Annotated in this window: 52 protein-coding genes, 1 tRNA gene and 2 pseudogenes (1 of these 55 running past the window's edge); 29 read left to right on the top strand and 26 right to left on the bottom strand. The window is 62.5% G+C overall.

The features are described 5' to 3' along the window. Nucleotides 1-601 carry the 3' portion of a PLP-dependent aminotransferase family protein gene (locus NE852_RS14290; RefSeq protein ID WP_008533587.1) on the top strand. It extends 620 nt beyond the left edge of the window, so 601 of the gene's 1221 nt are visible here — the last part of the coding sequence; its start codon lies off the left edge, out of view; its stop codon occupies nt 599-601. Between the two features lie 249 nt (nt 602-850). Here the strand turns inward: NE852_RS14290 and NE852_RS14285 are convergent, their stop codons facing one another. The 3 genes from NE852_RS14285 to NE852_RS14275 all read right to left on the bottom strand — a co-directional run bounded on the left by NE852_RS14285 (nt 851) and on the right by NE852_RS14275 (nt 3744). Next, on the bottom strand, nt 851-1894 hold the full coding sequence (locus tag NE852_RS14285; protein WP_008533588.1) for a DUF2278 family protein: 1044 nt from the start codon (nt 1892-1894) through the stop codon (nt 851-853). Between the two features lie 94 nt (nt 1895-1988). Further along, complete coding sequence (locus NE852_RS14280) at nt 1989-3047, bottom strand: aldo/keto reductase (RefSeq protein ID WP_008533589.1); 1059 nt, start codon at nt 3045-3047, stop codon at nt 1989-1991. Nucleotides 3048-3273: 226 nt separating this feature from the next. Beyond that, the gene (locus tag NE852_RS14275; RefSeq protein WP_008533590.1) at nt 3274-3744 is read right to left on the bottom strand and encodes a MarR family winged helix-turn-helix transcriptional regulator; all 471 of its coding nucleotides are present in this window, start codon (nt 3742-3744) and stop codon (nt 3274-3276) included. Nucleotides 3745-3955: 211 nt separating this feature from the next. Between NE852_RS14275 and NE852_RS14270 the strand changes: the two genes are divergently transcribed. Beyond that, nucleotides 3956-4723, top strand: a complete 768-nt coding sequence (locus NE852_RS14270) for an alpha/beta fold hydrolase (RefSeq protein ID WP_008533592.1) — start codon at nt 3956-3958, stop codon at nt 4721-4723. A gap of 39 nt (nt 4724-4762) precedes the next feature. On the opposite strand, the gene NE852_RS14265 is transcribed toward NE852_RS14270, so the two are convergent. Beyond that, nucleotides 4763-6661 (bottom strand): hypothetical protein, encoded by a 1899-nt coding sequence (locus NE852_RS14265; RefSeq protein WP_258155738.1) that lies wholly within the window; start codon nt 6659-6661, stop codon nt 4763-4765. 202 nt (nt 6662-6863) lie between these two features. Between NE852_RS14265 and NE852_RS14260 the strand changes: the two genes are divergently transcribed. Genes NE852_RS14260 through NE852_RS14250 form a run of 3 tightly spaced genes read left to right on the top strand, consistent with a single transcriptional unit; the run spans nt 6864 to nt 10550 of the window. Beyond that, nucleotides 6864-7841, top strand: a complete 978-nt coding sequence (locus NE852_RS14260; RefSeq protein WP_008533596.1) for an ABC transporter substrate-binding protein — start codon at nt 6864-6866, stop codon at nt 7839-7841. Between the two features lie 7 nt (nt 7842-7848). Continuing rightward, nucleotides 7849-9543, top strand: a complete 1695-nt coding sequence (locus NE852_RS14255) for an iron ABC transporter permease (RefSeq protein ID WP_258155736.1) — start codon at nt 7849-7851, stop codon at nt 9541-9543. Next, nucleotides 9531-10550, top strand: coding sequence for an ABC transporter ATP-binding protein (locus tag NE852_RS14250; RefSeq protein WP_258155734.1), 1020 nt, complete (start codon nt 9531-9533; stop codon nt 10548-10550). The genes NE852_RS14255 and NE852_RS14250 overlap by 13 nt, the downstream gene beginning before the upstream one ends. A 51-nt stretch (nt 10551-10601) precedes the next feature. On the opposite strand, the gene NE852_RS14245 is transcribed toward NE852_RS14250, so the two are convergent. Continuing rightward, a complete protein-coding gene (locus NE852_RS14245; protein WP_258155733.1) occupies nt 10602-10970 on the bottom strand; it encodes a DUF4189 domain-containing protein in 369 nt (122 codons plus the stop codon). A 197-nt stretch (nt 10971-11167) separates the two neighbouring features. Here NE852_RS14245 and NE852_RS14240 point away from each other — a divergent pair, with 197 nt between their 5' ends. The 6 genes and pseudogenes from NE852_RS14240 to ligD all read left to right on the top strand — a co-directional run. Next, nucleotides 11168-12277: an endonuclease/exonuclease/phosphatase family protein gene (locus NE852_RS14240; RefSeq protein ID WP_008533602.1), complete on the top strand. Its 1110-nt coding sequence runs from the start codon at nt 11168-11170 to the stop codon at nt 12275-12277. A gap of 8 nt (nt 12278-12285) precedes the next feature. Further along, nucleotides 12286-13056 (top strand): DNA mismatch repair protein MutT, encoded by a 771-nt coding sequence (locus tag NE852_RS14235; RefSeq protein WP_008533603.1) that lies wholly within the window; start codon nt 12286-12288, stop codon nt 13054-13056. Nucleotides 13057-13561: 505 nt separating this feature from the next. Further along, nucleotides 13562-14473 carry a PhzF family phenazine biosynthesis protein gene (locus tag NE852_RS14230; protein ID WP_258155732.1) on the top strand — a complete coding sequence of 304 codons (912 nt, stop codon included), beginning with the start codon at nt 13562-13564 and terminating at the stop codon, nt 14471-14473. Between the two features lie 306 nt (nt 14474-14779). Continuing rightward, nucleotides 14780-14855 (top strand) — tRNA-Lys (locus tag NE852_RS14225). A gap of 411 nt (nt 14856-15266) precedes the next feature. Next, a complete protein-coding gene (locus NE852_RS14220; RefSeq protein WP_258155731.1) occupies nt 15267-15848 on the top strand; it encodes a hypothetical protein in 582 nt (193 codons plus the stop codon). 123 nt (nt 15849-15971) lie between these two features. After that, nucleotides 15972-16776 (top strand): annotated as a pseudogene (gene ligD, locus NE852_RS14215) (non-homologous end-joining DNA ligase); the annotation flags it as partial. A gap of 335 nt (nt 16777-17111) precedes the next feature. Here ligD and NE852_RS14205 read toward each other — a convergent pair. Continuing rightward, nucleotides 17112-17363, bottom strand: a complete 252-nt coding sequence (locus NE852_RS14205) for a hypothetical protein (RefSeq protein ID WP_008533611.1) — start codon at nt 17361-17363, stop codon at nt 17112-17114. A gap of 748 nt (nt 17364-18111) precedes the next feature. Between NE852_RS14205 and NE852_RS14195 the strand changes: the two genes are divergently transcribed. From NE852_RS14195 to NE852_RS14180, 4 genes are all read left to right on the top strand, one after another. Continuing rightward, nucleotides 18112-18408, top strand: a complete 297-nt coding sequence (locus NE852_RS14195) for a hypothetical protein (protein ID WP_008533613.1) — start codon at nt 18112-18114, stop codon at nt 18406-18408. 130 nt (nt 18409-18538) lie between these two features. Next, nucleotides 18539-18703 (top strand): hypothetical protein, encoded by a 165-nt coding sequence (locus NE852_RS14190; protein ID WP_164841451.1) that lies wholly within the window; start codon nt 18539-18541, stop codon nt 18701-18703. 351 nt (nt 18704-19054) lie between these two features. Further along, a complete protein-coding gene (locus NE852_RS14185) occupies nt 19055-19357 on the top strand; it encodes a hypothetical protein (protein WP_008533614.1) in 303 nt (100 codons plus the stop codon). Between the two features lie 168 nt (nt 19358-19525). Then, nucleotides 19526-19810, top strand: coding sequence for a hypothetical protein (locus NE852_RS14180; RefSeq protein ID WP_008533616.1), 285 nt, complete (start codon nt 19526-19528; stop codon nt 19808-19810). 341 nt (nt 19811-20151) lie between these two features. On the opposite strand, the gene NE852_RS14175 is transcribed toward NE852_RS14180, so the two are convergent. Next, nucleotides 20152-20475, bottom strand: a complete 324-nt coding sequence (locus NE852_RS14175) for a hypothetical protein (protein WP_258155729.1) — start codon at nt 20473-20475, stop codon at nt 20152-20154. Between the two features lie 577 nt (nt 20476-21052). Here NE852_RS14175 and NE852_RS14170 point away from each other — a divergent pair. Both NE852_RS14170 and chrA (NE852_RS14165) read left to right on the top strand, forming a co-directional pair. After that, nucleotides 21053-21868, top strand: a complete 816-nt coding sequence (locus NE852_RS14170; protein ID WP_258155728.1) for a sulfurtransferase/chromate resistance protein — start codon at nt 21053-21055, stop codon at nt 21866-21868. Between the two features lies 1 nt (nt 21869). Next, nucleotides 21870-23291 (top strand): chromate efflux transporter, encoded by a 1422-nt coding sequence (chrA, locus tag NE852_RS14165; RefSeq protein WP_258155727.1) that lies wholly within the window; start codon nt 21870-21872, stop codon nt 23289-23291. Here the strand turns inward: chrA (NE852_RS14165) and NE852_RS14160 are convergent. The 3 genes from NE852_RS14160 to chrA (NE852_RS14150) form a co-directional block, all read right to left on the bottom strand. After that, the gene (locus NE852_RS14160; RefSeq protein ID WP_258155726.1) at nt 23288-24619 is read right to left on the bottom strand and encodes a hemolysin family protein; all 1332 of its coding nucleotides are present in this window, start codon (nt 24617-24619) and stop codon (nt 23288-23290) included. The two genes, chrA (NE852_RS14165) and NE852_RS14160, sit on opposite strands and share 4 nt — an antisense overlap. Nucleotides 24620-24767: 148 nt before the next feature. Next, the gene (locus tag NE852_RS14155; RefSeq protein WP_008533630.1) at nt 24768-25151 is read right to left on the bottom strand and encodes a VOC family protein; all 384 of its coding nucleotides are present in this window, start codon (nt 25149-25151) and stop codon (nt 24768-24770) included. 72 nt (nt 25152-25223) lie between these two features. Then, nucleotides 25224-26456: a chromate efflux transporter gene (chrA, locus tag NE852_RS14150; RefSeq protein ID WP_008533631.1), complete on the bottom strand. Its 1233-nt coding sequence runs from the start codon at nt 26454-26456 to the stop codon at nt 25224-25226. Nucleotides 26457-26749: 293 nt separating this feature from the next. On the opposite strand from chrA (NE852_RS14150), the gene NE852_RS14145 reads away from it, so the two are divergent. Then, a complete protein-coding gene (locus NE852_RS14145) occupies nt 26750-27076 on the top strand; it encodes an RcnB family protein (RefSeq protein WP_008538148.1) in 327 nt (108 codons plus the stop codon). Nucleotides 27077-27716: 640 nt separating this feature from the next. Here NE852_RS14145 and zigA read toward each other — a convergent pair. Together zigA and NE852_RS14135 are read right to left on the bottom strand one after the other, a co-directional pair. After that, the gene (zigA, locus tag NE852_RS14140) at nt 27717-28922 is read right to left on the bottom strand and encodes a zinc metallochaperone GTPase ZigA (RefSeq protein WP_008533635.1); all 1206 of its coding nucleotides are present in this window, start codon (nt 28920-28922) and stop codon (nt 27717-27719) included. Between the two features lie 113 nt (nt 28923-29035). Beyond that, nucleotides 29036-30031, bottom strand: a complete 996-nt coding sequence (locus NE852_RS14135; protein ID WP_037174644.1) for a zinc ABC transporter substrate-binding protein — start codon at nt 30029-30031, stop codon at nt 29036-29038. A gap of 101 nt (nt 30032-30132) precedes the next feature. Between NE852_RS14135 and NE852_RS14130 the strand changes: the two genes are divergently transcribed. The 3 genes from NE852_RS14130 to NE852_RS14120 are packed head-to-tail and all read left to right on the top strand — an operon-like array spanning nt 30133 to nt 32328. Further along, nucleotides 30133-31128 carry a metal ABC transporter ATP-binding protein gene (locus NE852_RS14130; protein WP_008533640.1) on the top strand — a complete coding sequence of 332 codons (996 nt, stop codon included), beginning with the start codon at nt 30133-30135 and terminating at the stop codon, nt 31126-31128. Continuing rightward, nucleotides 31121-31924: a zinc ABC transporter permease subunit ZnuB gene (gene znuB / locus NE852_RS14125; RefSeq protein WP_008533641.1), complete on the top strand. Its 804-nt coding sequence runs from the start codon at nt 31121-31123 to the stop codon at nt 31922-31924. Before NE852_RS14130 ends, znuB begins: the two co-directional genes overlap by 8 nt. Nucleotides 31925-31929: 5 nt before the next feature. Next, nucleotides 31930-32328 carry a Fur family transcriptional regulator gene (locus NE852_RS14120; RefSeq protein ID WP_004679676.1) on the top strand — a complete coding sequence of 133 codons (399 nt, stop codon included), beginning with the start codon at nt 31930-31932 and terminating at the stop codon, nt 32326-32328. Between the two features lie 144 nt (nt 32329-32472). Here NE852_RS14120 and NE852_RS14115 read toward each other — a convergent pair whose 3' ends face one another. Continuing rightward, nucleotides 32473-33960: a hypothetical protein gene (locus NE852_RS14115; protein WP_258155720.1), complete on the bottom strand. Its 1488-nt coding sequence runs from the start codon at nt 33958-33960 to the stop codon at nt 32473-32475. 191 nt (nt 33961-34151) lie between these two features. On the opposite strand from NE852_RS14115, the gene NE852_RS14110 reads away from it, so the two are divergent. The 3 genes from NE852_RS14110 to NE852_RS14100 all read left to right on the top strand — a co-directional run bounded on the left by NE852_RS14110 (nt 34152) and on the right by NE852_RS14100 (nt 35933). Beyond that, entirely contained in the window at nt 34152-34724 is a 573-nt protein-coding gene (locus NE852_RS14110; protein ID WP_258155719.1) for a transglutaminase-like cysteine peptidase, read from the top strand. Nucleotides 34725-34812: 88 nt separating this feature from the next. Next, nucleotides 34813-35211, top strand: a complete 399-nt coding sequence (locus NE852_RS14105; protein WP_008533648.1) for an ester cyclase — start codon at nt 34813-34815, stop codon at nt 35209-35211. Between the two features lie 20 nt (nt 35212-35231). Then, complete coding sequence (locus tag NE852_RS14100) at nt 35232-35933, top strand: isoprenylcysteine carboxylmethyltransferase family protein (protein WP_008533649.1); 702 nt, start codon at nt 35232-35234, stop codon at nt 35931-35933. Between the two features lie 308 nt (nt 35934-36241). On the opposite strand, the gene NE852_RS14095 is transcribed toward NE852_RS14100, so the two are convergent. The 3 genes from NE852_RS14095 to hutH all read right to left on the bottom strand — a co-directional run bounded on the left by NE852_RS14095 (nt 36242) and on the right by hutH (nt 39173). Further along, entirely contained in the window at nt 36242-36772 is a 531-nt protein-coding gene (locus NE852_RS14095; RefSeq protein WP_008533650.1) for a gamma carbonic anhydrase family protein, read from the bottom strand. Nucleotides 36773-36781: 9 nt separating this feature from the next. Continuing rightward, nucleotides 36782-37477, bottom strand: a complete 696-nt coding sequence (locus NE852_RS14090) for a fumarylacetoacetate hydrolase family protein (RefSeq protein ID WP_008533652.1) — start codon at nt 37475-37477, stop codon at nt 36782-36784. Between the two features lie 121 nt (nt 37478-37598). Beyond that, nucleotides 37599-39173, bottom strand: coding sequence for a histidine ammonia-lyase (hutH, locus tag NE852_RS14085; protein ID WP_008533654.1), 1575 nt, complete (start codon nt 39171-39173; stop codon nt 37599-37601). A 131-nt stretch (nt 39174-39304) separates the two neighbouring features. Between hutH and NE852_RS14080 the strand changes: the two genes are divergently transcribed. Further along, nucleotides 39305-40288: a LysR substrate-binding domain-containing protein gene (locus NE852_RS14080; RefSeq protein WP_008533655.1), complete on the top strand. Its 984-nt coding sequence runs from the start codon at nt 39305-39307 to the stop codon at nt 40286-40288. 62 nt (nt 40289-40350) lie between these two features. Here NE852_RS14080 and NE852_RS14075 read toward each other — a convergent pair whose 3' ends face one another. Then, the gene (locus tag NE852_RS14075; protein ID WP_128623636.1) at nt 40351-40734 is read right to left on the bottom strand and encodes a hypothetical protein; all 384 of its coding nucleotides are present in this window, start codon (nt 40732-40734) and stop codon (nt 40351-40353) included. 14 nt (nt 40735-40748) lie between these two features. Here NE852_RS14075 and NE852_RS14070 point away from each other — a divergent pair, with 14 nt between their 5' ends. Then, complete coding sequence (locus tag NE852_RS14070) at nt 40749-41501, top strand: nucleotidyltransferase domain-containing protein (RefSeq protein WP_258155718.1); 753 nt, start codon at nt 40749-40751, stop codon at nt 41499-41501. 212 nt (nt 41502-41713) lie between these two features. Here the strand turns inward: NE852_RS14070 and NE852_RS14065 are convergent, their stop codons facing one another. The 5 genes from NE852_RS14065 to NE852_RS14045 all read right to left on the bottom strand — a co-directional run bounded on the left by NE852_RS14065 (nt 41714) and on the right by NE852_RS14045 (nt 46780). Next, nucleotides 41714-42676 carry a DMT family transporter gene (locus NE852_RS14065; protein WP_258155717.1) on the bottom strand — a complete coding sequence of 321 codons (963 nt, stop codon included), beginning with the start codon at nt 42674-42676 and terminating at the stop codon, nt 41714-41716. Between the two features lie 171 nt (nt 42677-42847). Further along, the gene (locus NE852_RS14060) at nt 42848-43528 is read right to left on the bottom strand and encodes a redoxin domain-containing protein (RefSeq protein ID WP_008533658.1); all 681 of its coding nucleotides are present in this window, start codon (nt 43526-43528) and stop codon (nt 42848-42850) included. A 219-nt stretch (nt 43529-43747) separates the two neighbouring features. Further along, on the bottom strand, nt 43748-44857 hold the full coding sequence (locus tag NE852_RS14055; RefSeq protein WP_008533659.1) for a sulfite oxidase: 1110 nt from the start codon (nt 44855-44857) through the stop codon (nt 43748-43750). 232 nt (nt 44858-45089) lie between these two features. Beyond that, nucleotides 45090-46070, bottom strand: a complete 981-nt coding sequence (locus NE852_RS14050; RefSeq protein WP_008533661.1) for an SDR family oxidoreductase — start codon at nt 46068-46070, stop codon at nt 45090-45092. Nucleotides 46071-46222: 152 nt separating this feature from the next. Continuing rightward, entirely contained in the window at nt 46223-46780 is a 558-nt protein-coding gene (locus tag NE852_RS14045; protein ID WP_008533662.1) for a DUF308 domain-containing protein, read from the bottom strand. Between the two features lie 140 nt (nt 46781-46920). Between NE852_RS14045 and NE852_RS14040 the strand changes: the two genes are divergently transcribed. Both NE852_RS14040 and NE852_RS14035 read left to right on the top strand, forming a co-directional pair. Further along, on the top strand, nt 46921-47502 hold the full coding sequence (locus NE852_RS14040) for a TetR/AcrR family transcriptional regulator (protein WP_008533664.1): 582 nt from the start codon (nt 46921-46923) through the stop codon (nt 47500-47502). Between the two features lie 247 nt (nt 47503-47749). Then, nucleotides 47750-48267, top strand: a pseudogene (locus tag NE852_RS14035) (GNAT family N-acetyltransferase). 32 nt (nt 48268-48299) lie between these two features. Here NE852_RS14035 and NE852_RS14030 read toward each other — a convergent pair. Both NE852_RS14030 and NE852_RS14025 read right to left on the bottom strand, forming a co-directional pair. Next, on the bottom strand, nt 48300-50282 hold the full coding sequence (locus tag NE852_RS14030) for a CHASE2 domain-containing protein (RefSeq protein WP_258155714.1): 1983 nt from the start codon (nt 50280-50282) through the stop codon (nt 48300-48302). Then, nucleotides 50282-54052, bottom strand: a complete 3771-nt coding sequence (locus NE852_RS14025; protein ID WP_008533667.1) for a FecR domain-containing protein — start codon at nt 54050-54052, stop codon at nt 50282-50284. Before NE852_RS14025 ends, NE852_RS14030 begins: the two co-directional genes overlap by 1 nt. A 128-nt stretch (nt 54053-54180) precedes the next feature. Here NE852_RS14025 and NE852_RS14020 point away from each other — a divergent pair, with 128 nt between their 5' ends. Then, nucleotides 54181-54720: a Pycsar system effector family protein gene (locus NE852_RS14020; RefSeq protein ID WP_258155712.1), complete on the top strand. Its 540-nt coding sequence runs from the start codon at nt 54181-54183 to the stop codon at nt 54718-54720. Between the two features lie 77 nt (nt 54721-54797). On the opposite strand, the gene NE852_RS14015 is transcribed toward NE852_RS14020, so the two are convergent. Further along, nucleotides 54798-55286: a RidA family protein gene (locus NE852_RS14015; protein ID WP_008533674.1), complete on the bottom strand. Its 489-nt coding sequence runs from the start codon at nt 55284-55286 to the stop codon at nt 54798-54800. After that, complete coding sequence (locus tag NE852_RS14010) at nt 55280-56005, bottom strand: SDR family NAD(P)-dependent oxidoreductase (RefSeq protein ID WP_008533675.1); 726 nt, start codon at nt 56003-56005, stop codon at nt 55280-55282. Before NE852_RS14010 ends, NE852_RS14015 begins: the two co-directional genes overlap by 7 nt. Nucleotides 56006-56059: the final 54 nt, after the last annotated feature.

Genomic DNA, 56059 nt, shown 5'->3' with positions numbered 1-56059 from the left:
TGCGGCCTACCAGTCGCTACGTTACGACGGCGATCCGATCCCGCCGATCCTGGCGCTTGAAATCGCCGACAAGGGCCATATCAACAATACGCGCACGATCTATTGCGGCAGCTTTTCCAAGACGCTGGCACCCGGCCTTCGCGTCGGCTTCATCGTCGCCAATGCGCCCGTCATCCGCAAGCTGGTGCTGATGAAGCAGGCGGCCGACCTGCATTCCTCGACGATCAACCAGATGGCGATATCGGATGTCGCCGTGCGCGGCTTCGACAAGCAGGTCGCCAAGATCAAGGCCGTGTATAGCCACCGCCGCGACTGCATGCTGGCGGCGCTGGAAAAGTACATGCCTGAGGGCACGAGCTGGACGAAGCCTGAAGGCGGCATGTTCATCTGGATCACGCTGCCGGAAGGCATGGACGGCGCCAAGCTGCTGGCGAAATCGCTCGAAACCGCCAAGGTCGCCTTCGTGCCTGGCAAGGCCTTCTTCGCCGACGGCTCCGGCGCCAACACCTTCCGTGTCAGCTTCTCCTGCGCCAATGAGCAGATGATCGAGGATGGGATCGGCCGGCTAGGCAAGTTGATTGCTGACGAGATCGGCGGGTGAGTGTCGGGAGTGGGGGCAACGATAACCGTTGTGCCGTGCAGCCCCCTCATCCGACCCTTCGGGCCACCTTCTCCCCGCTGGGGAGAAGAGGGGCAAGACGCTCTTCTTCAAGAAGTGCGAAACGCTGCCACGATTCCGCTTCTCCCCAGCGGGGAGAAGATGCCGGCAGGCAGATGAGGGGGCTGCACGGCACGCCCTCTCATCCCTCCTGTGCTCGTCACAGGAATGAGGGAGGAGAGGGAACACCAATCAAAAGATCGTCGTCCAACCCTCGTTCGCCGTCTCGCTCTTGCCGTAGCCGACGCGGTCGGCCACGGCGCCGTCGGTGTTGCGCAGGATGATGTCGCCGCCCTTGTTGGCGAGTTGCGGGCCGCCGGCTGCGGCGTTGAGCGCGATCGTGCGCAGCTCGCCTGCGGCGAGCGATCCCGACAGCGTCTGCGTGCGGCCGTTGTCATCCTCCAGCTTCCAGCCGTCGAGGGCTACCGCCATGTCGGAGCGGTTGATCAGCGTCACCGTTTCGGCTTCCACGCCGCCTGCGCCGTTTACCGGGTTGATCAGCGCGGCGATGATACGCAGCGAGGAGGCGACGACAGGCTGCGGCCGGCGTGTGCCTTCGCCGCGGCCCTGGCCGCCGCGGTCCTCGGCGACGGGATGGCCGGTCGCCGCATCGGTGTTCCAGTTCTGCGATTGGAAGCAGAGGAAGATCGCCGCCCATTCGCCGGTGTCGGTGAAATGGACGAGCAGCGCGCCATCCTGGTTCGGGCCGTTGGTGGCCTTGAAGCCGCCATTGTCGCCCTGGTTCATATGGATGTCGTGGATGCCGTTGCCCGGCTCGAAGTGGAAATATTCGTCCGGCTTGTTGTTCTCGGGCCCCCAGGCCTCGCCGAAGGCGTAGAAATGCACGTCGGAGTCGGCGATGCCTTCCTGGACGATCGGCTCGATGAAGTCGCGAAGGTCGTTCTTCGGGCCGGAGAGCTGGAAGGGCGCGACGTTCATGTCTTCGCGCTCGATCAGCCCGCCGCGGACATAATCGATCGCGAGCTCCGGACGGTCTTTGCGGATATCGGTCAGGCCCATCGGCAGGGCTTCAAGCGCCTCCGTCAGCGTCCCGTGCTTGAAATCGACGATGTTGGCGTAGAGCAGGTCGTGCGGCGATTCCTTGGAGCGGACGTTGAGCGCGATGCGGTAGCTGACGCCGTTCGCCTCGATGCGGATCTCGATATGGGGATCGTTGTCGTCATCGAGGGCGAGCGCGCTCGCCGTGCCCTTCAGGACCTTGTAATTCTTCAGCATGGCGAACCTCGCGGGTTGAGCGGGGTCGCAGGATAACACGGCGAGAGTGCATATTTTGTGACGCTTGTCTTTCGCCGTGCGATGTCGCGCCGACTTATTGCTGGATGTGCGGGCCGAAAAGCTCGAGATCGGCTTCGCTGAGCCGGTCGCTCGCCGTGTTCAGTTGGTGCCAGTAGGGATAGAGGACCGGCGGCAGGCTGACGGCGTCGAGGCGTTTGCGCTCCTCATCAGTAAGCTTCAGTTCGGCGGCGGCGATATTGTCGCGGAACTGGGCTTCGGTGCGGCCGCCGATAATGACCGAGGTGACCGCCTTGCGGCCGATCAGCCAGGCGAGCGCAACTTGAGCGGCCGAGACGCCGCGCTCCTCGCCGATCGCGACCAGCGTCTCGACGATGTTCCACAGGCGGTTCTCGTCGCGGATCGGCGGCTCGGTCCAGCCGGCGAACTGGCGCGTGCCTTCGGGGGCTGCCTGGTTGCGGCGGTGTTTGCCGGAAAGCAGGCCGCCGGCGAGCGGGCTCCAGACCAGCACGCCGAGGCCCTGATCGATTGCGATCGGCAGCAGCTCATATTCGGCGTCGCGGGCTTCCAGCGTATAGTGGATCTGCTGGCTGACGAAGCGCTGGTAGCGGTGTTCGTTGGCGATCCCGAGAGCCTTCATGATGTGCCAGCCGGAATAGTTCGAGCAGCCGACATAACGCACCTTGCCCTGCCGGATCAGGGTGTCGAGCGCTTCCATCGTCTCTTCGAGCGGCGTCTGGCCGTCCCATTCATGCACCTGGTAGAGGTCAATGACATCGGTTTTCAGGCGCTTCAGGCTCGCCTCGCATTCGCGGATCAGGTGGTAGCGCGACAGACCGCTGTCGTTCGGACCTTCACCCATGCCGAAGCGGGCTTTGGTGGCGAGCAGCACGCCCTGCGGCCGCTTGCCGGCGAGCGCCTCGCCGATGATATTTTCGCATTCGCCTGACGAATAGACGTTGGCGGTGTCGATGAGGTTGATGCCAGCATCGATGCAGATATCGATCATTTTCTTCGCCTCGGAGACGCCGAGATCGCCGACCATCTTCGCCCAGCCGACGCCGCCGAAGGTCATCGTGCCCATGGTCAAGGTCGAAATCTTGAGGCCGGAACGGCCGAGCAGACGATATTCCATTGAAACTCCTCCCTCATGGAAAACACGATTGACGTACCTCAGTACGGCGAAATGGCAATGGCAGCGCATTCACGCCTGCGTGAGATCAGGCAATATTGCGGGCGCGGGAATCCTGGCCGTTTGGCTGCCACCGGCGATCGCGCGGGCCGGCGGCAGGGCGCCGGCAGACGGATCCTACAATATGCCATCGGCTTGTCGACGGAAATCGATCTACCGGGGCGCGGCGTCAGGTCTCTTCCCTGTTCTTCTTGTGAATGTTGTCGCGGATGGACGCAATCGTTTCCCGGATCTTGCTGACGGTCTCAGCGTCGAGACCGACGGCTTTCCCGATGCAGTCGAACACGGGAGCCACACGGCTCTTCAAGGCGTGCCCCTCCTTCGTCAGGCGAAGCAGGACCTGGCGCTCATCGGCGGGATTTCGATTGCGGGTGACGAGGCCTGATTTCTCCAGCCGCTTCAACAGCGGGGTGAGGGTACTGGAGTCAAGAAACAGGGTCTCGCCCAGATCCTTCACCGTGCGGTCGTCGCGCGCCCATAATGTGGTCATCACCAGGAATTGCGGGTAGGTGAGTTCCAACTCGTCGAGCAGCGGCCGGTAAAGCTGGTTGAAGGCATGGCCTGCCGAGTAGATTGAAAAGCAAAGCATTTCATCGACCTTCGGCACGTCGGCGAGAGCATCTGATGTGGCGTCTTTCATCACCTTCTCCTTGGTCCCCAATATAATTTGTGCGCGATCTATTTGCAAGCTATTGACGCTCGGGCGGAAGTCGCCTATTTAGATCGTGTACAAACAAATCGCCTACAAATTATATCGGATTGGGAATGCGGACGGCGGGCGGAATTGATCCTCCCCCCTGCTTCCCGGAATGACCCTTTAGCGAAACTCAACTGACGAAAGGAAATGACCAATGTTCAAGTTTGCTGCCGTCGTCGCCCTGGCGGGTGCGCTTCTTTCCGGTACTGCCGTTGCCGAGCCGGCCAAGCCGACCGTCGTTCTCGTCCATGGCGCCTTTGCCGATTCATCCAGCTGGAACGGCGTCGTCGAGATCCTCCGCAAGGACGGTTTCCCGGTCGTGGCTGCCGCCAATCCGCTGCGCAGCGTATCCAATGACGCTGCCTATGTTTCCGATGTGGTCGCCAGTATCGCCGGCCCGGTCGTTCTCGTCGGCCATTCCTATGGGGGGCAGGTGATCTCGACCGCCGCAAACGGCCACAACAACGTCAAGTCCCTGGTCTATGTCGCAGCATTCGCGCCGGATGCAGGGGAATCGGTTGCCGATCTTGCCGGCAAGTTTCCCGGCGGCACGCTGGGCGCAGCGCTTGCAGCTCCGGTGAAACTCAGCGCGGGCGGTGTCGATCTCTATATCGACCAGGCGAAATTCCACGATCAGTTCGCCAGCGATGTGCCGGCTGAACAGGCTGCCCTGATGGCGGCGGCGCAACGCCCGGTCACCGATGTCGCTCTCAACGAAAAATCGGGCGAGCCCGCCTGGAAGAAGCTGCCGTCGTGGTTTGTCTACGGCACCGGCGACAAGAACATTCCGGCCGCAGCTCTTGGCTTCATGGCCGAGCGGGCAAAGTCGAAGCACACCGTCGTGGTCGAGGGCGCTTCCCACGTGGTGATGGTTTCGCAGCCGCAGAAGGTGGCGGAGCTTATCGAAGAGGCCGCAAAATAACGTTCGAGGGGGTCACGGCGCGCAGGTGCCGTGACCCGTTTACTGCCGCGCGAGGATGATCAGGCGGTCGGCTTCGCAAAAGGCCAGAAGATCCGATTTCTGAGGGTTGACGACGACGCCGGCGAGGTTGCGGGCGTCTGCATCGCCCGGCCGTTGGCGGCGATAGCCGATGGCGACCTCGCCGCGACGCAGCGCCGCCAGGCAGATCGTGTAGAAGCTCACCGGCCTGTCGATCGACACATAGTCCGTGACGGGGCGCATATAGATCTCGGAACCATCCTCATCGAGCAGCTCGTCGAAGATCGCCGCCATCTGGGCGTTCTCGGAAGCCTGGGCCAGCATCAGGCTGACGAGCTTGTTGCTGACGACGAAGTCGTCGGCGCGGGTGACGGCGGCAAGCTCGCGGTTGCGCACGTCGATCATCTCGCTGACGATGCCGATGTGGCGGCCGTTCGTCTCGGCGATCCGGCGCAGCTGCAGCAAAGTGACGAGCGTGCGCGTATCGGCCGGCTGCGGCGCCATGTGATCGGAATAGCCGAGTACCAGCACATGGTCATAGGCGGGAATGTCGAGCCCGTCGAGTTCGGCCCGACTGCTGGTATCGGTGAGGCGACAGGTGATCTTCATATTGCCGCCGGCAAGCTTCAGGCCGCGGACCTCCGCCTCGATATCGGGCGTGTCGGCGGCGATGGTGAGTTCGGAGCCGGGGGCGACGTAGCGCGACAGTTCGTGGGCGATGAGCGGGCCGCGGCGGTTCCAGCCGAGCATCAGCGTGCGTTCGGCCTTCGCCTGCCGTGTCACCGGTGCGACGATCGCTTCCTTGTCGATGCGCATCTCGACCGCGCCGCTTTTGACCGCCGCATCGTCCTCGGCGATGATGATGGCGCGCTCGCCGGGCAGGAAGATGCGGTTTGCCGGCGGGTTGAGATAGACTTCGCCTTGCGTGTCGCAGAAGCCGATCAGCGTCGAGGTCTCGTACATCATCACGGCGGCGCCGAAACTCTTGCCCGCGAGTTCCGGCTGGTCGAGCGTATAGATTTCGCAGCCGTCGAAATCGAGCAGTTCGGAATAGACGCCCGACAGGCCCGACTGGCGGCTCGAATGGGCGACGATGCGCGAGATCAGGTCGTCGGCGAGCACCAGCTGCAGCTCCTTGCCGCCGACGATGCGCGCCACCTCGGCGTTTTTCGCATCGCGGATTTCGGCGGCGATCTGGTAGGGCGCCTCGCGCCGGCCGGGATCATTGACGAGGGCGAGCACCGTCTTGATGACCTCGGAATCGGCATGCGCGCCTTCCGGCGACAACACGATGATCGAGCGGGAGGTGTGCGGATTGACGATGTTGATGTCGTAGAGATCCGTCGGATCGCCGCTACGGCAGATGATGCGGGTGTTTTTGAAGTCGCCGATCTTGTCGGCAAGCTCGTCCTCCATCTCCACCTTGTCCTTGGCGGCCATGATGACGATGCGCGGGCGGCGGCGGCTGGCATTGGCGGTGACGAGTTCCGAGACGACGTCGAAGATCGAGGGCGACCAGTTGAAGATGATCGTGTGGTCGTTTTCGAGCACCTGCGAGCGGCCCTTGCGCAGGTCGTCGAGCTTTTCCTCAAGGCCGGAGCTCAGCACGCCGATGAGGGCGGAAAAGACGAAGATGCCTGAAATGGTGACGACGAGAGAGACGCCGCGGAAGGGCCAGCCGAGATCGCCGCCCATCGTGCCGGCATCCATGGTGCGCATCAGCGATTCCCAGGCGCCCTCGACGAAGCTCATATGCTCGCCGCCGTCGGGCGCAATGCCGGTCAGGGCCAGCAGCAGTCCGGCGGCGATGATGACGATCAGCGATATCACCGCCAACCAGCCGATGAGCGCGATCGGGCCGGCGGCCATGCTCTTGTCGAACTGGTAGCGCAGGCGCGCGCGCCAGGGTGTTCTTTTCATTCCGCTCATCCCCTCGAATCGGCCTGAACGGCCGCATTCACAGGCGATTCCAGAAATCGGCAGGCCGATCAACTCTATTGTCGGCAGGGCGGGCGAAGCGTCGGGGAAGGTTGTGAATCCGGCTCTGGCGCCCCCCGTGTCACATGCCTGTCAACCACCGCCAATAAGGGAAGGGTGACCGCAAATCTCGAGGATCACTCTCATGAAAACGATCGTTTCCGCCGCAGCGCTTCTTGCCGCGAGCCTCTTTGCCGTTCCGGCCCTTGCCGCAAACCTCGTTCTCTACACCAGCCAGCCGAACGAAGACGCCCAGGCGACGGTCGATGGCTTCATGGCGGCCAATCCCGACATCAAGGTCGACTGGGTGCGCGACGGCACGCCGAAGATCATCGCCAAGCTGCAGGCCGAGATCCAGGCCGGCAACCCCGTTGCTGACATCCTCCTCATCGCCGACGTGGTGACGCTGGAGCGCCTGAAGGAAGAGGGCAAGCTGCTGGCCTACAAGTCGACGGAAGCCGCTCAGTACGACGCCTCGCTCTATGACGCTGACGGCTACTACTATTCCACGAAGCTGATCACGACGGGCATCATGTACAACACCTCGGCCGCCATGAAGCCGACGAGCTGGAAGGACCTGACAAAGCCGGAAGCCAAGGGCCTCGTCACCATGCCGAGCCCGCTTGCTTCGGGTGCCGCCCTCATCCACGCCCAGACGCTTGCTGCCGTTCCCGGCCTCGGCTGGGACTATTACAAGGCGCTCGCCGAAAACGGCGCGATCGCCGCCGGCGGCAACGGCGCCGTGCTGAAGTCGGTCGCCTCGGGCGAGAAGGCCTATGGCGTGGTCGTCGATTACCTGCCGATCCGCGAAAAGGCCAAGGGCGCGCCCGTCGAGTTCGTCTTCCCGAGCGAAGGCGTTTCGGCCGTCACCGAGCCGGTCGGCATCCTGGCGAGCAGCAAAAATGCCGAGGCCGCCAAGAAGTTCGTCGACTATGTGCTCTCGGAAAAGGGCCAGGAAGGTTTTCTCAAGCTCGGCTATATCCCGGCCCGCAATGGCATGAAGCTGCCGGAAGGTTTCCCGGCGCGTGATGCCATCAAGGTCCTGCCGATCAAGGCCGCTGAAGCTTTGAAGAATACCGACCAGGATCTGAAGACCTTCTCGGGCATCTACGGCTCGAACTGATCCTTCCATGCGAGGATATGTGAGACCAGGAAACAGCCAGCCCGTCTGGCTGTTTCCTTTTATCGTCATGTCAGTCCTGATCCTCAGCGTGCTGCCGCTCGCCCGCCTTGCCATGGTCGGGATCGCGGCCTTCGCCAATGGTGGCGTAATCGACGTGCTGAGCGCGCCGTCGCTCTGGCAGGCCACCTATTACACTGTCGTCACATCAATTCTGGGCACGATCATCTCGCTTGCCATCGGCTGCCTCTTCGCCTTCCTGCTGACGTTGACAGACATCCGCGGCAAGGGGCCGCTCAGCTTCTTCTTCGTGCTGCCGATGATGATCCCGCCGCAGGTGACGGCACTTGCCTGGGTGCAGATGTCGGGGCCGTCGAGCCCGCTGTTGAAGGCGCTCTCGCTTGCACCGCCGCTGGGCTCGCCGCAACCGCTTTATTCGGTCGGTGGCATCGCGCTGCTCTTTGGCGTGCAGCATGCGCCGCTGGTTTATCTCGCGCTCAGGGCCGGGCTGATGACGCTGCCGCGCGATGGCGTCGAGGCGGCACGGCTTTCCGGCGCCTCGAGCCTCAGGGTCTTCCGCGATATCATCCTGCCTCTGTCGCTGCCCGGCATCATTGCCGGGGCGGCGATCTCCTTCGTTTCCTGCACCGGCAATTTTGGCATACCCGCCATTCTCGGCATTCCGGCCTCGATCTTCACGCTGCCGACGCTGATCTTCACCAAATTCTCCGCCTTCACCAGCCGCACTTTCGGTGATGTCGCCGTGCTCTCGGCAATCATTGCGATGATTTCGGTCGCGGGACTGATGATCCAGGACCGGGCGCTGCGCGGCCGAGATTACCGCGTTATCGGCCTGTCGGGCGCGAGTGCCGCCTTCGGGCTCGGCGCCTGGCGTCTTGTCTTTACGCCGCTCCTCTGGGCGATCCTGTTCTTCATGCTGGCAGCACCCTTCTTCGCGCTCGTCGCCGGCGCGCTGGTGCCGGCCTATGGCGTGCCGCTCACTTTCAAGACCATGTCGCTGCATGCCTTTCAAGAGATCCTGTTCCGGCAGGCGGTGACGCGCACGGCCTTCATCAATTCGCTGTCGCTTGCAAGCGCCACCGCAGTTGGTCTGCTCGTGGTGACGGTGCTTGCCGCCTATGCGTTGACGCGGCGCAGAGATGCCGTTTCCCGCATCGTCGCCAGCCTGATCGAGATACCCTATTCGCTGCCGGGCATCGTCATGGCGGTCGCCTTCATCCTGGTCTTCGCAGCACCGATCCCGGTTCTCAACGTCTCGCTCTACGGCACGATCTGGATCATCCTGATTGCCTATTTCTCCTCCTTTTTCGCGGTCAGCCTGAAGCCCGTCGTCAGCGCCTTCCACCAGCTCGATCCGGCGCTGGAGGAAGCGGCCCGGCTTTCCGGCGCCAGCTTCTTCCGCCGGCTTTTCGATATCATCGTGCCGCTGATTGCGCCGGCTGCCGGCGCATCGGTCATCCTCGTTTTCCTGATCGCCTGCAACGAACTGACGATTTCGGCGCTGCTCTGGTCGGCCGGCACCCAGACGCTCGGCGTCGCCATCTACAATCTCGACGACAGCGGCAGTTCCGACCTTGCTTCGGCGCTCTCGGCCCTCGTCGTCCTCATGGTCGTCATCATGATGCTGCTCCTGGAACTCCTGGCGAAACGCCTGCCGAAAGGGGTGGTCCCATGGCGCAGCTGATCCTCAACCGGGTTGCCAAGGATTTCGGCACCGGGCGCGCCGCCGTGAGCGGCTTTTCGCTCGATGTGCGCGAGGGCGGTTTCCTGGCGCTGCTCGGGCCTTCCGGCTGCGGCAAGACGACGGTGCTGCGGATGATCGCCGGCTTCGAGACTCCTTCCGACGGCTCGATCCATCTCGGCGAACGGCTGCTTGCCGATGCATCCCAGTCTCTGCCGCCGGAAAGGCGCAACATGGCGATGGTCTTCCAGTCCTATGCGCTCTGGCCGCATATGAGCGTCGCCGACAATGTCGGCTATCCCCTGAAGGTGCGCGGCATCTCCGGCGATGCCTATCGGGCCAAGGTGCGCGATGCCCTTGGCACCGTCCGTCTCGCCGATTACGCCGAGCGACGGCCGGCCGATCTCTCCGGCGGCCAGCGCCAGCGCGTGGCGCTCGCCCGCTGCCTGGTGACTTCGCCTGATGTCGTGCTGCTTGATGAGCCGCTCGCCAATCTCGACCGGCACCTGAAGCAGGAGATGGAGGAGACCTTCCGCGAGTTCCACCAGCGCTCGGGCGCGACGATGATCTATGTCACGCACGACCAGAGCGAGGCGATGGCGCTCGCAACCGACGTCGCGGTCATGTCGGAAGGCCGCCTGCTGCAGGTGGCGCCGCCCGCCGAAATCTATGCCCGGCCGGAAGGCCGCATCGTCGGCGGTCTGATCGGACGCGGCGCGATCCTGACCCTGCCTGTCATGGGCGGCGAACGCCAGCTGGAGTGGGACGAGCTTGAGGATGCGCTCCATGCCGCCAATACCGATGGCGCCGATATCCTGGTGCGGCCGGAAGATGTGATCATCGGCGGCGAGGGGGCTCGCGCGACCGTCGAATCCGTGCTTTTCGAGGGCGAGCGTTACGCCGTCAAGCTGACGCTCGGCAACGGCCAGACGCTGCGCGCCTTCAGCCGCGTGGTCGTCGAGACCGGCGAGGTGGTGCGCGTCATCATTCGCGCCGGGTGGCGGCTTTGAAACGGAGCTGGCGCGGGGCCATCACGCGATGGCTGCCGGCATGCGCCGGCATCACTCACCGCCCGAGCACTGCCAGCGGATGACGCGGCAGCTGCCGGTCTGCCTGCTGCAGCTGGCGATCGCCTGGCGCTGGGCCTCGCGGCGGTCGTAACCCCAGCCGGAGCCCCAGCCGCCGCGATAGCCGACGGCGACCGCGCCGCAGCCGTTGCGGAACCAGATGGCGATGCGGCAGTCATTGGCGCTCTCGTCGCAATTGCGCCTCGCGACGGTTTCGGCGCCGCCGCGGCTGTCATAGGCATAGGACCAGCCGGTGGCTCCTGATGACGGCGAATAGGCGATGGCGCCATAAGTGTCGGCGAGCGCCGGGCCGGCGCCGGCAAGAGATGTCAGAACAGCAAGCGATGCCAGAATTCGTTTCATGAAATACCCCCGCGTGCGAATCGGCGATTGCCGTCCGCGGCAAACTATCAGAGGCCAGTGGGAGAATGTCAGGCACTCAAGTCACAGCTCGTCGCTTTCGGGCTTCAAAGCCTCGGCTGTCCGCAGTTTTCTTGGCCGTGCCATCTTTTCCTGCCGCTTCTGCTGGTTAAGGTAGCGCCTGCAACCGGACTCATTCCATGTCGCTTCGCCTCGCCACCTTCAATGTCGAAAATCTGCTGACCCGTTTCGATTTCACCGGCTTCCGCAACCAGCTGCGCCAGGACCGCGTCATCAAGCTTTTCGAGGTCAACAGCGAGGGCGTCTACCAGCAACTCGAACAGGCGCGCGTGATCGCGGCGACCGACGACACCAGGCAGATGACGGCGCTCGCCATCGCCGATGCGGATGCCGATATCCTCTGCCTGCAGGAAATCGACAATATGGCCGCCCTGCATGCCTTCGAATACGGCTATCTCTTCCGTATGGTCGGAAACGGCTACCGGCAGAAATTTCTGGTGGAAGGCAATGACAGCCGCGGCATCGATGTCGCCGTGCTGATGCGCGAGGAAACGCGCGACGGCCAGAAGATCGAGCTCAGGGATATCAGAAGCCATGCGATGACGACCTATCGCGACTTCGATCTCTTCGACGAGGAGCTGGCGCTCACCAACCGCATCGACGACAAGATCTTCAAGCGCGATTGCCTGGAGCTCGATCTTCTGATCGGCGGCCGGCCGCTCTCGCTCTATGTCGTGCATTTCAAATCCATGGGCAATCCGCGCGACGGGCTCGACGGACGCCAGTCGACCATGCCGCTCCGCCGCGCCGAGGCGCGCGCCGTGCGCCGGATCATCGAGGACCGCTTCGGCGCCGGCCATACTCACAAGAAGAGCTTCGCCATCTGCGGCGACATGAACGATTACCAGGAGCGGGTCGACGTCATCGGCCGGCGCGGCACCGATTACCGCTTCGAGCATAGGCAAGAGGCCGAAAGCGCGCTCGACGTCTTCAGCCGCGACGGCTTTGCCGAAAATGTCATCCGCCGCCGCGATGCCCTCGACCGGTGGACGCTCTATCACACGCGCGGGCCGCAGGAGCAGTGGCTCTGCCAGCTCGACTATCTCTGGCTTTCGCCCGCGCTCGCCGCCCATAATGCCGGACGCCTGCCTGAAATCATCCGCAGCGGCCAGCCCTATCGCACCATCTTCCCGCCGGGGCAGGAAGCGGAGCGTTACCCCCGTACCGGCTGGGACCGGCCGAAAGCCTCCGATCACTGCCCCGTCGTCATGACACTGGATCTTCCCTGAGAACGAACATGAAAACCAATTTGAGCGTGAATTTTCCGAATGCCGATTTTTCCGATGATTTCGCCGGCTGGCCGCCGGAGGCCACCGTCTTCCCGATCGCCGGCGTCGATCTCCGTGTCCTGCCCGGAACCCACCCCTTCGTCGCCGCCGAGGAGGCTGACATCCGCGAGAACTGGGCCAGGGAGACGGCCGCCAATCCGGCGCTCTTCGACGGACGCCTGGTGTTCCAGCGGCGGCTGACGCTCACCGACGCCGGCATATCGGGCGAGGGCTACGTCACTCCCTTTTCCGCCTTCATGTGGTGGCGCCGCCAGCCCGAGCGTCTGGGCGGCATTCACATCTTCGCCTATCCGGTGCTCGAAAGCGCCGACGGCGCGCTGGTGGCGATCCGCATGGGCGCCCATACCGCCAATCCCGGCCAGGTCTATTTCGCCGCCGGCTCGCTGGAGCTGGAGGATATCGTCGACAACAGCTGCGACATCGAGGCCAACATGCGCCGCGAGGTCCACGAGGAGACGGGCCTGGATCTGGCGCAATCGGTGGCGGGGCAGGGGCTCTTCGCCAGCCACAACAGACGCACCGTGACGCTCATGCGGCTCTTCCGCTTCGACATGACGGCCGAGGAGATGGTGAAGCGCATCGAGGCCCACATGCTGGTTGCCGATGACAAGGAGATCGCCGGTGCCGTGGCGATCCGTTCTGCGGATCACGCGGCTCATCCGTACAATGTCGCCATGCTGCCGGTGATCGACTGGTATTTCGGCAAGAGCGGGGTGTGAGACACAGAAGTTAAGATACCACGGGCAAGGCTTCTCAGAGGCGCCGTGCATGGATTCCTGCGCGCCGGCGTGGCGTGTGTGGCACCCCCCTCTGGCCTGCCGGCCATCTCCCCCACAAGGGTGGAGATCGGCAAGAGGCTTGACCATGCCCCCTGTCGAACGGCAGCGGCAATCACAATGCTCAGCTGTTTGGGGAAGCCGTCACGCCCAGCCAATCTCCCTCCTTGTGGGGGAGATGCCCGGCAGGGCAGAGGGGGGTATACCACGGCACGCCGGCGCGTAAGCCCTACACGCCCTCTCTATTCCCGTGACAGCCGCGCGTTCGCACACGCTCCAACGCCGCCTCCCGTAAAACAAAATCGATTTTCATTAACGATCACGCATAAATCCGAGACCGCAGGTGTTTCCTGCCGGGGATGCGTTGTTTTTAGCGGACTTACCGCCTTGCACTCGACCGTTTGGTCGGGCAGTTTGACGGCGCGATGACCGATTCAAGGAGGCCGATGTGGCGCGAAGCTACAGCGTCTATGACGTGTTCACCGATCGAAAGCTTGCGGGCAACCCGCTGGCGGTGATCTTCGACGGCGACGATCTCAGCGACGAGGCGATGCAGGCGATCACCCGGGAGCTCAATCTCTCCGAGACGGTGTTCGTGCAGCCTTCGACCAATCCCGCCTATGCGGCGAAGCTCAGAATATTCACGCCGGGCCGCGAACTGCCCTTTGCCGGCCATCCCACCGTCGGCACGGCGGTGGCGCTCGCCGAACGGACCCACGGCGCCACGACCCGCGATCTCGTCACGGTGCTCGAAGAAAATGTCGGGCCGGTGCGCTGCGCGGTGAGGCTCAGGGAGGGCGAGGCGAGTTTTGCCGAATTCGACCTGCCGCGCAAATCGCAGCAGGCCGTCATGCCGCTCGACAAGCTCGGCATCGCCGATGCGCTGTCGCTGAAGGTGAGCGAGATCGGCTTCGAAAATCACGTTCCCGGGGTCTGGAGCGCCGGCGTTCCCTTCCTGCTCATTCCGGTCCACGATGTCGGCGCCACGCAGCGGCTGGAGTTCGATCCGCAGCTCTGGGAAAAGATCGTGCCCTTCGTCGATGGCGCGCTCGCCTCGGCCTATGTCTATTGCCGCGGCGGCGTCAACCACGTGGCGAAGTTCCATGCGCGCATGTTCGCAAGCGGCATGGGTATCGTCGAGGACCCGGCGACCGGCTCGGCGGCGGCCGCCCTTTCCGGCGCGATCCACCATTTCGACCGCCTGACGGACGGGCACCACCCGATCCTCATCGAGCAGGGTGTGGAGATGGGCCGCCCGTCCTTCATTCACCTGCATATCGACGTCGACGGCGGGGCGATCTCCAACGCCCGGATCGGCGGCCAGGCGGTGCGGCTGGCGAGCGGCACGCTCGACCTTTGATCACCAGAGCCCGTCGCGCAAAAGTGTGCAGCGGTTTTGCGACAACGACATGCGTCAAAACAAAGATCTAAAGCGCGCGAAGCGAATCTGAAAGATCGCTGCGCGCTCTAGAGCGCCCGACGCTCTATCACTTTGAATCGGCGCATAATCCTTTCCGAAAACCGTTTCCGATTTTCGGGGTTATGCGCTGCATTTCAACCATGCGCAAAAATCTTTGACATTAACCAAAGAATTTTCGCCGATGCGCTGGACAAGCCTGCCGATCCTGTTTATACGCCCCGTCACACCGCGCAGCCAAGCGCGGACGGGTGATTAGCTCAGTTGGTAGAGCAGCTGACTCTTAATCAGCGGGTCGTAGGTTCGAGCCCTACATCACCCACCAAATCTCTTGAAATCATTGTGCAATCTGGAATGAGCCGAGAGCGTTTTGCTGTCTGGTTTCCAACAAATTGGAAACGGTTTCCAATTCACGTTCCGTTCCTGTTCCTGAAAGCGGCCGGTTCGATCTCGCTCCACCTGCTCTCCATGAGCTTCATCGCATCGCGCGCCAAGCTGCGTAGAGCGACTTCCTTTCCATAGTGCTGAACCATCTGCGCGGATATCTTGCAGATCGCCCCCACCTGGTTTTCGTTGCATCCAACCTCAAGCAGATTGAGACGTCGAAGGAAACCACTCGGCGCCTCGACGCCATCATCGCGCCACTGGCGAAAAAGAACGCCTGAGGAGGACGGGTGCGTTTGTCCCTAACCCACATTTTGGTTGAGTAACGGACGTGTTCAGGCATAGTCAGGGCATGCTTGATCTCTCGTTGCCTTGGCCCATCGGCCTCATTCCCATAGCCATGACTGCCTGGGCGTCTTATGGTCTTTATCGTGCAGTTGTAACACGCGACGGGGTTACGGGGGCGTCACTAGTCTCAATACTGGGGCTGGTGGCATTCATTGCAGCTTTCACTGCGCAATTCGTGAAGCCCTTTATCAACCAGACTCTTGCCCTGATCACGGCTCAATTTCTCGGAACGGCTGCGTGCTTCCTGCTCGGCAAGCTGTTGTGGTCCATTCAAAAAACGAAACCGGATCTGTCTCTCAGACGTCGTCCCGACGCGAATATGTTTCGCGCCATGGGCATCTTACTGAGCTTCGTGTTTGGTATTGACGGCCTTTACTTTTTATTCCCTGACGCCGGAAAGTGTGCTCATTTCACCGGGTACATGGCTAATAAGTGTGCTGGGCAGGAATTACTTGTAGGAATTCATGACCTCCCAATCGCAGTTTATTTTGGCGTTCTCTTGGGCGTGCCGGCACTGGCTGGAGTGAGTCGAGGGATTTGGGTGCTGCTGTTTGCCGGCGAAGCGAAAAACAGTGTTGGCGGTTGAGACCCGGTAGTAGTTAGTTGTGGTCCTCGGCGCTATCCTTCGCTGACACCATCCGCAGAATTGGCGCAGTCCTCGCTGGCAGTAAAGTTTGCTGGCACTCCCGAGCGGCCCTGAAGCCGTTCCGCGATCTTGGCAGCCGCTCGTCGCCTTCCTGTCGCGACGGCGATACTGGACGGAGAGGCTGTGGTTCTCGACGCGCAAGGCCGGTCCGATTTCGGATTGCTTCAGCAGTCGCTTGGCGGCCGTGGCGGCAAAGGGTCCTCACGAGATGCGATCATGATGGTGTTCGATCTCCTCTATTTCGACGGTCATGATATCAGGGCGACCGAGCTGACCGCGCGGCGGCATCTCCTCGAGGGGCTGGTTCCGGCCGGCGGGGAGGAGGCCATACGACTGTCGGAAGAGCGAAGCCGATGGCGACATGCTTTTCCGGATCGCCTGCGAGCATCGCCTCGAAGGCATCATCGCGAAAGACCGCTACCGTCCGTATCGCAGCGGCCGTGGCGGCGAATGGCTGAAGTTCAAATGCATCCAGAGCGACGGATTTGCGATCGTCGGTTATGAGAAGTCGACAGCGTCGTTCGGTGGCATCGGGCGCCTTCTGCTCGCCGCGCGCAAAGGAAAAGGTCTCGTCTATGTCGGGGGAGTGGGAACCGGCTTCAACGAGCGGTCCGCGACGGCGCTCCGGAAGCAGATGGATAGGCTGGTCATCGGCAAGCCCGCGGTCGACTCGGGAAGAAAGCGGAATGCGGTCTTCGTCCGTCCCGAGCTTGTTGCCGTGATCGAGTATCGAGCCTGGGCGCATGACGGGAAGCTGCGCCATGCGTCATATAAGGGGCTGCGCGACGCTGCTGATAATCCGGCGGTTATGAGTTTGAAAATTCACCCGCCGCTACGGCCCACGATGAATAATTCCTATCAAACCTAGAACTATGAAAACCAACATAACCGAGGTCACCACCACGAAAGAAGGCCAAGCGAAAATGAACTTCTCTTTCGGCTTCATCAAGACGCAATCATCATCACCTCCACGATCTGCCCAGTGGAATTCAGGTCCGAAATCTTCGCTGAAGTCGAAGCCGTTTTTACTGTAAAAGTAGATCGACCTGATAAACCAATACCAGTGATAGGCGCAAAAGGGGCCCACGATGCACAGGGCAATCCATAGCTGAATTTGATCTTCACTCACTCAAGCTTCCCCCATCCACTTCGCCGTGTATCGCGCCAACCACCCTATCATCAGATGCTTGAGCATCCGGCTTTTCAGGATTTTGACATGTGCTGCAGGAAACTCGCACGATCCGATGCCCATTCGTCGTCCAGCAGACGCAAACCTTCATCGGTCCACAACCCGCCTCCTAGCTCCGGCTTGACCAAGCCGTAGGATGCCAACACTTCGACCGCATTTTCGCCAGCGCTCATTGACTTGTGAACGAGCCCTTCCGGGCCTTCGTCCATGTACTGCAGACACATGTGAGCCAGAGCCTTCAAAATCGTTCTTTCTTCCGGTGTCATTGAAGGTATGCTCCTCCGCACTGCAAAGACTCGGCGCGCTGCCTGTTTCGGCAGGTTCTCGTTACCCACCACCCGATCAAGGTTTGCTGCCCTGACCCTAACCCAACTCCTCATCTCTGGCATCCGGTGCGCGGTTGAGGGATCAGGCGGATCATCATTTCTTTGGTCCGACCGCTATCTGTCAATGCCAGGCCAGTACGCATGACGGCAAACTCTGTCAGAGCAGGATAACGCCGCGGTTTACGATTTGAGATAATCGGTCGACCGCTACGGCCCACAGCCGACACAAGGCCATTCCATCAGAGCCAAAACTATGCAGACCAATATAAAGGAGGTTGCCAACACAGAAACAGGCCTAGCGACTAGAAACTTCTCTCTTGGGTTTGCCAGGTCACGCTCGTCATCTTGGAACTCGGACCAGGACACTTGTGGTCCGAAATCTTCGCTGAAATCGAAGCCGCTTCGAAAGTAGAAGATGAACGACCTTATGTACCAATACCAAGTGTACGCGCAAAGGCCGCTCGTCGCCCAGAATCCGATCCACAGCATAATCCGGTCTTCAGCGCTCAATTCGATACTCTCCCATCCGCCCCAGCTTTACACGGCGTTAGCATATTGGCCTCATCTTGGCTAAGCCGATCCATCCACACCGCCATCCTAGTCGAGCATGTGCACCGGCAGGTAGGTGTTCCTCTCTAGCCGCATCCGTGCGCTCGCCCTATCTTCCTCTGATAGACTGGAGGGGGCCATGAAAAGCGTTATCTTCGCTGTCGCCTTGTCTCTGCCGCTGCCGGCTTTTGCCGCCGGGGTGATGCAGGTCAAGGCGGCGGATCACAGTTGCGGTGAAATTGCGCAGATCATCCGTCAGAACAAGAAGGTCTTTGTCCGCGTCGGCTTCGGCGGCCGCAGCTTCCGCTATCCGCCGGCCCAATGCAGCCTGGGCGACAAGCGCACCACGGCGAGCTTTCGCGATGCGGCGGGCAAGCAGTGCGTTCTCGACTATGCCTGCACGCTCGACCCCGCGTCGTCCTATAATTTCCCCTGATATTCAAAGGGCATCGGCAAGCGTCTCAGTCGCGGTCGGTCGGCTTCACGCCGAGGAGCCAAAGCGCTCCAAGGATGAAAATCACCAGGGCCGCCATGGCCGCCATGGGCGGTGCGTATTCCGAGAAAGAGTGGGAGGTGTCGAGGGCGGCGAAGTGCGTGGCCGCGACGGCAAGCTTTGCGGCAATCAGAAGGGCGAGGGCACTGTTTCTGATGTATCGCCCGATCCTGCGCCAATCATACGGCGCATCATTCCCAGGCGCTGGCGCGGCCTCGATCCGCTTTCGCTCGGGTAATGCGGGACGCCTGCGTCCAAACGTCGGTTTCATGGCCGGCAGGATAGGTGAAACATCTTAACGGATCGGAGCGCTCCGCTGCACACGATTTCAACTCCCGCGTCCTTCCGTGGCGCCCTCCGCACTTCGCGTTGAAGTGACGCCTCATTGAATCCTGTGGTTGAAAATTTCTCGCTTGGCGTCTTGACTCCTACGGGGATTGGAACAAAATAAGAACATATCTTCGAATGGCGAAGTAAAAGTGCCTCGGGCGATGAAGCAGAGAGTGTGGCGGCCAGTCTTATCGGGTCATTCCGGACTGGTCGGATGAAGCTCACACTCCAACTTTATTCGCTCGCATCAGGAGTGAGTATGAAAAGCGTCGTTCTGGCTTTTGCGTTGCTGCTTCCGTCCGCGGTCCTTGCCGCCGAGGCGGTGGAGGTCAATGCCAGGGATCACAGCTGCGAGGAGCTTGCGCGGATCATCCGTCAGGACAAGGCGGTGTTCGTGCGCATGGGTCTCGGCGGCCGCAGCTTCCGCTACCCGCCGGCCAGGTGCAATCTGGGGGACAAGTACGACACGGCGAGGGTGAGGGATGCCAGCGGCAAGATCTGCCTCCTCGACTACGAGTGCGTCTACGACCCGCAGTCCTTCTATAACCGAATTCCGAAGTAGTTCTCCAAAATCCAACCATCACTGAACCAGTCGGGCCTGAAAAGGCGCGGACGGGATCGGCTTGCCCGGTCGCGCGGCGGCGAGGCGTTGGGAAAGCTGCGAGAATGAATGAAATCAAAGTGTTATGGCAAAGGTTGAATCCATCAACCTTCATTTTGGGAGAGTATTATGCGCAAGTTTGTTTTCGCAGTCGCGATGCTGATATCAAGCGAGGCTTTTGCCGGCTGTGAGCTGATCTCCGGTCCATGCTGGACGCAGGGCCGCGATACCTACACGATGGAGCGCAATTCCGGCGGCAGCTACAACACCTATCGCAACGGCGATCCCTATTCGCAGACGCGGCAGAATTTGAGCGGGAACTATCAAGAGACGATCTACGGCGGCGGTTCGCGCACTTACAATTACGATCCGTATAAAGGCTATGGCAGCAAGAAAAGCGGCAGCAGCTGGTAGCGCGGCACCGGTTGCATCAATCCCGCCGCTAACGTCCGCTCAGCCGGGAGTGGCCAGGACAAGAAAAAAGGCCGGGCGAAATTCGCACCGACCTTCCTCAATCTGTCTCTACGGCGGCTGCCAGTACATCCGTGGTCAGCCGCCGGAGACAAATTTACATGAGGAATATGTAATGTATGCCTGAAGAGGTTCAAGGGCCACGCGGAAAAAAGATGCCCAGGCAGGCGCATGACCGTGGAAACGGAGATCGGGTTCCCGATCATGCGCCAAAATGATGGACCGTCCCCGGGGTGTCGTGTCCGACAGGCCGGGGACATGTCCGCTCCTTGTGCCGAGCAGGGTTACTGCTGGGCAGGGGCAGCCGGCGGCGTCGCCGGAGCCGGAGTTGCCGGCGCGGGTGCCGGCGTTGCGCTGTTGTCGGTCGGAGCGATCGGCTTGGCCGGCGCTGGCTGGGATTGGGTCGTGGAGGCCGTCGTATCCGGAGACGTGCCGGGCGGTGTGCTGCTCCACTGCGAATAGGCGAATGCAGCAACAGCGATCACGGCCAATGCAGCGACCCAGACCACCCACGTATTGCTGCTGCGCGCAGTCGGCGTCGTGCGCAGATCCAGGTTCGGATTCAGCGGGCGGTTCGGATCGTTAGGACTATTGGGGTCGTACGTCATGGTACTTTCTCCTCTTTCGGTGAGAGGAAAATGGCCGAGCCGGGTTTTTGTTCCATTCTGGGCCTGAAGCGCCTGGGTTGATTGGGTTTCATGGCTTTTCTTGCCTTCGCTTGGGTTCGGCGCGAAGCGGGAGACAATGAAAGGTGTGCCTGTGGCCCCCTCATCTGCCTGCCGGCATCTTCTCCCCGCTGGGGAGAAGGGGCAAGACGCAGGGCCTTCGCTCCCAAGCTGAGGTTTCAAAGGAGGCGGGACGCCGCCACGATTCCGCTTCTCCCCTCGGGGAGAAGATGCCGGCAGGCAGATGAGGGGGCCATGCGGCACGGCCTCCATTGTCCTTCCGGAAGAGATATCGGCGCACCTCGCTCCCTGAAGCTCTTCGCCAAGCATCTCGGATAAAGGTTGGCGGGTTCGCCAACGAACCGTAAGCGACCGTGGCAGACGGCAAGCCGCCGTGGCCTCATCCCCTTGACATGGCGGGGGCAGTTTGCGCATGCTTTTCTCATGGGGTCGCGATCACCCCACGAGGCGACATGCTGAAGAATCGCGTCCAGTGAAACCGATCAACGGAGGACGCGTGATGCCGTCATTTCTTGAAATTTCCCCCGACAAGCTCAGCCGCCTCATCGGAACGCCCGGTGCGCCCTGCATCGTCGACGTTCGCACGGAGGAGGATTTCGCGCTCGACCCGCGCCTGGTCCCGGGCTCGATCCGGCGCAGCCATAGCGATGTCGCATCCTGGGCGGGCAGCGTCGATGCCGATGCCGTCGTCGTGGTCTGCCAAAGGGGCGCCAAGCTCAGCCATGGTGTGGCCGCCTATCTCAGACATGCCGGCATCGAGGCGGAAAGCCTCGAAGGCGGATTCGAAGCCTGGATTTCAGGCGGAATGGCGGTGCCCGAGGCGAAGCTGCCGCGCCGCGACGCTGAAGGACGCACCGTCTGGGTCACGCGGGCGCGGCCGAAAATCGACCGCATCGCCTGTCCCTGGCTGATCCGGCGCTTCGTCGATCCGGATGCCCTGTTCCTGTTCGTGCCGACCTCCGAGGTCATCGCCGTCGGCGAGCGTTTCGGAGCCGAGCCCTTCGATATCGAAGAGGTGTTCTGGAGCCATCGCGGCGAGCTCTGCACCTTCGATGTGATGGTCGAGGAGTTCGGGCTGACGGCGGCGCCGCTGCTGCATCTCGCTCGTATCGTTCGGGCCGCCGATACGGCAAGGCTCGATCTCGCGCCCGAGGCATCAGGCCTGCTTGCCGCTTCGCTCGGGCTCTCCCGCATGTATTCCGACGATCTGGAGCAGCTAGAGGCCGGCATGCTGCTCTACGACGCCTTCTATCGCTGGTGCCGCGACGCGACCGAGGAGACCCACAACTGGCCCTCGCCGAAGAAGGGGGCATGAGATGGCCGAAATCACAGCCAATGCGCCCGCCGGGCAAGCGGGCGATAAAGACGCGGGTGATGGGCACCACCATGGCATCTCTTTTGGCGAAGCCTTCAGAGTGTGGCTGCGCGTTTCGGCCTTGAGCTTCGGCGGTCCGGCCGGGCAGATCGCCGTCATGCATCGCATCATTGTCGACGAGAAGCGATGGATCGGCGAGCACCGTTTCCTGCATGCGCTGAATTATTGCATGCTGCTGCCCGGACCCGAGGCGCAGCAGCTCGCCATCTATATCGGCTGGCTGATGCACCGCACCGCCGGCGGCCTCGTCGCCGGCATCTTGTTCGTGCTGCCGGGATTCCTGTCGATCCTCTGCCTCAGCTATATCTACGCGGCTTACGGCAGCGTCGGCCTCGTCGCCGGCCTGTTCTTCGGGCTGAAGGCGGCCGTGCTTGCCGTCGTCGTGCAGGCCGTCATCCGCATCGGCGGTCGGGCACTCAAGAACCGCATCATGCTGGCGATCGCGGCCGCGGCCTTCATCGCCATCTTCTTTCTCCACGTGCCGTTCCCGCTGATCGTGCTGGCTGCCGGTCTTGCGGGCTTCCTCGGCGGTCGGTTCGGGCTTGCCGCCTTCAGCCCTGGCGGCGGCCACAAGGCCGCAAGCGGCGCGGTGCTGTCGGATGCCGACTCTGCGCTCGGCGAGGGTATCCCGGCGCATGCGCGCCCTGATCTTGCCTGGTCGCTGCGCATCTCGGCAGCACTGCTCGCCCTCTGGCTCGTGCCCGTCGCCGCGCTTTACCTGTCCCTGGGACCGGGCGACGTCTTCAGCCAGATTGGCCTGTTCTTCAGCCAGATGGCCGTCGTCACCTTCGGCGGGGCCTATGCCGTGCTCGCCTATGTCGCCCAGGAGGCCGTGCAGCATTTCGGCTGGCTGAGGCCCGGCGAGATGCTCGACGGTCTCGGCATGGCCGAGACGACGCCGGGGCCGCTGATCATGGTCGTCCAGTTCGTCGGCTTCATGGGCGCCTATCGCAATCCCGGCACGCTCGATCCGATGCTTGCCGCCACGCTTGCGGCGATCCTGACGACATGGGTGACCTTCGTGCCCTGTTTCCTCTGGATCTTCCTCGGCGCGCCCTTAATCGAAAAACTGCGCGGCAACGCAGCGCTCGCCGGCGCGATGGCGGCGATTACGGCGGCGGTGGTCGGCGTCATTCTCAACCTCGCCATCTGGTTCGGCGTGCACACGCTGTTTGCCGAAGTCGCGTCCGTCCAGCTCGGCGGCTTGCGGCTCGATATTCCCGTGCTGCAATCGGCCGTGCCGGCGGCAATGGCGCTGTCGCTTGCCGCCGCCATCGCGATCTTCCGCTTCAAGGCATCGGTCATCGCGACGCTGCTGGCCTGCGCGGCGGCGGGAATGGCCTGGACGCTTGTCGTAGGTTAGCTCTCGGCCGCATCCGCGGAGATGCGCGCGGCGAGGATCTTGTCGATGCGCATGCCGTCCATATCGATCACCTCGAAGCGCCAGTCTTCGAAGAGGAAGGTTTCTCCGGTTTCGGGGATGTGCTGGAGCTGATGCAGGGCAAAGCCCGCCAGCGTATGGAAATCGGCATCCGGGCGATCCCGCAGGCCAAGCCGTTCGAAGGCGTCGAAGGCCGGCATCATCGCGTCGATCAGCAGCGAACCGTCCTCGCGGATGACGATATCAGGCTCTTCGTCGGTCCCCGGCAGGTCGCCGGCGATTGCTTCGAGCAGGTCGGTCTGTGTGACGATGCCTTCGAGGGTGCCATATTCGTCGATGATGATCGCGAGGCGCACGGGCGAGGCCTTGAAACTGTCGATCACGCGCACGACCGAGGTGTTCTCGTGCAGCACCAGCGGCTGCTTGATCACCTCCATCGGCCGCACCTTGCCGCCGTCGAGCACCTGGTCGAGAAGGTCCTTTTTCAGGACCATGCCGATCGGCTCGTCGATCGAGCCGCGGGCGACCAGAAGTTGCTCGTGGCCGCATTCGCGGATCGTTTTCAGGATATCGGCCTCGCTGTCGTCGGCGTCGAACCATTCGATGTCGAGGCGCGGGGTCATGATGTCGGAGATCGGCCTGTCGCCGATATTGAACACCCGCTCGACCAGCTGCTGCTGCACCTGGTTCAACAGGCCGGCTTCATGGCTTTCGGCCACGAGCAGCTTCAGCTCCTGCGGCGAATGGAACGACGATTCTCCGGTTCCGGCGCGAAGCCCGACGCCCCGGAGCACGAGGTTGCCCATGCCGTTCAAAACGAAGATCGCCGGCTTGAACAGCACCAGGAACAGGCCGAGCGGGCGCACGACGGCAAGCGAAGTGGCTTCGCTGCGCTGCAGCGCCAGGCTCTTCGGCGCGAGCTCGCCGAGCACGATATGCAGTGCGGTGATGATGACGAAGGCGATGACGATGGCAACGGTATGAGCGCCGGTCGCTGCCCATTGCCCGGGCAGCCAGGAGAGGAGAGGCTCGATCAGGTGGGCAAGCGCCGGTTCGCCGACCCAGCCCAGCGCCAGGGAAGAAATGGTGATGCCGAGCTGGGTGGCCGCAAGATTGGCGTCGAGATTGTCGACGGCGCGCTGAAGGGCGGAGGCATTCATGCGCCCTGCCGCGGTAAGCTCGGCGACACGGCTGCGCCTGACCGATACCAGCGCGAATTCGGCAGCCACGAAGAAGCCGTTGGCGGCCACGAGAAGAAGCACGGCGACTATCCCGACATAGTCGAAGACCCCGCCCGCGGATTCGGACATGTTTTTCCTTACCTCTGAATATATGCGAGTCCGAAACTACACGCTCGCGCACCGCTGGCAAGGCGCGGCCGCCATTCTTGCCGTGGGCGATGTCGATGCCGGCCTGGCTACGCCGGGACCATATTCATCGCACCGGACGGCCGACGCTTCATTTCTTCGGCGCTTCGAAGAGTTCGATCGGGTTTCCGGCCGGGTCTTCGAGCAGGATCTGCTTTCCGCCCACACCCTGCACGATCTCGTTGCGAAAACGCGCGCCGGCCTTGCGCAGCGTGGCGACTTCGGCTTCCAGATCGGCGACTTCGATATGGATGCGGTTCCAGCCGCCGGGTTCGGGCTTTCGCCCGTCGGGCATCGGCTGGGAGGCTCCGCCCGGTCCCGTCGTGCCGCTGAGGAGCAGGCGAAAGCCGTCCCTGGTGAGGATCGCGAAGCTCGGGGCGGGGCGAAGCGCAACCGAAAAGCCGAGATGGCTCGTATAGAATTCCACCGCGGCGTCGACGTCGTCGACGATATAGCGCATGCTGATGCCAGGCATGGTTTCCTCCATCGTGGTTTCCGACCTCGAATCTGCGCCCGATCCTTCCGAAAATCCAACCCGAATTGCGGACTAGGAGCCGATCGCGCCGCGGAGCGCGTAGCCTGCCGCCAGCAGCAGGACGATGGTCCACGGCGGGGCCTTCCAGACGGTGAGCAGCAGGAAGCCGGCGAGCGCCAGCGCGAAATCCGGCGGCGACAGCACCGCGCTCGTCCAGACCGGGCTGTAGAGCGCGGCACCCAGAATGCCGACGACGGCGGCGTTGGCGCCGCGCATGGCGGCCTGCATGGCCGGGCGCGAGCGCAGCCCGTCCCAAAAGGGCAGCATGCCGTAGACGAGAAGCAGGCCCGGCAGGAAGATGGCGACCAGCGCGATCATGGCGCCCGCCAATCCGTTCGGCGCCGGCTCCATGACCGCGCCGAGATAGGCCGCGAAGGTGAAGAGCGGACCGGGCACCGCCTGCGTCAGACCGTAGCCGGCGAGGAAGGATTCATTCGTCACCCAGCCGGGCGCCACGACTTCGGCCTGGAGCAGCGGCAGCACGACGTGGCCGCCGCCGAAAACAAGCGCGCCCGAGCGGTAAAAGGCATCGAAAAGCGCGATGGCCTGATGGCCGGTCGCACTGGCGAGCGACGGCGGGACGAGGAAGAAGGCAGCGAAGAGGGCGAGCGCGACCGCACCGGCACGCCGCGATACGGGAAATCCGAGATGGCCGGCAAGCGCTGGCGCATCGGCGCGGCAGAGAAACAGCCCGGCCGCCGCCCCGAGCGCGATCGCGCCGATCTGGCCGAAGGATCCACCGATGAAGACGACGATGGCGACCGCCGCCAGCGCGATGCCGGCGCGCTGGCGGTCCGGCGTGAGGCTCTTCGCCATGCCCCAGATCGCCTGGGCGACGACGGCGACGGCAACGAGTTTCAGGCCGTGGAGGAGACCTTCGGCGACAGGGCCGGTGAAGGCGGCGGCGCCGAGCGCGAAAGCAAGGAGAATGAACGCCGATGGCAGCGTGAAGCCGCACCAGGCGGCAAGCCCGCCGGCAAGGCCGTTGCCCCGGAGCACACCGAGCGAGAAGCCGACCTGGCTGGAAGCCGGCCCCGGCAGGAACTGGCAGAGCGCGACCAGATCGGCATAGCCGGCCTCGTCGATCCATTTTCGCCGCAGCACCAGCTCGTCGCGGAAATAGCCGAGATGGGCGATCGGCCCGCCGAAAGAGGTGAGGCCGAGTTTCAGGAAGACGCGCAGGACTTCGAGCGGCGAGCCCTCGGCAGGGCCGGCAACCGGCAGGACATCGTCACGGGCGCTCATCGTCGCCTCCGCGGGGGAAGGGGCATGTCTTGCTTACCTCTGAATTGACGTGCTTGCGAAACTACACGCTCACGCGCAGCCGGCAAGGGCGCAGGCAGCATTCATCCAGGGACGCGGCGGCCGGCGGTTCACCCTGAGCACCTCGGGACGAGGGCTGGTCCATAAGTCTCATCTAAAATATAAAATCGGCGCCGCAGGTCACGGATTTCATTACAAAAGCTTAATCTAACTTTCAGTTTCGGTTCATGTTTTCGGCCCTAGTTTTTTCCCGTGCCCAACACGAGGAGCCCCACATGAAAAAGATCTTCGCAGCCCTTCTGTCCGCTTCCTTCCTTCTGTCGCCCATCGTCGCCTCCCAGGCGAGCGCCGGCGATTTTCGCCGTCCGCCTGTTGTCGTCGAGAAGAAGGTGATCGTCGAAAAAACCGTCATCCGGCCGCATTGGAAGAAGGGCTACCGCGTCACCGCCGGCGATCGCCACCGCTTCTCCGACGTCCACGACTATCGCCGCTACCGTCTGGCACCGCCGCCGCGCGGCTATCGCTGGGTCCGCGCCGACCACGACTTCCTGCTGATCGGCGTCACCAGCGGCGTCATTTCAAATGTGATTGTCGGCCGTTGACCGGCAGACGAGGGGCGGCTTCGGCCGCCCTTCGCTTTTTTGTTTTGCGCTTCGTTCCGTGTTCGGCGTCATCCTCGGCCTTGTGCCGAGGATCTGCTGCCCCATCGACCGGAGGCAGATGCTCGGGACAAGCCCGAGCATGACGAAGGAGGGGCAGGCTCTGTGGCGAAGCAGCGTCGGCCGTAGAAGCGAACGAGAGGGGGCCGTGTGGCAACCCCTCTCTGTCCTGCCGGACATCTCCCCCACAAGGGGGGAGATCGGCAAAAGGTTGGTCCGCCGATCCTCCTCCGACGTCGCGCGGAACACCAGTTCGTCATTGATTGGACAAGGCATCGCGCCCAGCCGATCTCCCACCTGTGGGGGAGATGCCCGGCAGGGCAGAGGGGGGTGCCACACGGCATGCCGGCGCGGGAAGGAGGGGAGGCATACGGATTGCGCAAATCAGACGCATTTCCCGCACAGATTGGTCGTCACTCCTGCCGGCGTGACGACATCATCCGCTGGGCAATCATCCCCAGTAATCTCTTCGGTCTTTCGGCTGCAGCCTCCCGCTCATACGTCAGCGGATGCAGCCCTTCGATCGGTGGCAAGGGATCGCATTCCGCGCAGACGCAGCGGTAGGGTTTGATTGCCGTCGCTTTCATGCCGCCTGCCTGTTCCAGCTCGCGAAAGGATCGGGCAAATTACGCCAGCGCTCGGGTGTGAAGGCGTCGGCCCCGACGAGGCAGGCGTCGAGTTCTCTCCTGATCCAGGCCTCATCCATCGGGTCGGCGCCGATGAAGACGATTTCCTGGCGGCGGTCGCCCCAGACGGGGTCGAGATAGGGGCCGATGGCGCTGAGGAAACCGGGTTCGTCGGGCCATTGCTCGCGGGGTACGGAAGCCCACCAGAGGCCCATCCTGCCGGTGCGCACGACCGCGCCGGCCTGGCTGATCTCGCCGACATGATGCGGGCGGGTCGCCAGCCAGAAAAAGCCCTTGGCGCGGACCACGCCAGGCCATGTCTTATCGAGAAAGGCCTGCAGTTTTGCCGGATGGAAGGGACGCTTCTCGCGGTAGACGAAGGAGCGGATGCCGTATTCCTCGGTTTCCGGCACATGGTCGCGGAAGCCGTGCAGCTCCTTGTACCAGAGTGGATGGGTCTTGGCCTTGTCGATGTCAAAGCGGCCGGTGCCGAGTATCTCCTTCAGCGCCACCTTGCCGAAATCGGCCTCGATCAGCGTCGCATCCGGATTGAGCCCGATGATGATTTTTCGCGCGGCGTCGCGCTGTTCATCGTTTGCCGTGCCGATCTTGTTCAGCACCACGACATCGGCGAATTCGATCTGTTCGACCATGAGGTCGACGATGGTCCTGTTGTCGCCATCGCCAGCCGTCTCGCCGCGGTCGGCGAGGAAATCGGCCGAGGCGTAATCGGCAAGCAGATTGGCGGCGTCGACGACCGTCACCATCGTATCGAGCCTCGCGACGTCGGAGAGGCTTTCGCCGTTCTCGTCGCGGAATTCGAAGGTGGTGGCGACGGGCAGGGGTTCGGCGATGCCGGTGGATTCGATCAGCAGATAGTCGAAGCGGCCTTGTGTCGCGAGCCGGCGGACTTCTTTCAGGAGGTCGTCGCGCAGCGTGCAGCAGATGCAGCCATTGGTCATCTCGACCAACTGCTCCTCGGTGCGGGAGAGATTGGCGCCGCCATCGCGCACCAGGGCGGCGTCGATGTTCACCTCGCTCATATCGTTGACGATGACGGCGACGCGCAGGCCCTCGCGATTGGCGAGCACGTGGTTCAGCAGCGTCGTCTTGCCGGCGCCGAGAAAGCCGGAAAGCACCGTGACCGGAAGTCTGTTGTCCATGGGAACCTCATCGCTATTAATGTTATATCATTACATTGATTGTGCCGAAAAAAGGCGGCACGGGGTCATCCGCCTGTTTCCGCCTCAGCATCCTCCAGAGCGTTGCGTGACGTTCATGCGCTGGAGAGGCAATTCTTCATGCTGTCGGCGATGCCGCGCATGAGGGTGAAGTAGAGATCGGGACCAGCCTTCAGCGCCGCGGCTTCCGGATCGAGCACGCCGGATTTTGCCCGGGTGCCTTCGATGACGACATCGATCAGCCGCGGCTCGAACTGCGGCTCGGCAAAGACGCAGGTTGCGCCGAGTTCGCCGACCTTGCGGTGGATTTGCGAGACGCGCTCGGCGCCAGGAATGGTTTCCGGGCTGACGGTGATGGAGCCGGCGACGCGAATGCCATAGCGGTGCTCGAAATACTGATAGGCATCGTGAAAGACGACGAAGGGCTTGTCCTTGACGGGGGCGACGGTGGCGGTGATTTCCTTGTCCAGCGCATCCAGCTTGTCATCCAGCGTCTTGGCGTTGGCCTGATAGGTCAGTGCGTTGGCGGGATCGGCGGCAACGAGCGTCGTGGTGATCATGGCGGCCATGGCCTTCGCATTCATCGGATCGAGCCAGAGATGCGTGTCGAAGGCGCCGTGCTCGTGCTCGTGATCGGCTTCGGCGTGCTCCGCGGCGTCACCATCGTCATGCGGCTCGAAGGCGCCGCCCTCTCGGAACGCCAGCTTGACGAGACCGGGCGCATTGTCGAGCTCAGCGACGCTGGCATCGGCGCCCAGCGCCTCGAGCGGCTTTTCCAGGAAGGCTTCGAGACCGGGGCCGACCCAGAAGACGACCTTGGCTTGTTGCAGCGCCCGCGCGTTCGACGGTTTCATATTATAAGTGTGCGGCGAGGCGGCGCCGTCGACGATCAGTTCCGGCTCGCCGACACCCTGCATGATCGCCGAAACCAGCGAATGGATCGGCTTGATCGAGGTGACGACGACCGGCGCGTCGGCGGCGCGCATAGTGCCTGCAAAGAGGAGGGCGGGGATCGCAAGGGCCGGGATCGCGAGGACGGCCGGAATTCGAAGGGCCAGGGTTTTGAGCACAGGCCCCAAGGCGCGTTTCATCATAGGCTCCGCTTGAATTGCAAATGTTATGTTATTACATCAATTGCGTTATGCTATAACGTGTGCAATAGCAGGATGCAACAGCGCTTTCGGAAAATTTGATGCTCTCTCCCGCAAATACCCCCGCTGGTATCAAGGCTGAACCGCTGGTTTCGCTCGATAATGTCGGCGTTTTCAGGAACGGCCGTTGGCTGGTGCGCGGCGTCGAATTTTCCGTCTCGCGCGGCGAGATCGTCACGCTGATCGGCCCGAACGGTTCCGGCAAATCGACCAGCGCCAAGGCTGCGATCGGCGTGCTGAAGCCCGATGAGGGCAGGGTGGAGCGCAAGACGGGCCTCAAGGTCGGCTATGTCCCGCAGAAGCTTTCGATCGACTGGACGCTGCCGCTGACGGTGCGCCGGCTGATGACGCTGACCGGTCCGCTGCCGGAGCGCGACATGCAGGAGGCGCTCGAAGCCGCCGGCATCGCCCATATGATCGGCGCCGAGGTGCAGCATCTCTCCGGTGGCGAATTCCAGCGGGCGCTGATGGCACGCGCCATTGCCCGCAAGCCCGACCTGCTGGTGCTCGACGAGCCGGTGCAGGGCGTGGATTTCTCCGGCGAGATCGCGCTTTACGACCTCATCAAGTCGATCCGCAATTTGAGCGGCTGCGGCATCCTGTTGATCTCCCACGATCTCCACGTCGTCATGGCCGAGACCGACACCGTGATCTGCCTCAACGGCCATGTCTGCTGCCGCGGCACGCCCGAGATCGTCAGCCGCAGCCCGGAATATGTGCGCCTGTTCGGCAGCCGCGCCGCGCAGACGCTTGCCGTCTACAGCCATCACCACGATCATACGCATCTGCCGGATGGCCGCGTGCGCCATGCCGACGGCACGGTGACGGATCATTGCTTCCCTGCTCGTGGTCCTGAACGGGACCACGAGCGGGACGGGCATCACGCTCATGGTGCCCATGAGCACCCTCATGCCCCGCATGAACATGCTCACGGTCCCCATGATCACGGGCATGACCACGCTCATGACGATCATCACGGGCACGAGCATGCGCATGAACACGCCCATTCCCGCAGCGGGGAGGGCCGCCATGCTTGACGATTTCTTCGTGCGCGCCATCCTTGCCGGCGTCGGGCTGGCGCTGACGACCGGGCCGCTCGGCTGTTTCATCATCTGGCGGCGCATGGCCTATTTCGGCGATACGATCGCCCATTCGGCGCTGCTCGGCGTCGCGCTGTCGCTGCTCTTCGAACTCAATCTGACGCTGGCGGTCTTCGCCGTCGCCGCGCTCGTCTCGGTGCTGCTGCTCTTCCTGCAGAAGCGCCAGGCGCTGTCGGCCGATGCGCTGCTCGGCATCCTCTCGCATGCGACGCTCGCGATCGGCCTCGTCATGGTCGCCTTCATGAGCTGGGTCAGGATCGATCTCATCGCCTTCCTGTTCGGCGATATCCTTGCCGTTTCCACCACCGATATCGCGCTGATCTGGGGTGGCGGGCTGTTCGTGCTGGCCGCGATCGCCTGGCTCTGGCGGCCGCTGCTCGCGGCCACCGTCAATGCCGAGCTTGCCGAGGCCGAGGGGCTGCGGCCTGAGCGGGCGCGGCTGTTCTTCATGCTGCTGATGGCCGTCGTTATCGCCATTGCCATGAAGATCGTCGGCATCATGCTGATCACTTCGCTGCTGATCATTCCGGCGGCGGCGGCGCGGCGCTTCTCGGTCACGCCGGAGATCATGGCGGTGCTCGCTTCGCTGATCGGGGCGGTGGCGGTCGTCGGCGGGCTGTTCGGCTCGCTGACCTACGACACGCCGTCCGGCCCCTCGATCGTGGTCGCGGCGCTGATCCTCTTCATTCTCAGCCTGCTTCCCCGGCGCCACCGCGCGGTCGTGCAAGGATAAAGCTCATGACAACACCGCAACTCACCAAGAACCAGTCGCTGGTCTTTGACGTGCTCGAAAAGGCCGAGGGGCCGCTCAGCGCCTACACCATCCTCGACAAGCTGCGCGATCACGGCTTCCGCGCGCCGCTGCAGGTCTACCGGGCGCTGGAGAAGCTGCTCGAATATGGCGTCGTGCACCGGCTCGAAAGCATCAATTCCTTCGTCGCCTGCGCTCATCCCGGCGAGAATTGCCACAGCCACGGCATCGTCGCCTTCGCCATCTGCGAAAGCTGCGGCCAGGTGATGGAATTCCACGACCACGAGGTCGATCACCGGCTGATGGCCTGGGTGCGCGGGCAGAAGTTCAAGCCCGAGAAGACGACGATCGAGATCCGCGGATTGTGCGAGGCCTGCGCGGCGTAGGCGGCAACACACTCCGGCGGCGAAGGTGACGATCCACGCGTTGGTTTCCTCGCCTTACTTGCTGTCGATCAATACACAAGGCGATGACTCAAAAGGTGAGGCCGCGAGAGCGGCCTCACCTTTTTTATTTCCGGACTGAAAAGCTTAGTCCGGCTTGGATTGAGAGCCGCCCTTGCCGGATCCACCGTCGTGCGAACCGTCGTTGCTCTGGCCGTCATTGCTGCCCTTACCTGAGTCACCGTTGTCGCTCTTTCCGGAGCCGCCGTTGTCGCTCTTTCCGGAGCCGCCATTGTCGCCCTTTCCGGAGCCACCGTTGTCGCTCTTGCCAGAGCCGCCGTTATCGCTCTTGCCAGAGCCGCCGTTGTCGCTCTTGCCGGAGCCACCGTTATCGCTCTTTCCAGAGCCGCCGTTATCGCTCTTTCCGGAGCCGCCGTTGTCGCTCTTTCCAGAGCCGCCGTTATCGCTCTTTCCAGAGCCACCGTTGTCGCTCTTTCCGGAGCCACCGTTGTCACTCTTGCCGGAGCCACCGTTGTCGCTCTTGCCGGAGCCACCGTTGTCGCTCTTGCCAGAGCCACCGTTGTCGCTCTTGCCGGAGCCGCCGTTGTCGCTCTTGCCGGAGCCGCCGTTGTCGCTCTTGCTGGAGCCACCGTTGTCGCTCTTGCCAGAGCCACCGTTATCGCTCTTGCCGGAGCCGCCGTTATCGCTCTTGCCGGAGCCGCCGTTATCGCTCTTGCCGGAGCCGCCATTGTCGCTCTTGCCAGAGCCACCGTTGTCGCTCTTTCCGGAGCCGCCGTTGTCGCCCTTGCCGGAGCCGCCATTGTCGCTCTTGCCGGAGCCGCCATTGTCGCTCTTTCCGGAGCCGCCGTTGTCGCTCTTGCCAGAGCCGCCGTTGTCGCTCTTGCCGTGACCGTCGTTGTCACCCTTGCCGGAGTCGCCATTGTCGCTCTTGCCAGAGCCGCCGTTATCGCTCTTTCCGGAACCGCCATTGTCACTCTTGCCGGAACCGCCATTGTCGCCCTTGCCGGAGCCGCCGTTGTCACCCTTGCCGTGGCCGTCATCGCCGCCCTTGCCGTGACCGTGGTCCTTTTCGCCCTTGTCGTCGCCGTGATGGTCGTGGTGCTTGCCGTCGTGGTGGTCTTTGCCATGGCCATCCTCGTCATGGCCGTGATCTTTTCCACCCTTGCCGCCGTGATGATCGTGATCCTTGCCGCCGTGGTGATCGTGGTCCTTACCGCCGCCGGTGTCACTTCCGCCACCAGTGTCACTTCCGCCGCCGGTGTCGTTACCGCCGCCCGTATCCTTACCGCCGCCCGTGTCCTTGCCGCCGCCGGTGTCGTTTCCGCTGTCGTTCGCAACCTGATCGCCAGTGCCGCTATTGCTGCTGCTCCCGGAAGTCGAGCCGGTGCTCGATGACTTCTTGCCGCCGCCGGTGCCCTGGCTGCTGGGATCGCTATCCCTCGGGCTGAACTTGCTGCCTGTAGGAATGGATCGCGTCGGCATGCACAGTCGGTATTCGAGTGTGCCGCGCACGGCGGTATTGCAATTCACGACTGCCGGGGCTGCCGTTGCCAGGCTGCTGCTTGCCAGAAGAAAAGCGACGGCGACGCTGAATTTCGATGCCCTGCTGCTCATTTCAATCGTCTCCCAAGGTTAACCGAGCGTTAATGGGAGGAGTACTTATACTAACAAGTAATTAACGGGAAGAATAAACAATGGTTAATCTGTTTCAGTCATATATTACGGTTAAATTCGCAAGTATAAAATTTTAATCAATTTTTATTCTCGCCGTGTTATTGTCGCGGAGGAAATACGGAGAATCGGCTTTGAGGCGTCTCTCTTCTGTTGCTGCGCTTTTATGCTTTCTTGTGCCTTTTCAGGCTGTTGCCGGATCGTCGCTGCCCGTGACGAGAAGCATCGGCGCGCCCGTGGGATTCGCGGCGGCCTGTGCCAAGTACAAGTGGCTGTGCGGCAGGATGGCGGGGCAACAGCTGAACGACGCTGCAGGCATAGCGCTTCTTCAAAAGGTCAACCGTGCCGTCAATGGACGCATTATTCCCGCAGAAGATAGCCCGTCTTCCCACGGGGATATCTGGTCGCTGCCGGTTGCCGGCCGCGGCGATTGCGAGGACTACGCCCTCCAGAAGATGAAGGACCTGATCGAGGGTGGTTTTCCATCGAACAGGCTGGCGCTTTCCGTCGTGATCGGACCGCACGATCAGAACCACGTTGTTCTGATCGCCCGCACGGATGGCGGCGATTACGTGCTCGACAATCTGACCAATTCCGTCCGGCTCTGGGGTATGACGGGTTATACGTTTCTGGCCACTCAAGATTTCCAATCGCGAACGGGCTGGCGCGTGACGCTTGCCGGGCCCCGCGCGGGCGAGTTCTCCTGAACCGAAAGCCTCGAGGTGGCCGCCCGTCGCTGGCAAGTGCAGATCCAAGCGCTATCTTTCCCTGAAAATCCGAGCCAGGGACGATCGCGTGACGAAAACCGAACTCGCAGAGATTTACCGCGGCTATATTGCTTGCCTGAACAGGCAGGACTGGCCCGGTCTCGGGCAATGCGTCGGCGGTGATGCGGTTCATAACGGCCGGCGGCTCGGGCTGTCGGGTTATATCGCGATGCTGGAGCGGGACTTCGACGAGATCCCCGATCTTCATTTCAACGTGCTGAAGCTCCTTTGCGATCCGCCTTACATCGCCTGCCGACTCGGCTTCAACTGTGCGCCGAAGGGGCAATTCCTCGGCCTCGATGTAAACGGCATGCGGCTTTCCTTCACCGAGAACGTGATCTACGAATTTCGCGGCGGCAAGATCGTCGAGGTGTGGTCGGTGATCGACAAGGCGGCGATCGAAGCTCAGCTTCGCGGCGAGGGCTAACCCAGGAGGCGGAGGTCGTCATGACTGAGCAGCAAGGCCGGTCCGGCCGAACGGCGACGCCATCGCTCGGATCGTTCGCCATGACAGTGATCGTCATGTTTGCCGCGCTGTTCTGGCCGGCCGGCACACTCGACTGGCCGCGCGGGTGGATCTTCCTCGGCCTCTTCCTGGCGCTGACGGCGATCGCGATCGTCTGGATACGGAAGACGAATCCGGAGCTGTTTGCGGCGCGCAGCAAATATCAGAAGGGCACAAAGCCCTGGGACGCGGTGGTGGCGACGCTGACGATCATCCTCTTTGCCGCCATTCTGCCGGTCGGCGCCTTCGACGACGGGCGCTTCCATTGGGCGCCGCAGCCCGGCTGGGTCGTCCTCATCGGCTATGTCATACTGATTGCGGGCTATCTCGGTCTCACCTGGGCGCAAGCGGTCAACCGCCACTTCGAGCCGACAGTGCGCATCCAGACCGACCGCGACCACAAGGTGATCGACACCGGCCCCTACGCCGTCATCCGCCATCCCGGATATGCGTTCGCCCTCTTGCTCGGCTTCGGCATGGCGCTGTCGCTCGGCTCGCTCTACGCGCTGATCCCCGCGGGGCTGCTGGTCGTCGTGCTTTTCGGCCGGACGCTGGGGGAGGAGGCGGAGCTGCGCAAGGGGCTCGCGGGGTACAAGCAGTATATGGAACGGGTGCGCTGGCGCTGGATTCCGGGGATTTGGTGAGCGCGAGACTTTACTTCTTTTCTTTGCAGGTGTGCCGTGTGGCACCCCCTCTGCCCTGCCGGGCATCTCCCCCACAAGGGTGGAGATCGGCAGGAGGCTCGCGCTTCCCACACATCTGCCGTTCTGCTTTGCTGATCCTTGGTTGATTGGGGAAGCCATTGCGCCCAGCCGATCTCCCTCCTTGTGGGGGAGATGCCCGGCAGGGCAGAGGGGGGTGCTACACGGCACACCGTCACCTCTCTTCGACCTCCTCGTGAAATGCCCGAAGGGGCCTCGACGGACGAGGGCGGCCACCTGCCTCCGTCCAATCACCCAATCGCCCGGAGATCCCGCGCAAATCGCTGCCAGTTCGCCACATAATTTTCCGCCGAACGGCGGATGCCGTCGATAGCCTTCTCATCCAGCACCCGCACCACACGCGCCGGCGCGCCGACGATGAGGGAATTGTCGGGGAATTCCTTGCCCTCCGTTACCAGCGCATTGGCGCCGACGAGGCAGTTGTTGCCGATCCTGGCGCCGTTCAGGATGGTGGCGCCCATGCCGATCAGCACGTTGTCGCCGAGCGTGCAGCCATGGAGGATGGCATGGTGGCCGATAGTGCAGCCTTTGCCCGTGGTCAGCGGAAAGCCCATGTCGGTATGGGCCATGACGCCTTCCTGGATGTTGGTGCCGGCGCCGATGGTGATCCTCTCATTGTCGCCGCGCAGCACCGAACCGAACCAGATGCCGACATTTTCGCCAAGCTCGATATCGCCGATCACATGGGCATCGGGCGCGATCCAGTGGAGGCCGGGGGCGGGCAGTTTCGGCGTCGATCCGCCAAGCGCGTAGACAGGCATGGCCTCTCCTCAGATGACGTCGACCGAGAGCGTGGCGACGCCGTCGATGCCGCAGGTGATGCGGTCGCCCCGCGCCACCGCGCCGACGCCGGCCGGTGTGCCGGTCATGATGACGTCGCCGGGCGCCAGCACGAAGAGCTTGGAGAGTTCGGCAATGATCTCCGGCACCTTCCAGATCATCTGGTTGAGGTCGCCATCCTGGACGCGCCTGCCGTTCTGCTCCAGCCAGATCCTGCCGTCAGCGGGATGGCCGAGGCGGCTTGCCGGGACGATCGCCGAGACGGGGGCGGAATGTTCGAAGGCTTTGGCAAGTTCCCAGGGGCGGCCGAGCTTCTTGGCCTCGCCCTGCAGGTCGCGGCGGGTGAAATCGATGCCGACCGCATAGCCGTAGATGCAGCCGAGCGCATCGGCGGCCTCGATGTTCGCGCCGCCCGATTTCAGCGCCAGCACGCATTCGACCTCGTAATGCACGTCTGATGACAGCGGCGGATAGGGAAAGGCATTGCCCGCCGGCAGCAGGTTGTCGGCATTCTTCTGGAAGAAGAAGGGCGGCTCGCGGCTTGGATCATGGCCCATCTCGATCGCATGGTCGGCATAATTGCGCCCGACGCAATAGACGCGGCGCACCGGGAAGCGCTCGTCGCTGCCTTCGACCGGCAGCAGAACCGGTGCGGGACGCGGGATGACGGTGGCGGGATGGGGCATGGCGCGCTCTTTATGTTGCGAGTCTTTCCCCATCTTAGACGCAAAACATCACGCTGGGGAAGCGCCGGTCGGGTGAGAAACCTTGCCGGCATGCCACATCATGATACACCGCCGAACATGGTCAACGAACGGTTTTGTCAGATGCTTTCAGCCGGCTGGCGAGGATTGCGAGGACTTCACCGTTGCCAAGCTGTTCCGTTACGCTGACGATATCGGGATAGAAGGCTCGATCCTCAGCTGCGACGGGAACGCGGCTGCGCACCAGATCATAAACGGCCTTGGTGACGGACGACGCCTTCGTGACCTCGAGGAAATCGAGCGCCTGGCATGCCACGAGCAGTTCGATCGCCAGGACCGACTCGAGCTTTTGCGACACCTTGTAAGCCTTGACGGCGGCGTTATAGGCGAAACTGACGGGATCCTCCTGATTTCCGCAGGTCGAAACGCTGTCCACGGTCGAGGGGAAGGAGAGCGCCTTCATCTCGCCAAGGAGGCCGGCGGCGGTGTACTGGACGATCATGTAGCCGCTGTTGAGGCCGGGATTGCGCACGAGGAACGCCGGAAGTTCGCTGAAATGCGAATTCACCATGCGGTCGGTACGGCGTTCGGAAATCTTGGCGAGGTTGGTCAGCGCGTTGCACAGGGTGTCGGCCGAGAGGCCGATATAGGAGCCGTCGAAATTGGCACCCGAGATTGCAATGCCGTCGTCGTCGCCAAGTGGATAGATCACCGGGTTGTCGCCGGAAGAGCCGATTTCATTCTCGATGCTGTGGCGGGCGTAGTCGATGAATGTGCGCGAGGCGCCATGGACTTGCGGGACGGCGCGCAGGCTGTAGGCGTCCTGCAGGCGATAGTCGATGTTGTCGGCAGCGAGGCGACTATCATGCAGGATGGCCCGGATGCGCCCGGCGCTTTCGGCCTGTCCCTTATGCGCCTTCACCGCGTGATAGCGCGCATCGTAGGCGCGGATCGTGCCCCTCAATGCTTCGAGCGACATTGCCGCTGCAAGATCGGCTACCTCCACCGACTGCAGGGCATTGTACAGCGCGAGAATGGAGATGGCCGTGACGGATGTCGTGCCGTTCAGCATGGCGAGGCCCTCCTTGCATTGCAGGTCGATCGGCTTCAGACCGACTTGCTTGAGCGCCGTGGCGCCATCGACCAACTCGCCGCCATTGACTCTCGCCTGGCCTTCGCCAAGCAGGACAAGAGCGAGATGGCCTTCCACGGCGAGGTATCCGACCGATCCTTCGCCCGGGGCGAATGGCACGACCTCGTTGTTGAGAAGGCCGGCGATCAGTTCCAGAAGCTCCAGACGGACGCCGGAATAGCCCTTTCCCAGGCTGACGAGAATCATGAGCTGAATGGCGCGCACCTGCTCGCGATTGAGCGGCTCGCCGACGGAGACGGCATGCGAGCGGACGATATTGACCTGCAGCCGGCCTGCGTCCTCGGGCGGGATCACATGACGAACGTTGTCGCCAAAGCCCGTCGTGACGCCATAGACAAGTCGATTCTCCGACAGAAAGCGCTCGACCAGACGTCGCGACTTGCGAACGCGCTCCTCGTACGCACTGGAAAAGCTCACTTTGGCGGAGTAGCGAGCCACGGCTATGAACTCCTCGATCGCCGGATCCTTGTCGCCGAGGACGACTTCGCGAATTGTTCGAGGATGACGATTGGAAAGGATGGACATGGCTGCTCCGGATGAGATCTGCGTTCGGGTTGATGTAATCTGAAGGTAGAGCTTCCGAACTGCCGATGATATCTGGCATTTTCTGATATTTTTGCTAGTTTTTCTAAAATAGACAGGCGAGAATCCCAAAAATGAGTTCGTTGCCGCCCTTACGCGCACTGCAGGTATTCGAGACGGTTGGACATTGCGGGAGTATTTCCCGTGCTGCGCAGCATCTGGGCATATCCGTCGGTGCCGTCAGCCAGCACATGAAGATCCTCGAGAGCCATCTGGATGCCACCCTGACGGTGAAAGAGGGGCAGAGGGTCCGATTGAGTGCGATAGGCGAGCGATTTCATGCGCGTTGCCGGACGGCTTTCGAGGAGCTTCGGGCTGCCACGGCGGAACTCGAGAGAACGAAGAAATCCGCAACCCTCTATGTCAGCTCGCTGCCGTCGATCCTCGCCAAGTGGCTGGCGCCGATGCTTTATGATTGGAACAGGAACCACGGCCGGGCGGAGCTTTATCTCGACGGAACTCTCGAAGATACGTCCGAAGCGGAGGGAGCGGACTTCCGCATCGGTTATGGCCAGGGAGGGGGCAATTTCGAGAACCGGGCAGAGTTGTTCCGTGATTGTATCGTCCCTGCCTGCGCACCCGGTTATATTGAAGGCTCGTCGACGGTCCCGCGGCCGGAACGGCTATTGGCCTATCCTTTGATCTCTATCGATTCCAGACCGAAGTTCGACTCGCCGCCTTCGTGGCCGGACTGGTTCGACGATTGCGGCGGCGGAGTTCCGGAAACGGTACCGGTATCGCTTCGCTGTTCTTCCTCCAGCGTGGCCGTCCAGGCTGCCATCGACGGACAGGGTATCGTGCTTGCGCAATATGCGATGATTGCTGCGGACTTGAAGGCGGGCAAGCTGGTTATCCCTTTTCATCACGCAATGTTGCTTCCCTCGTCCTATTTCATCAGCTGGCATCCCAATGCTTTGTACAAATCACAATGTCAGGATTTCCATCGGTGGATCATTGCGCGCGGTCGTGAACAGCAGCGCGCGGTTCAGGACGTCATCGCCCGAAACAAGCACTGCCTTCAGGATCCCGAGGCCGGGCTTGTTTGCGATGTCGAATAGCCGTTAGGCCGGCCGGCATTGCAGTTGCAATTTCCTTCGAGGCCGATGGAATTGCCGCTCGATCATTCCCCGCCGGCGTCGGACAGCGCGTCGGGCACGCCGGCATATTTGGTCTCGATGAATGCCTGGTGGGCGGCCAGCGCTGCGGCGTCGGCCTTGTGCACGACGGTGGCGGGATGGAGCATGGCGGGCCTTCCTCTGTTTATCGAGTCTTTCGCGCATCTTAGACGGAAAACGGCGGGCCGGGGAAGCATTCTCGGCGCATTGACGCTATCGCCGCCGAGCGATATCGTCGCGCCCATGAACAGGATTTTCGCAATTTTCACGTCGTCTACATCAACCGCCTGGCGGTGGGTGGAAGACGCGTGAACTGAACTCCGTTCATTGCAGAAGACACCAACCCGCCGGAAACGAGCGGGTTTTTTGTTGCCGCTCGTCTCCCGCATTCGAGGACGAGATCGTGGACGATATCCAGAAACAGTGTCTTGCGGATCGGGCGCTTGCCGCCGCTCGCCGCTTTATCGCCAGCCGTTATGGCGGGGCCGCTTTCGCTTATGTCGCCGGCTCCATCATGCGCGGCGAGGGGACGGCCTTTTCGGATATCGATCTCGTCGTCGTCTTCCCGTCGCTCGACAGAGCCTGGCGGGAATCCTTCACCGAAGACGGTTTTCCGGTCGAGGCCTTCGTCCACGATCCGCAGACGCTGGCGCATTATCTCCATGCAGACGCAGAGAGCGGCTATCCCATCATGGTCAACATGGTCGCGACGGGCAGCATATGGGGGGCGGATATCGAGCGCGCGCGCCTCATCCAGGCAAAAGCGGCCGAAATGCTAGCGGCGGGGCCGAAACCTCTCGACGGCCCGAGCTATGACACGCTGCGCTACAAGGTCACCGATCTCGCCGACGACCTGCGCGGCGACCGCCCGCCCGAAGAGATAGCGGCCATCGCCGCACTTCTCTACCAGCAGCTCGCCGACCTGATCCTGCTCGGCCGCGGCGCATGGACCGGCCGCGGCAAGTGGGCGCCGCGCCTGATGCGCAAGCTCGACGCGCAGCTGGCAGCCGAATTCGAAGCGGCGTTCAGGGTGGCGGCAGCGGGCGACGGTGCGCGGTTCCTGGCTCTGGCCGATCGGGAACTTGCCCTGCACGGCGGGCACTATTTCGACGGGTTCAGGCAGGAGGCTTCGTTGGAGGCGCGGCGGCTGGAATAGGTGCGAGCGCTCAAGAGAGCCTCACCCTGAGGTGCCCCGCAGGGGCCTCGAAGGGCGAGGCGGGTGCGATGAATGGCAGGGAGCAGCGCTGCGGCGCGTGCTTCGAGGCTCCGCCCTCTCGGGCTGCGCACCTCAGCATGAGGAGCGTTGGAGAATGCCGCGATTGTTCCTCACCCTAACCCTCTCCCCGCTTGTAGGGCGAGGGGACGTGGCTAAGCCTCCGCTCTGGTCGGTTGCTTCAGCAGGATGATGAGCAGCAAGCCGGCGACGATGAGTGCGGCGCCTTCGAGATGATAGCGTTGCAACTGTTCGCCGAGGAAGAGGTAGGCGAGCACGGCGATAAAGACCGTCTGGATATAAAGCAGCACGCCCGCCCGCGCCGCCCCCAGGGCCTCGATGCTGCGATTGAAGAGATAATACATGACCGCGCCGCCCGGGATCGCGACATAGCCGAGCGCGATCAGGCCGCTGGTATTCAGCGCCGAGCGCTCGTCGGAGACAAGCTCAAAAAGGTAGAAGGGCAGCGCCGTCAGCACCGCCGCACCGAGGAGGAGGACCAGCAGCGCGAGGCGATTGAGATCAAATTTCGCCCGGCGGAGCAGGACGGTATAGAGGCTGAAACAGAACGCGCCGGCGACGATCCACAGCTCTCCGGGATTGAGGTCGAGACGCAAGAGCGCAGCCGGGCTGCCCTTGACGATGATGACCACGATTCCAAGAAAGGCGAGGATCGATCCGATCACCTGCCAGCGTCCCATCGGCTCAGCCAGGATGAGACGGGCAAAAATCATGGTGATGATCGGGATCAGGGCGATGATGATGCCGGCGGTGGTGGCATCGGCATGTTCGAGGCCGACAAAAATCAGGCCCTGGCAGATCGCAAGCCCCATACCGCCGATGGCGAGAAGCTCGAGGCCGCGAGCCCGTACGAGCGCGACCATGGCGCCGAAGTGCCGATACACGATCGGCATCAGGATCGCCCAGGCGATCAGCACGCGCCAGAAGCAAAGCGCCCAGGGCGGCATCTCCGAAGAAACCCATTTCGCGGCGATATAGACGCCGGCCGACAGCAGCCAGCAGAAAACCCCCACCGAATAAGCGCCTGCAAGCGAACCGCCCGCCGCCTGTTCCGTCCCGACCATGTCGCGATGGACCGCCAAGACATGTATCGCCATGGCCCAGTTATGCCACAATTCCCGAGCGCTGCACAGATGAAGGCGGCGGCACTTCACCTATTGCGCAAGGACGACCTCCAGCGACGGCGGGTCGGCTACGATAAAACGCATTTCCCGAGGACCAGACGCTGGCTGCTTGGGACCGATCGCCAACGCGCCTCGCCACGCAGCTTAGCGTCCAAGGTCGCCCGCGGCGGCGATGATCTCCGCTGCAGTCGGGAAGGTGGAGAGGCTGTTCGGTCCGTCCAGCGCCTCGATTTGTGCCCAGCCGATGGTGCCGTCCGCATCGACCAGGAAGTGCCCGACGAGCTGGGTAGCGTGGTTCGCGAAGATCGCTTTATCGGCTTCATCAAGCTCGAAGCCGTCCTTGGCGTTGAGTATCGTGTTGCCTTCCATCGGGTGTAGCGGTTGCGGCAGCTCGCCCGTGGGGTTGATGCGTGCCGCCTGGAACTGCTCCATCGTCGCGGTATAGGGCCATTCGGGTTGCTCGCTGCTCCCATCGGGCAGGAACTCGGCATGCGGCACACCGTAGGCCCGATGCGTGTGGCAGTCCGGATCGCATAGTAGCGTTACCGGCGTCGGACGGTGGCGGAAGTACAGGCGGGCGCGTTCCACCGGGGTGTTGATAACGGCCACGGTCTCCACCCCGGCGGCGCGCAGGGTCGGCTGGACGCCCGCAAGCTGTTCTACCTGACGCCGGCAGAACGGGCAGTGCAGCCCGCGAAAGAAGCCGATCAAGAACGGGCGACCGCTCAAGTCGGCGAAAGAGACCGTTCCGTCGAAGTTGGCCGCGGCGAGTGCGAACGCGGGGGCGGTTTCTCCAGGTTGCAGCGGGTGCTTTTGGTCTCCCATGGAAGAATTCCTTTCTCGCATCGTCCAGGGTGAAACGACCGAAATCCAACTATATCACTTGTTGCAGGAAGGCTCACCGCTCCGACCGGCGTCAAAGCTGCCCCCGCATCTTGCCTCTGCGTCCGGTAGAAGGTCCTACAGTCCGCAAGCGGGGACGAGGTGGAAGGTCGTTCACTTCCGGAATGCGCGATCAGCCGCCATTCCGCCCCATGCGGGTGATCAGATCACGAATTCCTCCTGGTATGTCTGTGGCTCGGGAACGACCGTAACCTCCACCGGAATGATCCAATTGGCCGCGTAGCTCTCGCAGTCGGAACGCTGGAGGTCGGGTTGCACGCGCCCCGCCCCATCGATCGCGCGACATCGCAGTGTATATCGGCCCACTTCTTGAGGGGTCCACATGTACTCCCACAAGCGCCATGCAAAGGGACGTTCTGTTTCGAGGAGCCTTCCCTCGCGCCAGCCCCTGCCATCTCCGGTGCAGACCTGCACCTGCCGGATAGGAGCTTCTCCGCTCCAGGCGGCTCCGAAAATCCGGTACGGTTGGCCGACACTGAGATGCGCCCCCTGTACGGGACGCGCGATCTGCGCTTTGACCTCCATCTCCGCAAGGGGGACCAGCGTGGGTTCCCCGAGGCTGCGCTCCCAACGGAAATAGTCGCGCGCCTGCCAGTAGCCAAGGAACGGTTGCTCCACAACCGTGATATCAGTGATCCACTTGACCCAAGCCATGCCGAACCAGCCACCGACGACCGCGCGCAGCGGATAGCCGTGATCGCGCGTCAGCGGCTCGTCGTTCATCGAATAGGCAAGGATCGTGCTGTCGGCGATGGCCTTCTCAAGCGGTAAACTGCGCGCAAAAGCGATGGGGCCGGGAGAAGCCGTTTTCTTGTTCGAGTCGACGATGCCGCTGTCGGCGCCTGCGAGCAGAACCTCACATGCGGTTCGCTTGACGCCCGCCATTTCCAAAATCTCGCGCAGAAGAACACCTGTCCACGCGGCATTGCCAACGGCTCCGTTCTGCCACTGCAACCCCTCCCTCGGCGGCTCATAGTAGACACGCCCGTTCCCTGCGCACTCGACGACGGCGGTCAAAGTCGTGCTCCGCATCGCCTTGATGCTGTCGAGGTCAAGTTCGATCGGCCGCTCCACCGCCCCGCCAACGCGCAATTTCCAGTCTCGCGCATCGAGGTCCGGCGACGGGAAATGGTTTCGCACGAAGAACTGCGCGGTTGGGATCAGCCAATCGGAGAGCGACGCAAACGGAAACTCAATGTTCTGTGGGGATTTCTGTCGAACTATCAGACTGGGTTGCTGTGGTGTCGGCATCGTCCTCGTCTCCCTTCCAAGAGCACAACGTCGGCGTTCGGTCGCGCGAATTCTGGTTCGATCACACCGCTTCTCGCAGTGCCTCTGCCGCATTCCGCCTTAAGGCCGCACTCTAGCACATACCGCAGGTTCCTAGGATCGACCTCGAACGGCAGCAACAGGCCGATAGCGGTCGAAGCGTCACGGCAATTTTGTACCAACCGCGAACACCAAACCCCTGCAACGAACCAAGCTAACCAAGAGCGCCTTGCTCTGCGCAAATCCTGTCGATCAGCGCATCCAGTTCACCCCTCGGCGGGCGGTTTTTGGCTAACCGCTGCTTGAGGTGCATGATCGGCTCGGTCAGGATTTCATCGAGGCTTTCGGCGCAGGTGAAGTCGCCAGCCACGCGCTTGACCTTGGAATTGTCGAAAATGGCCGTCCAGGCCTTGTCGCCGAGGAGGGGGCCGATCCATTCGGGATTGTATCTGATCAGCGTGTCCGTCGGGACGTGGACGATCTCAGCCTCCACGCCGAGCAATCTGGCGATCGTCTTCTGGATGTCGTCCCAGATGTGGGCGCGGTCCGAGGTGATGTGGAAAATCTCTTTCAGCGCCGCCGCCTTGCCGAAAAGTCCGACGAAGGGCACGGCGAAATCGACCGAGCGGGTCAGCGTCCAGGGCGTGTGGCCGTCGCCCGCGACGATGGTGGGCTCGCCGTCCAGCATGCGTCTTGCCATGACGTCGCTGTCGCCCATCATGATCGGCAGGCCGGTGCGAACCGTGTGGCTGGGGCGGACGATCGTCCAGGCGAGATTGCCGGATTTTTTCAACAGTTCCTCGCAGGCGATCTTGGCCTGGCTATAGGGCCAGTAGGGATTGATCGACGGCGTCTCCTCGGTGATCACGTAATGACGCGGCGGTTTTTCGTAGACCGAGGCCGAGGAGATGAAGATGTACTGGCCGCAATTGCCGGAGAACACCTCGATATCGCGGGCGACCTGATCTGATGTAAACGCGATGAACTGGCAGACGACATCATAGGTGCCCTTGGCGAGATCCGCGTAGGCGCTCGATCCCAACTCGCCCGCGATCGAGGTGACGCCCGCGGGCAGGGGCGCGCTTCGCAAGCCGCGATTGAAGACGCTGACATGATGGCCCTCGGCAACGGCGCGTTCGACACATGGATAGGAGATCTGGCCGGTGCCGCCAATGAAAAGGACTTTCAAAGCCATGAAGTGACCTCAGGGTCTGTGGGCGGGATATGCGGTCACTCTTCATAGCGCGAAAGAGCTTGATCGTCTTCCGCAAATCTCAGGCCGCTCTGATTGCGGCGCCTGGCCTTTCGGCGGCAGTTCAGGGCTGCCGCCGCAGAACCGGACAGCGCCTATGCTTGCGCCTTGCGATAGGCTGCGACGGCGAGCCAGATTGCCGAAAGCAGGAAGTAGAACGCGCCGAATGCCGCATAGGGGACGATATCCAGGATGGTCGGTGCTGTGGTGGCGAGGGACTGGCTGATCATGAAGCCGCCGGCAAGGGCCGATTGGGCGCCGCTCAGGATCATCACCCATTGGGCGCCGTAGAGGCGCCAGCGCCTGACGCCGGTATAGAGTTGCAACAGGCCGGAAAAGATCGCCCAAACGCCGAATGCGGCGAGAACCGCATAGGTGCTGTTGCTGACGGCGATGACGATGGCGAGCGTCATGATCGTGCTGACCACGACATTCAGTGCCTGGGACGGGTTGGCCTTCAGGCCGCCGTTGACCCGGGCGTCGACCAGATTGGCGAGCGCATCCCAGAGCGGGTAGATCACCAGCAGGACGGCGGCGGGGCCCGACTGGCGCCCCAGGAGAATGGCGGTGGCAATCCAGGTAACGGAGAATGCGGCGCGCGTGAAATAATAGGATGGCAGCCAGTTGGACTGGGTTGAGGAAGAGCTTTGCATTGGCAGGTTCCTTGTTGTTTGCCTACCTACTAGTAGGAAGTCTGGCATATCGAGTCAACGTCGCGACCGGACACCTTGTTGTGAGAGGATGAGGGCAGCAACAGGCTTGACAATCTGCCTACCAGAAGGTAGGCGACGCTATGAAATCAATAGCTTCGACTTCGGATAAGATCCTCGACGTCGCCCAGTCGCTCATCGTGGCGGGCGGCTATAACGGCTTCAGCTATGCCGACATCTCCGACGCGATCGGCATCCGCAAGGCGAGCATCCACCATCATTTTCCTGCGAAGGCCGCGCTGGTCGCGGTGCTGGTGGATCGCTATGTCAAACAGGCGGAGGCGGGTTTGCAGTCCCTGCGCGAGCAGGTCGCAAGCCCTGCCGATCAGCTGCAGTTCTACACCAACTATTGGCACAGATGCATTCGGGACGCGTCGCAGCCCTTCTGCGTCTGCGCGATGCTCGCCAGCGAGATGCAGATGCTGCCCGACGAGGTCGCATCGCGCGTGCGCGCCCATTTCCGAAATCTGGCGGCATGGCTGACCTTGGTGCTGCAGGCAGGAATGGAGCAGGGCCTGTTCCGGCTGGACAAGCGGCCGGAAGAGCAGGCCCAGATGCTGATGGCCTCGGTTCATGGAGCGATGCTTTCGGCCAGGGCGCTTGGCGATCCCGAGCTGTTTATCGCGGTGGTTGGACCTGAGATCGCGAGGCTGCGGGCCGCATAGCGATCTCCTTCCGTCTATCTGGAGGATGCGGCGCCGAGCCCAAGAGAGCCTCATCCCGCAAGGGGCCTCGAAGGACGAGGCGGGTGCGCCGGCTGGCGGTTAATGGATGCAAGGAGGGTTTGCTGCGGCGTGTCCTTCGAGGCTTCGGCCTCTGGTCTGCGCGCCTCGTCAGGATGAGGAGCGTTGGAGATTGCCGTGGCCGGCAAGAGGTGCTGAGGATATCGTGTCCTCAATGAAGAAGCAGACGATGCTCGAAAAAGAATTCACTGGCTCAGCGTCTCCGGCGATCCGGCATACTGCGAGATTGCAGCTGAGAACTCCCGTGGCCGGAGATATTCATTTTCTGACCGAGCTTTTTTCCCGACCGGAGTTGGTTGCACATCGGCCTGTGCCGCGGCCGGATTCGCCGGAAGAAAGTGCTGCGAGGCTTTCCCGTGACATCGGTCATTGGAAAGATCACGGCTTCGGGCGCTGGGCGGCCGAGGCAGCAGGCGCGCTGATCGGTTTCGGCGGCGTGACCCTTTCCAAGGAATTTGGCGGCCTTAATCTTTCCTATCATCTCCAGCCTGAAAGCTGGGGGCAAGGATATGCCACGGAGCTGGTGCGGGAAACGCTGGCCTTTGCTTTCGACGAGCTGCATGCGGGGCGCGTGATCGGGCTGGTGCGTCCCATCAATGCCGCATCCTCGAGAAATTCGGCTTCCGTGTCGAGCGCGAGGTGATGCTGCATGGCGCGCCGACGAACATGTACGCGCTCGGCACATAGAGGAGCATCTGCGCAGAACTGTCGCTGCGCGATCACTCCCCACTATCGCCCACCAGCGCATCCCGCACGGCGGCGTAATAGGCGGAAAGCTCTGGAATATCGGCGGCCAGCCCGTCAAAGACCGGGTCGGATGGCGCCAGCGTCCCCGCATATTTCGCCTCGATAAACGCCTCATGCGCAGCCAGCGCTCCGGCGTCGGCCTTGTGCACGACGGTGAAGACGGGCGAGGGGACGGTGCGGCCTTTGACGATGATGCGGTCGAGTTCGACGACGATGTAGGTGTCGTTGACCAGCTTCGCGGTTTCCTCGCCGAGCAGGAGGGCCACGCCGTAATTCTTCGAGGCGCCTTCAAGGCGGGAGGCGAGGTTGACGCTGTCGCCGAGGCAGGAATAATCGAAGCGGCGGGTCGAGCCCATGTTGCCGACGATGCATTCGCCGGTGTTGATGCCGACGCCCATCTTCAAGACGTGCGGTTTGCCGCCGCGCGCGGCCGCTTCCCGCTCCAGCTGGCTGTTCAGCCGCGATATCGCCGCCTGCATGGCGAGCGAGGCGCGCACGGCGTGAAGCGCGTGGTCGGGATCGTCGAGCGGCGCATTCCAGAAGGCCATGATGCAGTCGCCCATATATTTGTCGATCGTGCCGCCGTGATCCATCACCACGTCGGAAAGCGGCGTCAGCAGCCGGTTGATCAGGCCGGTCAGTTGCTCCGGATCGTCCTTCATCGTTTCGGCGATCGTGGTGAAGCCGCGTACGTCCGAGAACAGCACCGAAAGCGTGCGCCGCTCGCCGCCGAGCTTCAGCTGCGACGGATCGTTCGACAGGCGGCGGACCAGATCGGGCGAGATATATTGGGCGAAGGCGCGGGTGATCTGGCGCTTATTGCGGCGCTCCTCGGCATAATCGAAGGCGGCCTGGCCGAAGGCGACCGAGATATAGGCGACAACAGGTCCGAGTGGCGAGACGAAAACATGGGTAAGCCGGATGCCGGCAAAGCTGACGGCCGCAAAAGCGAGGATGGCGGCCGCACTGGTGACGATGGTCAGCCATCCGGTCGAGCGCCAGACGGTGGCGGCGGCGAGCAGCACCGATATCAGGATGCAGGCGGCGACCGTGGGCAGGCGCGCTTCGGCGATCGACAGGCCACGGCGGATATTGTCGTAGATCGTCGCCTGGACCTCGACGCCGGAGACGAGTTTGCCGGTGTGAACCGTGTAGGGCGTCGCGAAGGCGTCGACGCCGCCCTTGTCGATTTCAGGCGCATTCTGCAGGCTAAGGCCGACCAGCACGACGCGATCCTTGAAATAGTCAGGCGGCAGCAGGCTCTTCGGGTCGAGCGCCTGGTAGTAGGAAACGGTGGGATAGCTGCGGGCCGGGCCGAAGGATTGGATCAGCTGGCCGGCCGGCAAGGATGCGTGTGCCGCTCCCGATGCCTTCGCCAGCATGGCGGCAAAGCCGTCCTCGTAGCCAGGAATGCGCCGGAAAATGGCATCGCCGCTGAGATCGATCGAGGCGATGCCGGTTACCGCGCCCGCTTCGGTCAGCTGCGGCAGCGGTGTGGCGCGGATCAGCTGCGAGGCCTGCGGCGTCTCGATGAGCGTTTCGTCACCCGCAAGCACGATATCGGGACCGACGGCTTTGGCGATCGCCGCGTCATTGCCGGGGTTCGAGGGCTCGGCCATGATGATGTCGAGGCCGATGACGCGAGCGCCGGCGGCGCGCAGTTGGGTGATGAGCTCGGCGTGCAGGCTGCGCGGCCAGGGCCATTGCGCGTTGATATCGGCAAGCGAAGGCTCGTCGATCGCCACGATGACAGGCCCGTCCGGCGGCGGGCGGGGATCGTCGACGGTCGAGAGATAGTCGAAGCTTTTGAGTTCCAGCAGCGACCAGGCGGGCAGGCGCGACAGGAACGAGATGGCGACCAGAACGCTGAGCGACAGCACCAGCAGCCTCAGACGGCGGCTGCCAGCCTGGTCGCTGTTCAGCCCGGCCTGCCCTGGGTTGTCCTCAGCGCGCATCAGAAGCGGACTTTGAGCGTGCCCTTGAAGGCGCGGCCCCAGCCGGGCACGCCGGGCGTGATCTCGAAGTCCTGGTCGAGCAGGTTATAGGCAGCGGCTTCGAGTTCGATGCGCTTGTCGAAGGGCTCCCAGACCAGGTGGGCGTCGAGGCTCCAGTAGTCGTCGAGCTTGGTGCCGAGATCGTCGCCATCGCGCTCGCCGATGTAATTGGCCGCGACCGTCGCCTTCACCTTCGCCTCGTTGACCCAGGTCAGCGCGATCTGGCCCGAGTTTTTCGGGATATAGGGGAGATTGCCGCCGAAATTCGGCTCCAGCGGATCCTTGTTCTCGGAATCCATATAGGCATAGGTGGCGGAAAGGCCGAAGCCATAGCCGAGGGCGACGTTGCCGGTCACGGCGGCGCGGTCGATGCTGCCGCGCGACAGCGGCAGGCTGTCGACCGCCGGCAGTGCGATAAGCGGCAGATCGATCGAGAAATCATGCAGTTCCTGATGCTGGTACTCGACCGAGGTGAAGAGGCGATCGGTCCATTCGGCATCCCATTCGAAGGCCGCCGTGTCGGCGTAACCTTCGGTTCCGACGGTAAACTGGTTCGGCTGAAGGCCGAGGATGCCGATCGGAGCAAGGGTAGGGACGCCTGTGTCGGTACTCTGGCGCATGAAGGCGGCACGCAGCCAATGATTCTGGACAGGCGACCAGGCAAGGCCGAAGCGCGGTTCGAACCGGCTGACATCGACGCCATCGCCTTCCATGCGCGTGCCGAACAGCGCATATTCGCCCTTCAGGTCGGGCGTGATCTCGTGCAGCACGTCGATATAGGCGCGGGCGATGTTGACGCGGCTGCTTGCTTCGAATGGGCCGAAGGTGGCTTCATCGACAAAGCCCGGTACGAGCACATCGAGATGCTGAAGAGACTTGCTGTTCGTGTCGCTCCAGCCGCCCTCGATGCCATATCGCCAAGTCAGCGCGTCATCGCCGATGCTGTGACTGATCGCGGCAATATAAGTCCTCGAGGTGGTTTCCTGGCTTCTTTCAGCATAGGGAAACAAATCCGGCGCGGGGGCGCCGGTAAAATCCGCTGCATCGAAGGTGAAATCGTAGTTCGTCTTCACCTTGGTGTCGGAATAGAGAAGTGCGGTATTGAGCACATTCCTGTATGCGAAAGTATGGCTCCAGCCTAATCCCGCATTGGTTCTTTCCACCTCGTCATATCTGTTGCGATAGAGCGGTAGGTCCATTGTCGGCAGAGGAAAGCCCAACAACGGTATGAAGAGCTCATCATTGAGGCGATCGGTCAAAGCGGTGCTGGTCGTCAGCGCGTTCAGCGGCCCGTAAGTCTTGCCATAATTGATGAAACTTACGACGCGATCGTCAGGGGTCAGCGTTGCGGTCAAATAGCCGTTGCCGCCGAGGATCTTGTTGTTGTTGGAGAAACCGCCGAAGTCGCGGTAGTCGCCGTCAAGGGCAATTTCCTCCCAGTTCAGGTTACCAAAGAAGCTGATCGGGATGGTTGAATTCGAATAGCCCTGGATTTCGGCCTCGCCGATGCGGCGTGTGTGGCCGTCGACGCTGTTGATGCCGCCGCCGAGCGAGCCTTCGATGAAGGGCACATCGAACAGCGATGCCGAGCGCGAACGGCCAGACAGCATGTGCGGCGAGAGCAGCAGGCCCTGGATGAAGGACGAGTAGCTCGACGCGTTGCCACGGTTCTGAATGACATTGTCATCGCTGAAGCTCGTCGCATTCACGAAAGGAAAGATGCTGCCTTTGATCGACTGGTCGATGTAACCGCTGCCTTCGAAGGGATCGAAAACCGCGTCGCCGTAGTAGCGGCCCCAGGCATCCAGACCCTGAAGGCGGAAGGCGTCGTTGAGCGTCGAGCCGGCGGTCGCATTGGCGCCGAGCGAGCTGTAATCGCCGCCGCGGGCGCGCGAGCGGCGCAGATATTCCTGTGCGTTGCGGATCGCGCCATCGGCATCGTAGTCGTCGATGTCGACAGCCGTGCGGAAGGCTGAGATCACCGGATCGTTGCTGTCCAGCCGGTCGGCATTGTCGAGCGCCTGCTCGGAGGGGATGCGGTCGCCCTTCTCATAATGGGCGGCGGCGAGCATCAGCTGTGATTGCGAATGGGCCGGGTTGGCGGTGCTGGCGGCGAGCAGATCTTCCAGCGCCTTGTCGCGCTCGCCGATCTGCAGGTAGTAGCGGCCGCGCGCAAGCAGGGCGATATCGAAGGAGGGGTCGAGTGCGATGGCCGTGTCGATCTCGCGCTTGGCATCCTTCATGCGCGCCTGATCGAGGTAGAGGATGGCGAGATTGGCATGCGCTACCGGATCTTGCGGATCGAGCGCGATCGCCTTGAGGAAGGCTTCTTCCGCCTCGCCGTTGGCGTCGCGCGAATTCTGCAGCAGGCCGAGTGAATTCAGAGTGCCGGATGCGCCGGGGGCAAGCTCGATAGCGCGGTTCAGATCGGCAAGCGCGCCGTTGATGTCGCTTTCATAGACCGCCTTGTAACCGGCGCGGGCGGAGAGCGCCATCGGATGATCCGGGTCGAGCGCCAGCGAGCGTTCGATCGCTTCCTTCATCTGCTCGCGGTCGTCGATGAGCTGGGCCAACTGGGCGCGGATCGCCGGCAGGGTCGCATCATCGGGATAGCGCTGTTCCGCCTTCTTGATGATGTCGAGCGCTGCGCGCGGGTTTTCCAGGAAGCCCGTCGTATAGGCCTGCATGATCGCGCCATAGGGGCCTGTCGCTGTGGCGGGCGGCTGTTCGGCATGAGTGGGATCGGCGAGCGACCGGGCGAAATAGCCCCCATATTGCGCCATGTTGCGGCGTGTCGGGTCGAGATGCGGCAGCGCCTTCTGGAAAAGCTTCGCAGCATCTCCATAGCGCTTTTCCGAACCGGCGATGGTGGCGTCGAGCAGGTCGACGCGGGCCTGCTGGGCCACCGTCAGCTTGCGGCCACGGATATTCTGCAATGTTGCGGCCGCTGTCTGGCGACCGTCGAAGGCGCTTTGCACTTCGGCGAGTTCCAGCCAGTCTTCGGTCGTGCGGCGAGCGGGCGGCAGGGCCAGGAGACGGCGGCGTTCGGTCGCCATGCGGTCTGCCCTGAGCGGCGAGGTCGGCATCAGGCCGAAGCCGTCGCGCAGGTCCAGATAGAAGAGCATCTGTTCGCGGTCGTCAGGATTGACGTCGATGAGCTTGTGCGGCGCCTGGCCGATGGTGGCAACGGCCCCTTCGCCCTGGTTCACCTCGACACTGCCCTGCGGGTTGCTGAGTGCCACGCGGCCTTCGAGCACGATCATCGAAGTTTGGGCGCCCTTGACGGTCATCGTCCAGTCGGTGCCGCGGATGGCGGCTGCGGCGGCCGGCGTTTCGACCGTCAGGCCCTGGCCGCCGCGTTCGGCGCGCGCCCAGATGGTGCCGGCCTGAAGCTCGAGCACCGTATCGCCGCTCGCGGCCATCTTCTTGACCTGCAGCGAGGAATTGCGGCCGAGCCGGACCTGAGTGTGGTCGGAAAAGACGATGGCGAGCTGGCCGTTGGCATTGGTGCGCAGCACGTCACCGGTCAAAAGATCCTGGTGCAGGTCGACGACGCGCCAGTCGGACACGTCGATGAAGCGGACCTCCTCGCCAGCCTTGCGGGCGATGACGGAGCCGGCAACCGGCGTTGCGCGCTGCACGGGATCGGCCATCGCCGACGACGCGAAACAAGGCAAAGCAAGCGCCAACGCCATGCCGGCGCGGCCGATGTTATTGGAATAACCCCGCATGATCTCACCCCTAACCCCACATCCCCTTTGTCCATGTAGAGTGAAAAAGTCAAGCGCTGTGCACACGTGTTCTTGATTTCGTTTCAAAGTGTACTATCAGGGAAACACTTCTGGGGTGGAGTATTCATGTGAGCGATTTCGAAAATGCAACTGATGTTATGCTGAGCGAGCCTTCGAGCGGCGATATCGGCGTCGAGTATTTCGACCACATCAAGAAAATCAACGACATATTCTACGATCAGATCAAGATATCCGATCAGAAGGCCGCCTATATCTTTACTTTTATGCTCGCCTTTTTGGTGAGCTCCAGCGAGGTGAGGGCGGTCTTCAGCCCCACGCGCTATCTCGCGGGCGCTCCGGGGAGCATGCTGTTTTCCGGCCTGCTTGCCGCAGCCTCGGTCTTTTCCATCCTCTCGGCGATCCTCGTCGTCCTGCCGCGGCGTATGGGCGCCTCGACCTCGCTCTTCTGGGGCGCCTGGCCCGATCATCGCGACCTGTTCTTCGACGCGGCGCTAAGGCGCGACGAGCGCTACCTTTTCGACCAGTATCTCGAAAACGCCAACATCCTCTCGACGATCGCCCGCAACAAATACCGCTGCGTCACCTTTGCGTTTCGCGGGTTGATGGTGAGCGTCATTGCGTATGTGATGCTGTTGATGGCGGGGTGAGCGGCAAGCCGCAGATCGGCCGAGCGCAAGCGAAGGCAAGAATGCGGGGCGCGCGCTGAGACGCGCGCCCCGCTCATTCAATCCTCGACCTCGATAACGAGTTCGATTTCGACCGGCATGCCGAGGGGCAGGCTGGCGACGCCGAGGACGACGCGGCCGGAGAGTTTTTCCTCGCCGAAAACCTCAAGCAGCATTTCCGATGCTCCGTCGGCGACCTTGGGGTGGCCGCGGAAATCGCCTTCGGTGGCGATATAGACGCCGAGCTTGACGACCTTCACGACCCTGTCCAGCGAACCGAGGTACTCTTTGGCCGCGGCAAGGGCGCTCAGCGTTGCCGTTTCGGCGGCCTTCCTGCCGTCTTCCGCTGTCAGCGTGCCGCCGACGCGGCCGATATAGCGGGGCTCATGGCCGACGACCGGCAGCATGCCGCTGAAGAAGATCAGATTGCCTGATCTGACCGCCTCGACATAGGCCCCGAAGGGTGTCGGCGGCGGGGGTAGCGTGATGCCGAGCTCCTGCAGCCGCCGTTCCGCGCCGGCTGCCTGCGCTTTTTGATGGTTTACCATCTGCCCAGATGTGCGCCGCCGTCGACGTGCAGCACCTCCCCGGTAACACGCGGAGCTTCCGTCAGGAAGAGGACCGCATCGGCGATTTCGTCGGCATTGGAAATGCCCGCCATCGGCGACAGCGTGCTCAGGAAATCCTTCGGATTGTCCTTGTGCAGCGGTGTGTCCACCACACCGGGAGCGACGATATTGAAGCGAATTTTCTCGTTCGCATATTCCATCGCCAAGTTCTTGGAGATGGCGTTGATGCCGCCCTTCGTCATCATCGACACCGAAGCCGGGAAGCCGGCGATCGGATGATCGGTCAATGGCGTGGTGATGCTGACGACGCTGCCGCCTGACTTCTGCGCGAGCATCTGCCTGACGACCAGCTGGGTCAGATGGATGAAGCCTTCGAGATTGGTCGAGGACAACGTCTCGAAGTCCGTCATCGTGAAATCGACAAACGGCTTGGCCAGGAAAATGCCGGCATTGTTGACGAGCGCGTCGATCGAGCCGAAGCGGTCGATCGCCGTTTTGGCAATCCGCGCCGCGGTTTCGGCATCACCGATGTCGCCGTCGACGAGGGCGAGCCGATCGGAGGCCTCGAAGGCATCCGAGGCGCTGACCTGGCGCGAGGTGGCGACGACATTGTAGCCGCGCGCGATGAAGGCGTTGACGAGGCCTGCGCCGATACCCTGGGAGGCGCCCGTAACGATGACAGTCTTTTGCGTAGTCATGTTGAACTCCATGATCTGGTTCGGGCAACTGCGAGCCTCTTGGGGCCGGTCGCT

Source organism: Rhizobium sp. Pop5 (genome assembly GCF_024721175.1).
Taxonomy (GTDB): domain Bacteria; phylum Pseudomonadota; class Alphaproteobacteria; order Rhizobiales; family Rhizobiaceae; genus Rhizobium.
Note: the sequence above shows the minus strand (reverse complement) of the source record. Positions and strands in the feature narration are given on the sequence as shown.

What these genes read in the sequence shown, in the direction of transcription:
- NE852_RS14285 (WP_008533588.1), bottom strand. Translation starts at nt 1,894, where the DNA reads ATGCTGAAGAATTACAAGGTCCTGAAGGGCACGGCGAGCGCGCTCGCC.
- NE852_RS14280 (WP_008533589.1), bottom strand. Translation starts at nt 3,047, where the DNA reads ATGGAATATCGTCTGCTCGGCCGTTCCGGCCTCAAGATTTCGACCTTG.
- NE852_RS14275 (WP_008533590.1), bottom strand. Translation starts at nt 3,744, where the DNA reads ATGAAAGACGCCACATCAGATGCTCTCGCCGACGTGCCGAAGGTCGAT.
- NE852_RS14270 (WP_008533592.1), top strand. Translation starts at nt 3,956, where the DNA reads ATGTTCAAGTTTGCTGCCGTCGTCGCCCTGGCGGGTGCGCTTCTTTCC.
- NE852_RS14265 (WP_258155738.1), bottom strand. Translation starts at nt 6,661, where the DNA reads ATGAAAAGAACACCCTGGCGCGCGCGCCTGCGCTACCAGTTCGACAAG.
- NE852_RS14260 (WP_008533596.1), top strand. Translation starts at nt 6,864, where the DNA reads ATGAAAACGATCGTTTCCGCCGCAGCGCTTCTTGCCGCGAGCCTCTTT.
- NE852_RS14255 (WP_258155736.1), top strand. Translation starts at nt 7,849, where the DNA reads ATGCGAGGATATGTGAGACCAGGAAACAGCCAGCCCGTCTGGCTGTTT.
- NE852_RS14250 (WP_258155734.1), top strand. Translation starts at nt 9,531, where the DNA reads ATGGCGCAGCTGATCCTCAACCGGGTTGCCAAGGATTTCGGCACCGGG.
- NE852_RS14245 (WP_258155733.1), bottom strand. Translation starts at nt 10,970, where the DNA reads ATGAAACGAATTCTGGCATCGCTTGCTGTTCTGACATCTCTTGCCGGC.
- NE852_RS14240 (WP_008533602.1), top strand. Translation starts at nt 11,168, where the DNA reads ATGTCGCTTCGCCTCGCCACCTTCAATGTCGAAAATCTGCTGACCCGT.
- NE852_RS14235 (WP_008533603.1), top strand. Translation starts at nt 12,286, where the DNA reads ATGAAAACCAATTTGAGCGTGAATTTTCCGAATGCCGATTTTTCCGAT.
- NE852_RS14220 (WP_258155731.1), top strand. Translation starts at nt 15,267, where the DNA reads ATGCTTGATCTCTCGTTGCCTTGGCCCATCGGCCTCATTCCCATAGCC.
- NE852_RS14205 (WP_008533611.1), bottom strand. Translation starts at nt 17,363, where the DNA reads ATGACACCGGAAGAAAGAACGATTTTGAAGGCTCTGGCTCACATGTGT.
- NE852_RS14195 (WP_008533613.1), top strand. Translation starts at nt 18,112, where the DNA reads ATGAAAAGCGTTATCTTCGCTGTCGCCTTGTCTCTGCCGCTGCCGGCT.
- NE852_RS14185 (WP_008533614.1), top strand. Translation starts at nt 19,055, where the DNA reads ATGAAAAGCGTCGTTCTGGCTTTTGCGTTGCTGCTTCCGTCCGCGGTC.
- NE852_RS14180 (WP_008533616.1), top strand. Translation starts at nt 19,526, where the DNA reads ATGCGCAAGTTTGTTTTCGCAGTCGCGATGCTGATATCAAGCGAGGCT.
- NE852_RS14175 (WP_258155729.1), bottom strand. Translation starts at nt 20,475, where the DNA reads ATGACGTACGACCCCAATAGTCCTAACGATCCGAACCGCCCGCTGAAT.
- NE852_RS14170 (WP_258155728.1), top strand. Translation starts at nt 21,053, where the DNA reads ATGCCGTCATTTCTTGAAATTTCCCCCGACAAGCTCAGCCGCCTCATC.
- chrA (WP_258155727.1), top strand. Translation starts at nt 21,870, where the DNA reads ATGGCCGAAATCACAGCCAATGCGCCCGCCGGGCAAGCGGGCGATAAA.
- NE852_RS14160 (WP_258155726.1), bottom strand. Translation starts at nt 24,619, where the DNA reads ATGTCCGAATCCGCGGGCGGGGTCTTCGACTATGTCGGGATAGTCGCC.
- NE852_RS14155 (WP_008533630.1), bottom strand. Translation starts at nt 25,151, where the DNA reads ATGCCTGGCATCAGCATGCGCTATATCGTCGACGACGTCGACGCCGCG.
- chrA (WP_008533631.1), bottom strand. Translation starts at nt 26,456, where the DNA reads ATGAGCGCCCGTGACGATGTCCTGCCGGTTGCCGGCCCTGCCGAGGGC.
- NE852_RS14145 (WP_008538148.1), top strand. Translation starts at nt 26,750, where the DNA reads ATGAAAAAGATCTTCGCAGCCCTTCTGTCCGCTTCCTTCCTTCTGTCG.
- zigA (WP_008533635.1), bottom strand. Translation starts at nt 28,922, where the DNA reads ATGGACAACAGACTTCCGGTCACGGTGCTTTCCGGCTTTCTCGGCGCC.
- NE852_RS14135 (WP_037174644.1), bottom strand. Translation starts at nt 30,031, where the DNA reads ATGAAACGCGCCTTGGGGCCTGTGCTCAAAACCCTGGCCCTTCGAATT.
- NE852_RS14130 (WP_008533640.1), top strand. Translation starts at nt 30,133, where the DNA reads ATGCTCTCTCCCGCAAATACCCCCGCTGGTATCAAGGCTGAACCGCTG.
- znuB (WP_008533641.1), top strand. Translation starts at nt 31,121, where the DNA reads ATGCTTGACGATTTCTTCGTGCGCGCCATCCTTGCCGGCGTCGGGCTG.
- NE852_RS14120 (WP_004679676.1), top strand. Translation starts at nt 31,930, where the DNA reads ATGACAACACCGCAACTCACCAAGAACCAGTCGCTGGTCTTTGACGTG.
- NE852_RS14115 (WP_258155720.1), bottom strand. Translation starts at nt 33,960, where the DNA reads ATGAGCAGCAGGGCATCGAAATTCAGCGTCGCCGTCGCTTTTCTTCTG.
- NE852_RS14100 (WP_008533649.1), top strand. Translation starts at nt 35,232, where the DNA reads ATGACTGAGCAGCAAGGCCGGTCCGGCCGAACGGCGACGCCATCGCTC.
- NE852_RS14095 (WP_008533650.1), bottom strand. Translation starts at nt 36,772, where the DNA reads ATGCCTGTCTACGCGCTTGGCGGATCGACGCCGAAACTGCCCGCCCCC.
- NE852_RS14090 (WP_008533652.1), bottom strand. Translation starts at nt 37,477, where the DNA reads ATGCCCCATCCCGCCACCGTCATCCCGCGTCCCGCACCGGTTCTGCTG.
- hutH (WP_008533654.1), bottom strand. Translation starts at nt 39,173, where the DNA reads ATGTCCATCCTTTCCAATCGTCATCCTCGAACAATTCGCGAAGTCGTC.
- NE852_RS14080 (WP_008533655.1), top strand. Translation starts at nt 39,305, where the DNA reads ATGAGTTCGTTGCCGCCCTTACGCGCACTGCAGGTATTCGAGACGGTT.
- NE852_RS14075 (WP_128623636.1), bottom strand. Translation starts at nt 40,734, where the DNA reads ATGCGGGAGACGAGCGGCAACAAAAAACCCGCTCGTTTCCGGCGGGTT.
- NE852_RS14065 (WP_258155717.1), bottom strand. Translation starts at nt 42,676, where the DNA reads ATGGCGATACATGTCTTGGCGGTCCATCGCGACATGGTCGGGACGGAA.
- NE852_RS14060 (WP_008533658.1), bottom strand. Translation starts at nt 43,528, where the DNA reads ATGGGAGACCAAAAGCACCCGCTGCAACCTGGAGAAACCGCCCCCGCG.
- NE852_RS14055 (WP_008533659.1), bottom strand. Translation starts at nt 44,857, where the DNA reads ATGCCGACACCACAGCAACCCAGTCTGATAGTTCGACAGAAATCCCCA.
- NE852_RS14050 (WP_008533661.1), bottom strand. Translation starts at nt 46,070, where the DNA reads ATGGCTTTGAAAGTCCTTTTCATTGGCGGCACCGGCCAGATCTCCTAT.
- NE852_RS14045 (WP_008533662.1), bottom strand. Translation starts at nt 46,780, where the DNA reads ATGCAAAGCTCTTCCTCAACCCAGTCCAACTGGCTGCCATCCTATTAT.
- NE852_RS14040 (WP_008533664.1), top strand. Translation starts at nt 46,921, where the DNA reads ATGAAATCAATAGCTTCGACTTCGGATAAGATCCTCGACGTCGCCCAG.
- NE852_RS14030 (WP_258155714.1), bottom strand. Translation starts at nt 50,282, where the DNA reads ATGCGCGCTGAGGACAACCCAGGGCAGGCCGGGCTGAACAGCGACCAG.
- NE852_RS14025 (WP_008533667.1), bottom strand. Translation starts at nt 54,052, where the DNA reads ATGCGGGGTTATTCCAATAACATCGGCCGCGCCGGCATGGCGTTGGCG.
- NE852_RS14015 (WP_008533674.1), bottom strand. Translation starts at nt 55,286, where the DNA reads ATGGTAAACCATCAAAAAGCGCAGGCAGCCGGCGCGGAACGGCGGCTG.
- NE852_RS14010 (WP_008533675.1), bottom strand. Translation starts at nt 56,005, where the DNA reads ATGACTACGCAAAAGACTGTCATCGTTACGGGCGCCTCCCAGGGTATC.